Raw genomic sequence first — 56,705 nt, forward strand, 5'->3', positions numbered from 1 at the left:
CCGTGATGTATGGCGCGATTTCCGGTGAAGCCTTCTTCAACGGCGTGGCCGGTGAGCGTTTCGCAGTGCGTAACTCCGGCGCGACTGCCGTCGTGGAAGGTCTGGGCGACCATGGCTGCGAATACATGACCGGCGGCACCGTCGTGGTGCTGGGCGCGACCGGCCGCAACTTTGCGGCGGGCATGTCCGGCGGCATCGCCTACGTCTACGATCCGGATGGCGATTTCAACCGCAGGTGCAATATGGCCATGGTCAGCCTCGAGCAAGTGCTGCCGGCCGCCGAGCAGGAAGTGGACAAGTCCACCTGGCACAGCCAGCACCGCAACGGCGAACCGGAAGCGGACGAGACGCATCCTGAAGCGCCTGATCGAACGCCACTTCAAGCACACGGGCAGCACCCGCGCCCGCCTGTTGCTGGACAACTGGGCCGAAAGCCGTGGCAAGTTCGTCAAGGTGTTCCCGAGCGAATACAAGCGCGCGCTGGTGGAAATGGCCGATAACGCCGCGATCGAAGCGGAAACCCAGGCAATCGCGGCATAAAGCCAAAGAGTCGCTAAGGAATGTAGGGCGGATCTGATGGGGGCGCCGAGCCCCGCCGCCATTAGTTAAAGGATACTAACGTGGGAAAAATCACCGGTTTCATGGAATTCCAGCGCCAGGAAGAGAGCTATCACGCTCCCGAGGCGCGTTTGAAGAACTACAAAGAGTTCGTGCTGCACCTGTCGCACGACCAGGCCAAGGTCCAGGGCGCCCGCTGCATGGATTGCGGCATCCCCTTCTGTAACTCGGGCTGCCCGGTCAACAACATCATTCCGGACTGGAACGACCTGGTCTATCGCGGCCACTACCGCGAAGCGCTGAACGTGCTGCATTCGACCAATAACTTCCCGGAATGGACCGGCCGCATCTGCCCGGCGCCGTGCGAGGCGGCCTGCACGCTGGGTATCAATAATGATCCGGTGGGTATCAAGTCCATCGAGCACAAGATCATCGACGAAGGCTGGGAGCACGGCTGGGTCGTGCCGCAGCCGGCCGAAGTAAAGACCGGCAAGAAGGTGGCGGTGGTCGGTTCCGGTCCTGCAGGCCTGGCTGCTGCCCAGCAGCTGGCCCGCGCCGGCCACGACGTGACCGTGTTCGAAAAGTCGGACCGCCTGGGCGGCCTGCTGCGCTACGGCATCCCCGACTTCAAGATGGAAAAGTTCCATATCGACCGCCGTATCGAGCAGATGGAAGCGGAAGGCGTGAAATTCCGCACTTCCACGCTGATCGGCAAGGATTTCCCGGCTTCGGTCAACAACTGGGCCAAGGAAACCATCTTCCCGGAAGACCTGGAAGGCGAATTCGACGCCATCGTGATGGCGGGCGGCGCCGAGCAGCCGCGCGACCTGCCGGTGCCGGGCCGTGAACTGAAGGGCATCCATTATGCGATGGACTTCCTGCCGCAGCAGAACAAGGTCAATGCGGGCGACAAGGTGAAAGACCAGATCAAGGCCAACGGCAAGCACGTGGTCGTGATCGGCGGCGGCGATACCGGTTCCGACTGCGTGGGCACGTCCAACCGCCACGGCGCGGCCAGCGTGACCCAGTTCGAACTGATGCCGATGCCGCCGGAGCAGGAAAACAAGCCGATGGTCTGGCCATACTGGCCGACCAAGCTGCGCACCTCTTCCTCGCACGAGGAAGGCTGCGAGCGCGACTGGGCGGTGGCCACCAAGCGCTTCGAAGGCAAGGGCGGCAAAGTCGAGAAGCTGATCGCCTGCCGCGTCGAGTGGAAAGACGGCAAGATGGTTGAGGTGCCGAACTCCGAGTTCGAAGTGAAGGCCGACCTGGTGCTGCTGGCCATGGGCTTCGTGTCGCCGGTGGCGCAAGTCCTGGATGCCTTCGGCGTCGACAGGGATGGCCGCGGCAACGCCCGCGCCACCACCGATGGCGATGGCTGCTATCACACCAGCAAGCCCGGCATTTTTGCTGCCGGCGACATGCGCCGCGGCCAGTCCCTGGTCGTGTGGGCGATCCGTGAAGGCCGCCAATGCGCCAAGGCGGTGGACGAGTACCTGATGGGCTCCTCCGTCCTGCCACGCTGATCCTGCGCCAGGTCAAGCGCACTGCCCGGTGCGCTTGACCTCTCCCGCCGCGGGCGTAGACTGGCCCTACGACTTCGTTCGGAGGCCATGATGAACAGCCCGCAGCAGTTCGAAGACAATCGCGCCGAGCGCCTTGCCCGGCTGGAAGCGAACGTCGAGATCCTGATTGAGCTGGGCCGCGAAGGCCGTGAAGAACACCGTCGGATGATGGACCAGATTTTGAAGATCCGGACCACGGACTTTCGCGTGCTGGTCGGGCTCATCATCACCTGCAATCTCGGCACAATCGGATTGCTATATAAACTCCTCGCCCCCCTGATGCTGCCATGCATCAAGCAAACAGCAGTTTCCAAATGTAAATTGCTGACTCGTCGGTTACTTATGTTGTATCATTCACCTCTTTAAGATTGTCATTTTGCCAGTAGGAATCGGCCGTCAGCAGAGTTAACCGTTTCTGAACTACAATATGGCGTTGATAACAAAGAGCGTGATCTGTGCCTAATCTAGTCGAAATTCGCGATTTGCACTTCTCCTACGGGAAGCGTGCGATCCTGTCCGGCCTCCAGATGGATTTCCCGCGCGGGAAAGTGGTGGCGGTCATGGGCGGTTCCGGCAGCGGCAAGACCACGGTCCTGCGCCTGATCGGCGGCCAGCTGCGTCCGCAGCGCGGCACCGTGAATGTGGACGGCCAGGTCGTCCACCAGCTGAAGACCAAAGAGCTTTATTTGTTGCGCCGGAAAATGGGCATGCTGTTCCAGCATGGCGCCCTCTTCACCGACCTTTCCGTGTTCGAGAACGTGGCCTTCCCCCTGCGCGAGCACACCGACCTGCCCGAAGAGCTGATCCGCGACCTGGTGCTGATGAAGCTGCACGCCGTCGGCCTGCGCAACGCGGCCCCGCTGAAGCCGGCCGAGATTTCGGGCGGCATGGCGCGCCGCGTGGCGCTGGCGCGATCGATCGCCCTGGACCCGCAACTGATCATGTACGACGAGCCCTTCGCCGGCCTCGACCCGATCTCGATGGGCGTGACCGCCAACCTGATCCGCAACCTGAACGACGCCCTCGGCTCGACCACCATCCTGGTCTCGCACGACGTGAAAGAGTCCTTCATGATCGCGGACTATGTCTATTTCCTGTCGCAGGGCAAGATCGTTGCCCACGGCACCCCCGCTGACATGATGGTTTCGACCGACCCCTATGTAAAACAGTTCGTCCACGCGGAAACGGACGGACCCGTGCCCTTCCACTATCCCGGCAAGACGCTGGCCGAAGACCTGGGCCTGGGAGCACGCCCATGATGCGCAGCTTCCTGACCTCCGTCGGCGGCGGCGCGCGCGACTACGTGGAAAGCATCGGCTTTGCCTTCCGTACCTTCTTTACCATGATCGGCCTGTCGCCTGGCCTGCTGCGCCGACCGCGCCTGCTGGTCGAGCAGCTGCACATCATTGGTAACTATTCGCTGCTGATCATCACCTTGTCCGGCCTGTTCGTCGGCATGGTGCTGGGCCTGCAGGGCTATTACACACTGAATAAATACGGCGCTTCCGAATCGCTGGGCCTGCTGGTTGCCCTGGGCCTGACGCGTGAACTGGGTCCGGTGATCACCGCCCTGCTGTTCGCCGGCCGCGCCGGCACCTCGCTGACGGCGGAAATCGGTCTGATGAAGGCGGGCGAGCAGTTGTCCGCCATGGAAATGATGGCTGTCAACCCGATCCAGCGCGTCCTGGCGCCCCGCTTCTGGGCCGGCGCCATTTCCGTACCGCTGCTGGCTTCCATGTTCAGCGCCGTTGGCATCCTGGGCGGCTGGCTGGTCGGCGTGCAGCTGATCGGCGTGGACGACGGCGCCTTCTGGTCGCAGATGCAGGGCGGCGTGGATGTGTGGAAAGACATCTTCAACGGTTTCGTGAAAAGCGTCGTGTTCGGCATTGCCATCACTTATATCGCGCTTTACCAGGGTTACGAAGCGAACCCGACGCCGGAAGACGTGTCCGGCGCCACCACCCGCACCGTGGTGATTTCCTCGCTGATGATCTGGTGGCTCGACTTCATGCTGACGGCGCTGATGTTCAGCAAGTAAGAAAAACTTACCGGTGTCAGGTGCTGACACGCGCAGCGTGTTAGCCCCTGATGCCGCTAAATAAGGAATAAATATATGCAACGCAAGTCTCTGGATATCTGGGTGGGCCTGTTCATCGTCATCGGCGCCGCTGCGCTGATGTTCCTGGCCCTGAAGGCCGGCAATATGGGTTCGATCTCGCTGGGCAACACCTACCAGATCTCGGCCCGCTTCGACAATATCGGCTCCCTGCGTCCGCAGGCAGCGGTGAAGGCGTCCGGCGTGGTGGTGGGCCGCGTGGCCAGCATCGGCTTTGACGACAAGCAATACAAGGCCGTCGTCACCATGAATATGGATGAAGGTTTCAAGTTCCCGAAAGACAGCTCGGCCAAGGTCCTGACCGCCGGCTTGCTCGGCGAGCAATACATTGGCATCGAAGCGGGCGGTGACGAAAAGAACCTGGTGGCAGGCGACCGTATCGCCCGCACCCAGTCCGCCACCGTGCTGGAAGACCTGATCAATCAGTTCATCTACAGCAAGGCCGCTGAAGGAAAGGATTCGTCGAAATGAGCAAGCTGCGCACCATCGCCCTGACTGTTGCTGCCTCGGCCGTACTGGCCGGCTGCGCCACTGGTCCTAACCCGGCCGACCCGTATGAGGGTTACAACCGCGCCATGTTCAACTTCAACGACAAGGTGGACACTTATGCGCTGAAGCCGGTGGCCACCGTCTACAAGAACGTGACCCCGAGCTTCGTGCAGACCGGCGTGGGCAACTTCTTCGCCAACCTGGGCGACGTATGGACGGCCGCCAACAACCTGATGCAGGGCAAATTCGGCGACGGCATGTCCGACGTGATGCGCGTGGGTATCAACTCCACCTTCGGCCTGCTGGGCGTGCTGGATATCGCCAGCGAAGCCGGTTTGCAGAAACACAAGGAAGATTTCGGCCAGACCCTGGGCTACTACGGCATGCCGTCCGGCCCTTATTTTGTGCTCCCGCTGCTGGGCCCGTCTACCGTGCGCGACGCGGTAGTGTTGCCGGTGGATATCGCGGCTGACCCGTGGCAGTACAAGGATCCGGTGCACGTACGCAACACCGGCACCGTGCTGCGCGTGGTTGACCAGCGCGCCGCGCTGCTGGACGCGTCAACCTTGCTGGAAGATGCCGCGTTGGATCGCTACGAATTTATTCGCGACGGTTACCTGCAGCGCCGCCAGCACCAGGTGTATGACGGCGAAGACGGCCCGCGCGGTAAGTCGGAAAAACCGGCACAGGACGATGCAGCGCCGGCCAAGCCGGGCGCCGAGCAGGCGAGCGCGGATGAGCCGGCAGGTCAGGCTATAATGCCGGCACCGGCTGCGAGCAACGCCAGCCTGTGATTGCCGTATAACCAACATAGGTACAACAATATGAAATTGATCAAAACCGTAATCGCCCTCGCCATCGCGGCCAGCGCCGCCGGCGCTTTCGTCGTCCCGGCAACGGCCACCGCCCAGAATGCGGCCGCCGCACCGGTAGCCAACGAGGCTCCGGACGCGCTGATCAAACGCATCAGCAGCGAAGTGCTGGACACCGCCAAGAACGACAAGGAAATCCAGGCCGGCAACCAGAAGCGCATCATGGACCTGGTCGAAACCAAGATCCTGCCTTACGTCGACTTCCAGCGCATGACCGCCCTGGCAGCTGGCCGCCACTGGCGCGAAGCCACCCCGGAACAGCAGAAGCAGCTGTCGGTGGAATTCCGCACCCTGCTGATCTACACTTACTCTGGCGCCCTGTCCCAGGTGAAGAATGAAACCATCGACTTCAAGCCGCTGCGCGCCGACCCGGCCGACACCGAAGTGGAAGTGCGTTCCCAGGTGAACGTGGCCCGCGGTGAACCCGTGGTGCTGAACTACCGCGTGGCCAAGTCGCCGACCGGCTGGAAGATCTATGACATCAACGTGCTGGGCGCCTGGCTGGTGGAAGCCTACAAAGGCACCTTCAACACTGAAATCAGCAAGGGCGGCGTCGATGGCCTGATCAAGACGCTGCAGGCCAAGAACAAGTCGCTGGCCAACAAGCCGATGAAGACCGCTGGCAAGTAAGATGGATACCGCCGTCGCCGACAAGATGCTGACCCTTCAGTCCCTGACTGTGGACAATGCCACCCAGGCGCTCGAGCAGGGGCTGGCCGCGCTGCGCGCAGGCCAGACCGTGTTCGACCTGGGCAATGTCGCGACGGTGGATTCCGCCGCCGTTTCCGTAATGCTGGCCTGGCAGCGCGCCGCTGCCCAGTCCGGCAAACGCCTCACTTTGCAGAACCTGCCGGCCTCGCTGCGCAGCCTCACCCAGCTTTATGGTGTTTGCAACCTGGTCGCGCCGCCCGGCGATTGCCAGCCCGGCCAATCCCCGGCCGACCTGCATCATCATTGACCTCTGCCCCCCACCCCTCGCCAGCTTTTCCCTGGCCCGGCGTAGCCGAGCCAAAATTCCAATATAATTGACTGTTCCCGTCGCCGCAGAGCCACGGGGTCCGCTTCCCCGGCCTTCAGGGCCGCCACGGCAACGGTCAACGTTGCACCCCAAAACTTAATAACCAAGCATGACAGCAATTCAAATCAGCAATGTCGAGAAGCGCTACAGCTCGCTCCAGGCACTGGGCGGCGTGTCGCTGACGATCGAGGAGGGCGAGTTCTTCGGCCTGCTGGGGCCGAACGGCGCCGGCAAGACCACCCTGATTTCCATCATCGCAGGCCTGATCCGTGCCAATGCCGGCTCGGTGAAGATCCATGGCCACGACGTGGTCAGCGACTTCCGCGCCGCGCGCCGCAAGCTGGGCGTGGTGCCGCAGGAACTGGTGTTCGACCCCTTCTTCACGGTGCGCGAAACGCTGCGCCTGCAGTCCGGCTATTTCGGACTGGGGAACAATGACAAGTGGATCGACGAGGTGATGGAAAACCTCGACCTGACGAAGAAGGCCGATACCAATATGCGCGCCCTCTCAGGCGGCATGAAGCGCCGTGTACTGGTGGCCCAGGCCCTGGTGCACAAGCCGCCCGTCATCGTGCTGGACGAGCCGACCGCCGGCGTGGACGTGGAGCTGCGCCAGACCCTGTGGAAGTTCATCTCGCGCCTGAACCGCGAAGGCCACACCGTGGTGCTGACCACCCACTACCTGGAAGAAGCGCAAGCCATGTGCAAGCGCGTGGCGATGCTACGCGGCGGCAAGGTGGTGGCGCTGGATACCATGTCCCAGCTGATCCGCCGCATTTCCGGCTCCCAGCTGGTGGTGCACATGACCAACGGCCCGCTGCCGCAGGACTTGAGCCACCTGATCAGCCATCCACCCGAAGGCAACAAGTACAGCCTGCGCATCAACGAATACTCTGAAGTGGAAAAAATCCTGGCGCGCCTGCGCGAAAGTGGCGCATCGATCGATGAAATGCAGCTGCAGCAGGCCGACCTGGAAGACGTCTTCCTGCAAATTATGGATGGAGCGGAAATCGCATGATCACCACCGGCTTCCGCACCCTCGTCTACAAAGAGACGCTGCGCTTCTACAAAGTCGCCACCCAGACCATCGCCGCCCCGATCCTGACGGCCATGCTCTACCTGCTGATCTTCGGCCACGTGCTGGAAGGCCGGGTCGAAGTGTATCCGGGCGTGACCTATACCGCCTTCCTGATCCCGGGCCTCGTGATGATGAGCGTGCTGCAGAATTCCTTCGCGAATTCCTCATCCTCGCTGATCCAGTCCAAGATCACGGGGAACCTGGTGTTCGTGCTGCTCACGCCCCTGTCGCACTGGGAAATCTTCTCGGCCTATGTGCTGGCCTCGATGGTGCGCGGCATCGCCGTGGGACTGGGCGTGTTCGTGATTACCGTGTGGTTCGCGCACCTGAGCTTTACCTGGCCGCTGTGGATCATGGTGTTCGCCCTGCTGGGCGCCGCCATCCTTGGCACCATGGGCCTGATCGCGGGCATCTGGGCGGAAAAATTCGACCAGCTGGCCGCCTTCCAGAATTTCCTGATCGTGCCGCTGACCTTCCTGGCCGGCGTGTTCTATTCGATTCATTCGCTGCCGGCCTTCTGGCAGACCATGTCGCACCTGAACCCGTTCTTCTACATGATCGACGGCTTCCGCTACGGCTTCTTCGGCCAGTCCGACATTAATCCATGGACCAGCCTCGTCATCGTCTCCGCCTTCCTGACGGTGCTGGCGCTGCTGGCCATCCGTCTTCTGCGCAGCGGTTACCGCCTGCGCCACTGATTCAAGAGGAACCATCGTGACCACTACACCTGAAGCAATCCACGGCTATATCGCCGCCGGCCTCGAATGCACCCACCTGGAAGTGGAAGGCGACGGCCAGCACTTCCAGGCCGTGATCGTGTCGCCTGCCTTTGCCGGCAAGCGCCTGATCCAGCGCCACCAGCTTGTGTACGCGGCGCTGGGCGACCGCATGCGCGATGAAATCCACGCGCTGTCGATGAAAACCCTGACTCCTGAAGAATATCAAGGCTAAGCAATGGACAAACTTCTCATCACCGGCGGCAAGCGCCTGGTCGGCGACATCCAGATTTCCGGCGCCAAGAACGCCGCCCTGCCTATCCTGTGCGCGGGCCTGCTGACCGCGGGCGATCTGGAACTGTCCAACGTGCCGAACCTGCACGACGTGTCCACCATGCTCAAGCTGCTGCGCCAGACCGGCCTGTCCGTCGAGCAGAACGGCGACAAGGTGGTGCTGAACGGCTCGAAGATCGACAAGTACGAAGCGCCGTATGAGCTGGTGAAGACCATGCGCGCCTCCATCCTGGTGCTGGGCCCTCTGCTGGCGCGCTTCGGCTCCGCCAAGGTTTCGCTGCCGGGCGGCTGCGCCATCGGTTCGCGTCCGGTGGACCAGCACATCAAGGGCCTGCAGGCGCTGGGCGCCGACATCAGCATCGACGGCGGCTATATCTACGCCAAGTGCAAGAAGCTGAAAGGCACGCGTGTCGTGACGGACATGATCACCGTCACCGGCACCGAGAACCTGCTGATGGCCGCCACGCTGGCCGAAGGCGAAACCATCCTGGAAAACGCCGCGCGCGAGCCGGAAGTGACCGACCTCGCCAACCTGCTGGTGGCCATGGGCGCGAAGATCGAAGGCATCGGCACCGACCGCCTGGTGATCCAGGGCGTGCCGGCGCTGAACGGCGCCAAGCACGAAGTGATTTCGGACCGCATCGAAGCGGCCACCTTCCTGTGCGCCGTTGCGGCCACGGGCGGCGACATCACCATCCGCAATACCCGCACCGACATCTTTGACGTGGCGCTGGACAAGCTGCGCGAGATGGGTGTGAAGATTACCGTGGGCGACAAGTGGATCCGCGCGCAGATGGACCAGCGCCCGAATCCGGTCTCCTTCCGCACCACCGAATACCCCGGTTTCCCGACCGATATGCAAGCCCAGTTCATGGCCGTCAACCTGATCGCCAAGGGCAGCAGCCGCGTCACCGAAACCATTTTTGAAAACCGCTTCATGCACGTGCAGGAGATGAACCGACTGGGTTCCCGCATCTCCATCGACGGCAACACCGCCTACATCGAAGGCGTGGACCAGCTGATCGGCGCGCCTGTGATGGCAACCGACCTGCGCGCATCGGCATCCCTGGTGATCGCAGGCCTGGCAGCCAAGGGCGAAACCCTGGTCGACCGCATCTACCACCTGGACCGGGGCTATGACCGCATGGAAGTGAAACTGTCCGCCGTAGGCGCCAACATCACCCGAATCAAGTAACACTCATGGACCTCATCCTCGCCCTGTCGAAAGGCCGGATTTTCGAAGACACCATGCCGCTGCTGGAAGCAGCCGGCATCACCGTGACCGAGAATCCGGAAAAATCGCGCAAACTCATCCTGCCAACCAATGATCCGCATGTGCGCGTGCTGATCGTCCGCGCCACCGACGTGCCCACCTATGTGCAGCATGGCGCGGCCGATTTCGGCGTGGCCGGCAAGGATGTGCTGTTCGAGCACGGCGGCGAGGGCCTGTACCAGCCGGTGGACCTGGATATCGCCAAGTGCCGCATGTCCGTGGCGGTGAAGGCGGGCTTCGACTACGAAGCGGCCGTGCGCCAGGGCAAGCGCCTGCGCGTGGCCACCAAGTTCACCCAGATGGCGCGCCAGCACTTCGCCAAGAAGGGCGTGCACGTGGACCTGATCAAGCTGTATGGTTCGATGGAGCTGGCGCCCCTGGTCGGCCTGTCGGACGCCATCGTCGACCTGGTGAGCACCGGTTCCACGCTGCGCGCCAACAACCTGGTGGAAGTGGAAGAGATCATGGACATCTCGTCGCGCCTGGTGGTGAACCAGGCCGCGCTGAAACTGAAGCGCGCCCGCCTGCAACCGATTATCGAAGCCTTCGAACGCGCTTCGCAAGCGAAAGGCCAACCATGATCCGCAAGCTCGATTCCACGCAGGACGACTTCCAGGAAGCGCTCGACGCGCTGCTGGCCTTCGAAGCCGAAACCGACGATGCCATCGAGGGCGCGGTCAGCAAGATCATCGCCGACGTGCGCGCGCGCGGCGACGATGCGGTGCTGGAGTACACCAACAAGTTCGACCGCACCAAGGCCGCCGCGATGGCGGACTTCGACATCGGCCAGGCCGAGCTGGATGCGGCCCTGGCAGCCCTGCCGGACGCCCAGCGCGCCGCGCTGCAAACGGCCGCGGAACGCATTCGCGCCTTCCACGAACGCCAGAAGCAGGAGCTGCAAGGCTTCACCTATACCGAAGCGGACGGCACTATCCTCGGCCAGCGCATTACGCCGCTGGACCGCGTGGGCATCTACGTCCCGGGCGGCAAGGCGGCCTATCCTTCGTCCGTGCTGATGAATGCCGTGCCGGCCAAGGTGGCGGGCGTGCAGGAAATCATCATGGTCGTGCCGACTCCGGACGGCGTGAAGAATCAAATGGTGCTGGCGGCTGCCGCCATCGCGGGCGTGACCCGCGTGATCGGCATCGGCGGCGCACAGGCCGTGGCCGCGCTGGCCTACGGCACCGAGACCATCAAGGCCGTGGACAAGATCGTCGGCCCCGGCAACGCCTTCGTGGCGTCCGCCAAGCGCCGCGTGTTCGGCACGGTGGGCATCGACATGATTGCCGGCCCGTCCGAAATCCTCGTGCTGTGCGACGGTACGACCGATCCGGACTGGGTGGCGATGGACCTGTTCTCGCAGGCCGAGCACGACGAGCTGGCGCAAGCCATCCTGCTTTGCCCGGACGCGGACTACATCGCCAAGGTCGAAGCCAGCATCGCCAAACTGCTGCCGACCATGCCGCGCAAGGCCGTCATGGAAACCTCGCTGAAGGACCGCGGCGCGCTGGTGAAAGTGCGCGACATGGATGAAGCCTGCGCCATCGCCAACTTCATCGCCGCCGAGCACCTGGAAATCTCGTCCGAGAACCCGCAGCACTGGGCCGACAAGATCCGACACGCGGGCGCCATGTTCCTCGGCCGCTTCTCGTCCGAATCGCTGGGCGACTATTGCTGCGGACCGAACCACGTGCTGCCGACCTCGCGCACCGCTCGCTTCTCGTCGCCGCTGGGCGTCTACGATTTCCAGAAGCGTTCTTCGGTGATCCAGGTCAGCGAAGCGGGCGCGCAAACGCTGGGCAAGGTGGCGGCGGAACTGGCTTACGGCGAGGGCTTGCAGGCGCACGCGCGCAGCGCCGAACTGCGCATCAAGCAATGAGTGATTGGCTGAACCAGGTCTTCTGCGAAGACGCGCTGGCGGGGCTGGCGCGCATTCCGGATGGCAGCATCGACCTGATCCTGACCGACCCGCCCTACAACCTGGGCAAGGATTACGGCAACGCGTCGGACCAGCAGACGGTGGATGAATACCTGGCCTGGACCGAGCGCTGGATCGATGCCGCCCTGCCCAAGCTGAAGCCGAACGGCAGCCTGTACATTTTCCTCACCTGGCGCTATTCGCCGGAAATCTTCGTCATGCTGAAGAAGCGCATGACGATGATGAATGAGATCATCTGGGATCGCCGCGTGCCCTCGATGGGCGGCAGCACCCGCAGCTTCTCGTCGGTGCACGACACGGTTGGTTTCTTCGTGCGCCGCAAGGATTACTTCTTCGACCTCGACGCCGTGCGCATCCCGTACGACGCCGAAACGAAGAAAGCCCGTTCGCGCTCGATCTTCATCGGCGCGAAATGGCTGGAAGTGGGCTACAACCCGAAAGATTTGTGGAGCGTGTCGCGCCTGCACCGGGAGCATTCGGAGCGCGTGGACCATCCAACCCAGAAACCACTCGAAATCATCGAGCGCATGATCAAGGCATCCTGTCCGCACAACGGCGTGGTGCTCGACCTCTTCATGGGCAGCGGCACCACCGCTGTGGCAGCGAAACGCTGCGAACGCAATTTCGTCGGCTTCGAACTGAACCCCGATTATTGCAGCATCATCCAACAGCGGCTCGCCGGACTCGAAGCGCCGCCGCCGCCCAAACGAAAGAAATTAGCCTTACAGGAGTAATGCAAGATGTCCCTCGACAGCCTGATCGCCAACACCATCCGTGATGATGTGCGTAAAGACCACATCTACCACGTGCCCGATGCCAGCGGCTTCGTGAAGCTGGATGCGATGGAAAACCCGTATGAGCTGCCGCAGCATCTGCATCAGGAACTGTCCCGCCGCCTGGCCGACGTGGCGCTGAACCGCTATCCGGTGGCCAGCTACACCACGCTCAAGCAGCGCATCTGCGCGAAGCTGGGCGTGCCGGCCGGCTATGATGTCATGCTGGGCAACGGTTCCGATGAGCTGATCGCCATTATGGCGCAAGCCTGCGCCCATCAGGACCGGCGCGCGGTCATGCTGGCGCCGGTGCCTTCTTTCGTGATGTTCCAGCGCTCCGCGATGATCGCGGGCATGGACTTCGTGGGCGTGCCGCTGAAGGCCGACCTCACGCTCGACCTGCCGGCCATGCTGGCGGCGATCGCGGAGCACAAGCCATCCCTGGTCTTCCTGGCCTACCCGAACAACCCCACGGGCAACCTGTTCAACGAGGACGAGATGGTGCAGATCATCCGCGCCCTCGGCGACACGGGCCTGTGCGTGGTGGACGAAGCCTACGAGCCCTTCGCGCAGAAGAGCTTCATGGCCCGCCTGCCGGAGTTCGACAATCTGATCGTCATGCGTACCTTGTCCAAGCTGGGCCTGGCCGGCATCCGCCTCGGCTACATGTCCTGCGCGCCGGCCGTGCTGGAGCAGTTCGACAAGATCCGCCCACCCTACAATGTCAATGTGCTGAGCCAGGCCGCGGCGGAATTCTGCCTCGACCACCTGGAGGTGCTGAACGAGCAAGCCGCGCAGCTGCGCGCCGGGCGCGCGCAGCTGCTGGCATCGCTTGCGCAGTTGCCTGGAGTCAAGGTTTTCCCGTCGGCAGCGAATTTCATTCTGATTCGCGTGCCGAATGCCGATGATGCCCACGCGAAACTGCTCTCCCGCAAGGTATTGATCAAAAATGTGGGTAGAATGCACAATGTGCTGGCGAACTGCCTGCGCATCACGGTCAGTACGCCGGAAGAAAACGCAATCATGCTTGACGGCCTCAAGGCCGCTCTGGCAGCCTGACACAAACGCAAGAGCCTTTTCATGAACCGCACCGCAGAAATCACGCGCAACACCAGCGAAACCCAGGTCCGCGTGGCCATCAATCTCGACGGCACCGGCGTTCAGAAGCTGAACACCGGTGTTCCCTTCCTCGACCACATGCTGGACCAGATCGCGCGCCACGGCCTGTTCGATCTCGACATCGAAGCCACCGGCGACGTCCACATCGACAACCACCACACGGTGGAAGACGTGGGCATCACCCTCGGCATGGCGGTGGCCAAGGCCATCGGCGACAAGAAGGGCATCCGCCGCTACGGCCACGCCTATGTGCCGCTGGATGAAGCGCTGTCGCGCGTGGTGATCGACTTTTCCGGCCGTCCCGGCATCGAATACCACATCCCGTTTACGCGCGCCATGATCGGCGGCTTCGACGTGGACCTGACGCTGGAATTCTTCCGTGGTTTCGTCAACCACGCCCTGGTGACGCTGCACATCGACAACCTGCGCGGCACCAATGCCCACCATCAGTGCGAAACGGTATTCAAGGCTTTCGGCCGCGCCCTGCGCATGGCCGTCGAGCTGGACCCGCGCGCCGCCGGCACCATTCCATCCACCAAAGGAAGCCTGTAACGTTCATACACGGCTGACCAAAATGAACAAGATCGTTGTAGTTGATTACGGCATGGGCAATTTGCGCTCCGTTGCGCAAGCCCTGCGTGCTGTCGCGCCGGAAGCGGACATCCGCATTTCCGGCGTTCCCGCCGACATCGATAGCGCCGACCGCATCGTGCTGCCCGGCCAGGGCGCCATGCGCGACTGCATGCGCAGCCTGAATGAATCGGGCGTGCGCGATGCATTGCTGCGCGCGGCCGCGAGCAAGCCCATGATGGGCGTGTGCGTGGGCGAGCAGATGCTGCTCGACGTCAGCGAGGAGGGCGATACGCCCGGCCTCGGCTTGCTGCCGGGCAAGGTGGTGCGATTCCAGCTGGAAGGCCGCACCCAGGCCGACGGCTCGCGCTTCAAGGTGCCGCAGATGGGCTGGAACCGCGTGCAGCAGAAATCGCAGCACGCGCTGTGGGCCGACATTCCTGACAATGCCTGGTTCTATTTCGTCCACAGCTATTACGCGCAGCCAGGCAATCCGGCGCACAGCGTGGGCGAAACCCAGTATGGCGATGCCTTCTGCTGCGCCGTCGCCCGCGACAATATCTTTGCCACCCAGTTCCACCCCGAGAAGAGTGCGGCCACCGGCCTGCAGCTGTACAAGAACTTCGTCCACTGGAATCCCTAACCTTAAGAACAACATCATGCTGCTCATTCCTGCTATCGACCTCAAGGACGGTCACTGCGTTCGCCTGAAACAGGGCGATATGGAACTTGCTACTGTCTTCTCCGAAGATCCCGCCGAAATGGCGCGCCACTGGCTGCGCCAGGGCGCGCGCCGCCTGCACCTGGTCGACCTGAACGGCGCCTTCGCGGGCAAGCCGAAGAACGAGGGTGCGGTGAAATCCATCCTGCAAGCGGTGCGCGAGTTCGCGGAAGAGAACGATGTCGACGAGATCCCGGTCCAGCTGGGCGGCGGCATCCGCGACCTCGACACTATCGAGCGCTACCTGGACGACGGCATCAGCTACATCATCATCGGCACCGCCGCCGTGAAGAGCCCCGGCTTCCTGCACGATGCCTGCGGCGCCTTCCCGGGCCATGTCATCGTCGGCCTGGATGCCAAGGATGGCAAGGTGGCCACCGACGGCTGGAGCAAGATGTCCGGCCATGAAGTGATCGACCTGGCGCAGAAATTCGAACAGTACGGCGTGGAATCCATCGTCTACACCGACATCGGCCGCGACGGCATGATGGGCGGCGTGAACATCGAAGCCACCGTGCGCCTGGCGCAGGCCGTGCGCATCCCGATCATCGCCTCCGGCGGCGTGCACACCATCAAGGATGTGGAAGACCTGTGCGCCGTGCAGGAAGAAGGCATCGAAGGCGTGATCTGCGGCCGTTCTATTTACGAAGGCACGCTGGACCTGAATTCGGCCCAGCTGCGCGCCGACGAACTGTCCGGCGACACCGAAGAAGAGTAAACAATGCTGGCGAAACGCATCATCCCCTGCCTGGACGTGACCAACGGCCGCGTCGTCAAAGGCGTCAACTTCACCGAGCTGCGCGATGCCGGCGATCCGGTGGAAATCGCGCGCCGCTACGATGAGCAGGGCGCCGACGAGCTGACCTTCCTCGACATCACGGCTTCCAGCGACAACCGCGGCCTGATCCTGGACATCATCGAAGCCGTCGCCTCGCAAGTCTTCATCCCGCTGACGGTGGGCGGCGGCGTGCGCCAGGTGGAGGATGTGCGCCGCCTGCTGAACGCGGGCGCGGACAAGATCAGCCTGAACACCTCGGCGGTGAGCAATCCGCAGCTGGTATATGAAGCGTCGCAGAAGCACGGCAGCCAGTGCATCGTGGTGGCGATCGATGCCAAGCAGGTGGCGCCGGGGCGCTGGGAAGTGTTCACCCACGGCGGCCGCAATGCCACCGGCCTCGATGCCGTCGAGTGGGCGAAGAAAATGGAATCGCTGGGCGCAGGCGAACTGCTGCTGACCAGCATGGACCGCGATGGCACGAAGTCGGGTTTCGACCTGGAGCTGACCCGTGCCGTCAGTGATGCCGTCAACGTGCCGGTGATTGCTTCCGGCGGCGTGGGCGGTTTGCAAGATCTGGCCGACGGCGTAAAGCTGGGCCATGCTGACGCCGTGCTGGCCGCCAGCATTTTCCATTATGGCCAGCACACGGTGCAGGAAGCCAAGCGCTTTATGGCGGCGCAGGGCATTCCGATGCGCCTGGATTGACTTTCGGGGGAAAAGAGAATGGCAAACGGAACCGCAGCGCAGATCGCGAAGGCCAAATGGCTGAACCGCGTGAAATGGGACGAACACGGCCTGGTGCCGGTGATCGCCCAGGAAGATGGCAGCAATGATGTGCTGATGTTCGCCTGGATGAACCGCGACGCCCTCTACAAGACTGTGGAGCTGGGCGAGGCGGTGTACTGGAGCCGCTCGCGCAAGAAGCTGTGGCACAAGGGCGAAGAGTCGGGCCATGTGCAGAAGGTGAAGGAAATCCGCCTGGACTGCGATGAAGACGTGGTGCTGCTGAAGATCGAGCAGGAAGGCGACATCGCCTGCCACACGGGCCGCCACAGCTGCTTCTTCAACAAGTTTGAAGACGGCGACTGGAAGGCCGTGGAACCGGTGCTGAAGGATCCGGACGACATCTATACGGAAGTGAAGAAATGACGACTGTTCTGGACCGCGTGGCGGCCACCATCGAATCGCGCAAGGGCGGCGACCCGTCCTCTTCCTATGTGGCCAAGCTGTTCAGCAAGGGCGACGATGCGATCCTGAAAAAGATCGGCGAGGAAGCCACGGAAACCGTGATGGCCGCCAAGGATGCCCGCGTCAGCGGCGATGCCTCGAAAGTGCTGTACGAAACAGCCGACCTGTGGTTCCATTCGATGGTTCTGCTGGCCCAGTTCGGCCTCACGCCGCAGCAGGTGCTCGATGAGCTGGCGCGGCGCGAAGGCCTCTCGGGCCTGGAAGAAAAAGCATCCCGCAAAGAATAAAGGAGCAACCGTGGAAAACTGCCTGTTCTGCAAGATCGCCGCGAAACAGATTCCCTCGTCCATCGTGCACGAGGACGACGACTTGCTGGTATTCAAGGATATCAACCCGGCCGCGCCGGTGCACCTGCTGATTATCCCGAAGGTGCATGTGTCGACGCTTTCCGACTGCACGCCGGAACATGCGCCGCTGCTGGGCAAGATGATGTCCCTGGTGCCGAAACTGGCGGCCGACCACAATATCGCCGTCACCTATGACGAGCAGGGGCAGCCGAGCCGCGGCTTCAAGTTCCTCATCAACTCCGGACCGGATGGCGGCCAGGAGGTGTACCATCTGCATATGCATCTGTATGGCGGTCCGCGCCCGTGGCGTGGGATGCGTACTTGAAGACAGTCGGATAGCGTATACTGTCTGAATTAACGCTTTTTCTGGAGCAATACAATGGGTTCTATGAGCATTTGGCACTGGCTGATCGTTCTGGTAGTGGTCATGCTGGTATTTGGCACCAAGAAACTGGGCAATATCGGCTCGGACCTGGGCAAGGCCGTCAAAGGCTTCAAGGATGGCGTGAAAGGCAGCGAGGAAGAAGAGAAGCCCGCCCAGCCTGCACCGCCGCCGGCACAGGTGACCGATAAGGGCACCATCGAAGTGGAAGCCAAGGAAAAGACCAGGCAGTAAGCGTCGATGATCGATCTCGGTCTTTCCAAACTCGCCATCATCGGGGTAGTGGCCCTGGTCGTGATCGGTCCTGAAAAGCTGCCCAAGGTGGCGCGCATGGCCGGCACGCTGTACGGCCGCGCCCAGAGATATTTGCACGAAGTCAAATCCGAAGTCAGCCGCGAGATCGAGCTGGAAGAGCTGAAGAACCTGCAGAAGCAGGCCACCGAAGCGGCCAGCACCTTCAAGGCGGACGTGGAAAACTCCATTGCGGCGAACATGGCCGAGGTCGAGAATGCGCTGAGCATCGACCATCACGACGAACCGGCCATCGCCACGGCCACCACCGAAGACCAGCAGCGCAAGGCGAAGGAATTCCGCCGCAAGCGCCTGGTGCGCAGTTCCGCCATCCCGCTGTGGTACAAGCAGCGCAACAATGGACGCATGCATGTGATGTCCGGCGCGGCGCGCGTGGCGCGCTTCCGTCCGCGCAGCGGCAAACCTCCCGCATCGTTCTACTAAATGAGCAATCAAGAACCGGTCGAAGAAACCTTCATCAGCCACCTGATCGAACTGCGCGACCGCCTGGTGAAAGCCAGCATCGGCATCCTGATTATGACGGCAGCACTGATGATCTGGCCCGGCCCTTCCCATATCTACGACATCATCGCCGCGCCGATGATCAATTCGCTGCCGACCGGCTCGAAGATGATCGCCACCGGCGTCATCGCGCCCTTCCTGGTGCCGATGAAGGTAACGCTGGTGCTGGGCTTCATCCTGGCGCTGCCCTGGGTGCTGTACCAGCTGTGGGCCTTCGTGGCGCCCGGCCTGTACACGCACGAGAAGCGCCTGGTGGCGCCGCTGGTGATCGCGTCCTCGGGGCTGTTCGTGATGGGCGTGGCCTTCTGCTACTTCCTCGTATTCGGCCGCGTGTTCCACTTCATCGCCGACTTTTCGCCGACCTCGATCGCGGTCACGCCCGATATCGAGAATTACCTGGACTTCGTGATGTCCATGTGCCTGGCCTTCGGCTGCGCCTTCGAGGTGCCTGTCGTGGTCGTGGTGCTGGTGCGTATGGGCCTGGTGTCCGTGGCCAAGCTGAAGGAGTGGCGCGGCTATGTGATCGTGGGCGCTTTCGTGATCGCCGCCATCGTCACCCCGCCGGACATAGTCAGCCAGTTCTCCCTGGCGATCCCGATGTGGCTGCTATTTGAAATCGGCGTGCTGCTGTCCCCGATCTTCGTCAAGGCCACCCAGGCCCCTACCGAAGAAAACTCCTAGGAAAATAGCTTAACCAAGGTGATGATGTGCATCACCATCATTACGGCAAGAATCCAGTAGATGGGCCGGAATGTACGATCGATTTTGGCGTTGCGCTCGTCCATGTCGCGCTTGTAGTATGCGGTGATCTTCGCTTCCGCCAGCGCCAGGTCGGTCGGCTGGACGACTTCCTGGTACAGACCGGCCGCAAGCGCCTCCGCGTAGAGTTCTGCGAGAGCGGGCTCTACGCCTCCGTCGCGCAGATATTTGGCATAGTCGAACTTGTCGATGTACAAGGGCATGGTCATGTCGTCTCCCCACTAAGTAGATTAGCAGAAGCGCCCCGTGTTTGGCGCGGGGCGTTGGGAGAGCTTAGACCGCTTACTGCATCAGGTCCTTGATCACGCGCACGGGCGCGCTGCCGTAGCTGAGGAACTGCTCGTGGAACTGCTTCAGCGAGAACTTGCTGCCCAGCGCGTTGCGGCGCTGTTCGCGCAATTCCATGATTTCGGAATAGCCGCTGAAATAGCTGGTGAGCTGAACGGACGTCAGCTGCACGCGGCGCCATTTTTCCTCGGCTTCGCGCGTGGTCTGGAAGGCTTGCTTGGTGAGCAGGTCCATGGCCTGCTCCTGCGTCATGCCCAGCACGTGCACGCTGTAGTCGAGGATCGTGTTGGTCACGCTGCGCAGGTTCCACTTCGAGTACATCAGCCACATCTCCGGCTCGTTGTTGCCATAGCCTGATTCCAGCATCATGCGCTCGGCGTACACCGCCCAGCCTTCCACCATCGCGCCATTGCCGAAGATGGATTTCACGATCGAGGGCGAGCGGTTGGCATACACCAGCTGGGCGTAATGCCCCGGAATCGCTTCGTGCATGTTCAGGATCTGCAGGATCCAGTGGTTGTACTCGCGCAGGCTGCTTTCCGCCTGCTCCGGCGTGGCGTCATCCAGCGGCGTCACGTTGTAGTAGGTGCGGTCCTGCGGACGGTAAGGTCCCGGGGCCTCGATGCTGGCGCCCGCCACGCCGCGCTGGTAGGCCGGCGTTTCGCGCACCACCAGCGGCTTCTTCGGGTCGAGCGTCAGCAAGTCATGTTCGACTACCCAGTCCTGCAGCACCGGAATCTGGCGCCGGATCTCAGGGAAGAAATCCTTCGGCGCCACGTGGTTGGCGGACAGCTTGTCGATCATCATGCCGATCTTGGCGCTGCGGTCGGCCGGCTTCGGCGTATCGGCCAGGTACTTCGGCCACAGCTCGTCCGAGATGCGGTCCATATTCGACAGCAGCTGCTCGCGCGCCGCCAGCGCTTTCTGGTAAGTCTGCTCGGCCGTGCTGCCGGACTGGATATCGAAGCCGAACTTGGCCTCGTACAGCTCCTTGCCGATGCGGAAGGAGCGCACATTCGCTTGCGTGGCCAGCTGCTTGTCCAGCTCACCCAGCCAGGCCGCATAGCCTTCCACCGCCGTCTTCGCCGCCGCGATGCGCTGCGTGAACAATTCCTTTTCCTGCGCAGTCAGGATGGAGGCTTGCGCTTCCTTGTCCAGGTCCGCCAGCACGGACAGCACACCCGGCGCCTGGTCGATGGCCAGGCGGGTATGCTCGCGCGTCGGATTATTGATGCTGTTGCGCGCCGCATCGTAGTAGCCCGGCACGCCGGCGATGCGCTTCAGCAGCGTGCGCAGGCGCTGCGGCTTGGCCGCGTATTCCGTGTTCAGGATGAAGTCGATGGGGCTGGCGATATTGTAGGACGCCGGGTTCCACTCGAATTCACGGAAGGTGGTCAGGTACCAGCGGTCGCCGTTCAGCTTGTTGATCAGCAGGCCCAGGTCGGAACGCTGCTTGGGCGAGAGCTGTTTCGCGTCGATGGCGCCGAACTTCTGCAGCCACTCGTCGATGAAGGCCAGCTGCTTTTCGCGCGTGGCCGGGTCCGGTATGGTCAGCGTGGCGGCCGTGTCGTACTTGCCGACGACGATGGCCGATTCCGGGTCGATGCGCCACAGGGCGTTCAGGAAAATGCCGGCCTGGCTGTCAAAGCTGCGGTCCTGGCGTCGCTCGGCCGGCATCGGCTTGGCGGCGGGCGTTGTCGCGGCCGCGGTGGCGACAGCTGCGCCGGCTGCGCCCGCAGCGGCGGCCTTGCCCTTGCCCTTCGACTTTGCGCCGGATTTTGCGCCGGACTTCGCGCTGGCTTTGCCCTTGCCCGCCGATTTCTTCGCGCTGGCGCTGGTCCTGGCCTTGCTGGCAGGCTTCTTCGCCGCCTCGGCCGGCGCGAACGCCAGGGACAGCATCATCGCCGCCAGGGCGATCTTGGTCTTGATCATGTGTTCAGCCTTCTGAAAGTGCGACCTGCGAGATTATCACAAGCCGAGCAGGCTTCGGGCCTCTGTGGAACTCAGCCGTGCGCCCTCGGCGGCGGCGTCGGGCGGCAGCCATTCGGGGAAGGGCGTTTCGCGGTTGACGTGCTTGCCGGACGCGGTATGTTCCTGCACCACGCGCGCCAGTGCGGCAGGCGGCAGCTCCGGCGCCAGCGCGGCCAGCGCCGGCCACAGGCGGCGGTGCACCATGGTCAGCTTGTTCTGCAGCAGGCGGCAGACCAGGATATCGCTGCTGTCGTTCAGCGCATCCAGCACGGAAAAGATTTGCTTGCCCTTGGGGTGGCCCCACCAGCTGCCCTTGACGGGCTCGCCGGCGATGGCGTCGGTCAGGCGCGGCGCGGAGCCCTGGGCGGAAACCAGGACGACACCGTGCATGCGCACGAATTCAAGCGCTTGTTGGGTATCCATGCCCGGATGATGGCATGGAATGCCGGCCTTGGCGAGGGCTCAGAACGGGCCCATGCGGTTGCCGCGGTCAAGCGTGGCGTAGCGGTCGAGGATGGTGGCAACCAGCATGCCCTGGCGCTTATCTTCCAGGCGAACGCTGAGCAGGCAACTGCTTTGTTGCTGCACCTGCCGGGAGGATTGCTTGCTACGCCAGCCGAATTTGGGCTTGTCGGCCGATTCGACGATGAAATTGGACTGCAGCGGCCCGCCATCGTCTTCCCGCGATGCCAGGCGAATGGCGCGGGATTCAATGCCGGCGGCCAGCAGGGCTTCGCGCGCCTGTTCCGCGACGGATAAATTGTCGAAGACGCGCAGCAGAGTATCGACCATGATGTCTCCTTGAAGCTTATGTCTTCATCATAGACCCGCCGCAGGAACTTTGCCGCACGTTTACTTAGCGGCGCAGACCCTCGTTCAGCATGGCCAGCATATCCTCGGCCGTCATGCGTGCCGCGGTGTCGCTGCCGTCGAGCAGGCTGTCGGCCAGTTCGCGCTTGTGGCCGTGCAGGTCGACGATGCCTTCTTCAATGGTGTGGCGTGCCACAAGGCGATAGATGGTTACAGGGCGCAACTGACCCATGCGGTGGGCGCGGTCCGAAGCCTGGTCTTCCACGGCCGGGTTCCACCAGGGGTCCATGTGGATCACGTAGTCGGCGGCCGTGAGGTTGATGCCGACACCGCCCGCCTTCAGGCTGATGAGGAAGAGATCGCCCTCGCCGGCCTGGAAGGCATCGACCGCCTGCTTGCGCTGGACCATCGGCGTGGAACCGTCCAGGTACTGGTAGCTGATGCCCTGGCGTTCCAGGTGCGCGCGGATCAGGGTCAGGTGATCGACAAACTGGCTGAACACCAGCACCTTGTGCCGGTTTTCCAGCAAGCCGTCCACCAGGTGGGCAAAGGCGGCCAGCTTGCTGCTCTGGAGTTTCAGGTCCGGCGCCACGAGGTTGGGATTGCAGCAGGCGCGGCGCAGCTTCATGATCTCGGCCAGGATCTGCATCGATTTCTTGTCCACCGGGACATCGATGGCTGCCAGCTTGTCCAGCGCTTCGCGCCGCAGCGATTCATACAGCGCCGTCTCTTCCGCCGACAAGTCCACTTCCAGCGTGATCTCGGTGCGCGCCGGCAGTTCCGTCAGCACCTGGGCCTTGGTGCGGCGCAGGATGAAAGGCCCGATCAGGCGCCGCAGGCGGTTGCGCGCGCCCACTTCGGCGCGGTGGTCCTGCTGGCGCTCGATCGGCCCCGCAAAGCGCAGGTTGAATTGCTCATGGCTGCCGAGCAGGCCCGGATTGATGAAGCGGAACAGGTTCCACAACTCGCCGAGGTGGTTTTCCAGCGGCGTGCCGGTAGCCACCATGCGGAAGTCGCCCTGCAGCGCCATCACAGCCTGCGAGCGCTTGGTGGCGGCGTTCTTGATGGCCTGGGCTTCGTCCAGCACGATGGTGTGCCAGTGCTGTTTCGTGAAGCGCTCGGATTCCAGCTGCAGCAGGCCGTAGCTGGCGATCACGAGGTCGAACGGACCCGCATTCTCGATGATGGCTTCGCGGTCGCCCGTGCCATACAGCTTCACGTTCAGCGTGGGTGCGAAGCGCGCCGCTTCCGCCGCCCAGTTCAGGCAGACGGAAGTCGGCGCCACGACAAGGGTAGGGCCTTGCGGTGCGCGCAGCAGGATCAGGGCCAGCGCCTGCAGCGTCTTGCCCAGGCCCATGTCGTCGGCCAGGCAGGCGCCCACGCCCCAGTGGGCCAGGCGCGCCAGCCATTCGAAGCCTTCGCGCTGGTAATCGCGCAGCTCCGCCTGCAGTGTGCTGGGCAGCTGCGGCGTGTAGGCGGCGGAAGCTTCGATGCGCGCCATGTGTTCCTTCCACATGCGGTCCGCTTCCACGATGCCCACGTCGGACGCCAGTTCTTCCAGCACGAAGGCGGCCAGGCGGTGCACTTTCATGCCCGCGTCATCGTCTTCGCCGTAGGCTGCCAGTTCCTGCAGGCGGCGGTGCAGTTCGTCGGACAGCGCCAGGAACTGCTGGTCACCCAGCGCGACAAACCGGCTCTTGTTGGCGCGGATCAGGTCCAGCAGCGAGCGCAGGTCCAGCACGCGCTCCTCGTCGATCTGCAACTGGCCGCTGGCGGCAAACCAGTCCTTCCTGCTCTTGATGTTCAGGCGCAGCTGCTTGGTGTAGACGGGCTTCGTGACGCGGAAGGCTTCGCCCTCCGGCCAGGCGATGACCACATTGTCCTGCTCCTGCAGTTCGGCCAGCAGCTCCAGTGCCAGCGCGGGCTGGCCCAGCAGCCATTCGCCGTGGTCCTGCTCCGCCTGTTCCAGCACTTCGCATTTGAGCACCAGCTGGCGCACGGCGTCGCGTTCGCCCGCCAGGTTGCGGCGCGCCTGCACGGAACGGCCGCCGACGTCGGCGATCACGCTTTCGGCGCCGGCGCCCGGTGCGTAATAAGGGCCTGCGTCCGGCAAGGGGCGCACCTGCACCTGCATCTTCAGGCCCTGCTGGTAAGGCAGCAGGTGTACGTGCAGGCGGCTGTCCGCCTCCACCTGTTCGGCGTTGACGGCGCCGGCGCCAATGTCCGATTGCACCGTGACCACCGAAGACACGGAACCGATTGCCTTCAGCACCTGTTCTTCCGCATGCAGCGGCACGGTCAGGCCATCGCCGATGATGGCGGCGATGCGGCGGTGCTCGTCGTTCACGCTGACCACGCGCAGGCGGTTCGGCGCTTCCTTCACCACGATCACGCCTGCATTCGGATCGGTGACGGGCGGCTGCAGCGTCAGGCGCAACTGGCCGTTGAGCGTGCGTATCAATAGCTCGGGCTCACCGCCATTCAGTTCAACCCGCGTATCCGGCGCATCCATCCAGTACACATGCGGATGGCCGACCAGGGCCAGCGCGGCCTGTTCGGTATCGATGTCGTAGCGCAGGCCGGAGGAGTACGCCTGGCGCGAGGGCGCGATGGTGCTGCTGATGCGGATGTCCTGCGGCGTCAGGAAGTCCAGCTGCGAAGCTTCTTCGCGCAGGCGCTTCAGCGCGACAGGGCGCGCCTTGCCCCAGCCGCCGCGCGCATCGCGCTTCTGTTCGCGCGGTTCGACTTCCGCGATGCCGTGGCGCGCGCCCAGGCTGATGGCCCAGACCAGGCGCGTTTCGCCGCCGCTGTCCGGCACGCCCTGCTGCAGGTTGATCAGGGCCGTCAGCTGGCGCTGCCAGGCTTCCTGGCGCTCGAACCAGGTGGCGAGATCGGGCAGGCCAAGCTTCGCGCGCAATTCGGCTGCGCGCGTTGCCGCGCCTTCGTCGCCGAGATGGCCCAGCAGGCCTTGCGCCTGCGCCGCGATGAACAGGAAGCCGGCCGCTTCCGCGTTCTGCAGCAGGTCCTGCAATTCGGCGCGGCGCTGCTTCAGCTGCGGCAGCGCCAGCCAGTAATAGAGCAGGGACTGGAACATCTGCGCCTGCATCGGCGTTTCCCAGGCGCGCGACAGCACGATGTCGGCCTGCATGGTGCCGGCGCGGATCTGGCGCAGCATGCTCAGTTGCTGGTAGACGGCGCTGTCCGGATTGTGCTGGGCGTGCACCGCCAGTTCCAGGTAGCTCTCGGCTGCTTTCAAGTGTTTCGCCTCGCCGGCGCGCAGCAGCGCCACCATATAGAGATGGCCGCCCATGCCCTGGAACAGGTGCTTGCGCTTGCCGGATTCGCGGCGGATGGCTTTCAGCGACGCCTCGAATCCTGCCAGCGCGGCGGTGGCTTCGCCGCGCAGCAGCAGGACCACGCTGGAAAAGAATTGCGCCAGCGCGCCGTCCACGCCCTCCAGGTAGCGCGCCGCATCGGCCAGTTGCCCGCACAGGATCGCGTGTTCGGCCAGCGCCAGGCGGAGCGCCGGGCTGACGATATGCTCGCCCCCGATGCGGCGCTGGAAATGGCGTTCCGCATAGCCGCGCACCAGCGGCGCCAGCGCGGGCTCGCGCTGCGTGTGCTGGAGCAGCAGCATCAGCACATCGTCCTGCAGCAGCGGATGCACGAGCAGCAGCATGCCCGCCTCGAAGGGGCGGGTGAAGATATCGACAATCGGATGCAGCTGGGCCGCTTCGTAGCACACCATGCATGCGGCGAGCAGCGGCATCACTTCCTGCGGCGGACGCCCGCGCAGCAGGGCCATGCGCAGGCGCGCCACGCCGTGGCGGTAGCTGCGCGGCTCGTACGCACCGTTCCAGTTCTGCCGCATCGGGTTGAGCGCTTCGTGCGCCAGGCACAGCTCATCGAGCATGTGGGCGCCAATGGCGGCGCGGATGGCGGGCCAGCGCAGCCTGGCGTTGCACACGTAGCCGCGCGCCGTGACCACGCTGGTGAAGGCCAGGCGTTCCAGCTTGATCAGCGGATCGTCCAGCGTCATCACAGTGAAGGGCTGGCCGTTCGCATCGTTGACGCCGGCCTTGACCAGCTGGTCGAGGATGGCCGTGCGGCCAACGGGATCGCCCATCAGTGCCAGCAGGGCGAGAATCATCTTCTCGGGAAGTTCGAGGGCCTCGAACTCCGCCAACAGCGCATCACTCATCAGAAATTATCGATCACCACCGGTGGCGCCACATCGGCCACGGGCAGGCCGAAGATGCGTTGGTAGAAGTACAGTTCCGCTTCCAGCGTACGCACGATGTTCTCCGCCTTGCGGAAACCGTGGCCTTCGCCTTCCAGCGGCATATAGGCTACCGGCACGCCACGCTGCTTCAGCGCTTCCACCATCATTTCAGACTGCTGCGGCGGCACCACCTTATCGTCCAGGCCCTGGAAGAAGATCATGGGACGCGTCAGGCGGCCGGTGTGGTGAATGGGCGAACGCTGCGCATACAGGGCCTGGCATTCCGGCTTCGGTGCGATCAGGTACTCGTTGTAGTGCGATTCGAACTTGTGCGAGTCGTCGTCCAGTCCCTGCAGGTCGGACACGCCGTAGTAGCTGGCGCCCGCCTTGAATACCTCGTGGAAGGTCAGCGCACACAGCGTGGTGAGGCCGCCCGCGCTGCCGCCGCGCACGATCAGGCGTTCGCCGTCCACCAGGCCGTTGGCGACGAGGTGGCGGGCGCCGGCGATGCAGTCCTCCACGTCCACGATGCCCCACTGGCCCTTCAGCGCATCGCGGTACTCGCGGCCGAAACCCGTGCTGCCGCCGTAGTTCACGTCCAGCACACCGAAGCCACGGCTGGTCCAGTACTGCGTGGCCAGCTTCAGTGTGCTGGCCGCCATGCCGGTCGGGCCGCCGTGGCTGATCACGATCACGGGGGGCTTGCTGGCGGACGGCGCCTGCACATCCTTGTTGCCTGGCGGGTAGAAGAAGGCGTGGGCCGTGCGGCCGTTTGCGCTCGGGTAGCTGATGCTGTCCGGGATGGACAGGTAGCCCACGTGCGGCAAGGTGGCGATCGAGCGCTCCAGCACTTCCAGCACGCCGGTCGCCAGGTCGATGCGCGCGATTTCGGCGGGGATGGTCGGGCTGCCGGCCAGCAGCACCACGAAGCCGTCGCCGACTTTCAGCTCGCGGATTTCCTGGTAGGGATTGGCGATCGGATCGAGCGCGCCATTGTGCAGGCGCGCCAGCTTGCTGACGCCCTTCTCTATATAGGTGCAGACGATCTCGCCGTCCGGCGCGAAACCATACATCGAATTGCCGAAGGTCCAGTGCGGCGAGCCGAATTCCGCATCCATCCGGCACAGCGGCTCCGTGCCGTTTGCGCCCACGCGGTACAGGTTCCACCAGCCGCTGCGGTCGGAGACGAAATGCAGTACGCCGGCCGGCGACCACTCCGGCTGGCAGATCGATTCATTCGGGCCGCCCGCCACGCGGCGCACCGCACCCAGCGAACCGTCGTCATGCACCTCGGCCAGCCATAGTTCCGTACCCTGCCAGGGCATGCGCGGATGGCTCCAGCTCAGCCAGGCCAGCTTGCTGCCGTCCGGCGACAGGCGCGGCGAAGAATAGAAGTCGTCGCCCAGCGCGAGCACGCTTTCACCGCCGTCGAAACCGACCGCACACAGCGTGTTCACCGGCTGCGCGTGCGAGCCCTCGTCTTCCGGATGCTGCTCGCGCACGGCGATCAGGCGCTGGCGCTGCGCATCGACCACGAAGTCGGCGTAACGCTGGCGGCCGGCGGCCGTGAAGGGATACGGTTCGGCCGCGCCATCCTTGCGGTACAGGCGGTTGTCCGCGAAATGCGAGAAGAAGACGCTGTTGCCGTCGACGGTGTAGGCGCCGCCGCCGTATTCGTGCACGCGGCTGCGCACATTGAATGGCAAAGGTGTCAATTCCTGTATCTGTCCATCCTGGCGGCGCATCAGCGTGTTGCGGCCCGCTTCCGCGGCGCGGCCGGCCAGCCAGTAAATGTCGTCTCCGCGCAGGGCGATGGAGGACAGGGGCGTGGCGCCGGCAGCGACCAGATCCGCGCTGATGGGGGACGGCCAGGCGCCGTAGGGAGCGGTGAGCGTAGAAGTCATCGGTCGCGTATTAAGAGGGCAAGGATGCGATAATAGCGTCTTTCTTCCCGCTTTTCATTGTCTTCCATGCCACAATTTGCCCCGCTCCAGAACGATACCTTCCTGCGTGCGCTGCTGCGCCAACCGACCGAGTACACGCCGGTCTGGCTGATGCGCCAGGCGGGGCGTTACCTGCCGGAGTACCGGGCAACGCGCCAGAAGGCGGGTTCCTTCATGGGCCTGGCCACCAATCCGGACCTGGCAACGGAAGTCACCCTGCAGCCGATCGACCGCTATCCGCTGGATGCGGCCATTCTGTTCTCCGACATCCTGACTGTGCCGGATGCGATGGGCCTGGGCCTTTACTTTGTGGAGGGCGAGGGGCCGAAGTTCGAGCGTCCGCTGGTAACGGAAGAGGATGTGAAGAACCTGCGCCTGCCGGAACCCGGCTCGCTGGACTATGTGTTCAAGGCTGTGACCCAGATCCGCACCGCGCTGAATGGCCGCGTGCCGCTGATCGGCTTCTCCGGCAGCCCGTGGACGCTGGCCTGCTATATGGTCGAAGGCCAGGGCTCGCGCGAGTTCCACACGATCAAGAAAATGCTGTACAGCCGTCCGGACCTGATGCACCACATCCTGGATATGAATGCCCGCGCGGTAGCCGAATACCTGAATGCCCAGATCGATGCTGGCGCACAAGCCGTGATGATTTTCGATTCCTGGGGCGGGGCGCTGGCCGACGGCGCTTACCAGCAGTTCAGCCTGCAGTACATGCAAAAGGTCGTTTCCCTGCTGAAACGCGAAGTGGACGGCGTGAAAATCCCCGCGATCGTCTTCACCAAGGGCGGCGGCCACTGGGCCGAGGAAATCGCCGCCATCGGCGCCGATGCCATGGGGCTGGACTGGACCGCCAACCTGGGCAAGGTGCGCGAGCTGGTTGGCCACAAGATGGCCCTGCAGGGCAATATCGACCCGGCCGTGCTGTTTGCCCAGCCAGACCAGATCCGCGCCGAAGCCGTGCGCACCCTGGAGTCGTTTGGCAAGCATAATACCGGCCACGTCTTTAATCTGGGCCACGGCATTTCCCAGTTCACGCCGCCGGAATCGGTGTCGGTCCTGGTCGAAACCGTCCACAGCCATAGCCGTGCCATGCGCGCAGCCTGATTGTAGTTTCGCTCCAAAGGCGCGTTTCCACTGGAACGCGCCTTTTTTCATGCTGCATCGCTGTTAGTGTGGACTGACTTATGCACAAAATTTTCTGCTGTAGAAATATTGTGCATCGCCTCTGCCCTTACTCGGAACATAATTCCAAGTCTTTGATTTTTAAAGGAATATTTCCTGTCGATTTAGGCAATGTTTACCGCCGGGTAAACCTTATCCAGCGCCTGAAAGGACATTGCCGGTTCATTCTCCACAAAGTTATCCACAAAAACTGTGGAAAAAATAGAAAAGACCTTAGTAAACCGGCACTTAGTAAAAATTTGTAGGAATAGTCTTAGAACAATGTTGCGGCGCATGATTATTTTGTAAGTTTTTGCGGCGAAAAACTGTTGCGAGAACGCAATCCTTCGAGTTTCCGCGCAGGTACAATGTCCGGCGCCGTGCTGTGCCGCAACAAGGCGATTTGTGCTGGCTCAGCCGTAGAAAAAGCTTGATTTCGCTAAAAAACAGCTCTCTAAATACTGGACTTATACACAGCACGTGGAAAAATATGCGTGTTTCGGCCCTCCTAGGAGAGCGTTTGCAAGTATCTGTTTTTAAAGGGGAAAATTTGCGATATTTTGAGCAGTTTACCGGGAACGCAAGTTGAGGGTTAGCGCTTGCACCCGATCAAGACTCTATTTTCCACAAAGTTATCCCCAGAATCTGTGGATAGTTAAAGAATCGATCGACAAAGGCCCGGATGGCGCAATGCATTCTTAGAATCGCCCTCGATACACCGCTCAATTCGGTGTTCGATTACCGCTGGGATTGTGAACAATCCGAGGCACCGCGTGTAGGACAATTGGCAATGGTCCCGTTCGCCCGGCGGGAGGTCATTGGACTCATTGTTGCGGTACTACAGGAAACGGATGTCCCCGCGGAGAAGCTGAAAGATGCGCTGGCGGTGCGCAGCCAACTGGCGCCCCTGTCGCCGCAATGGCTGGCGCTGGCGGGCTTCGCGGCGGAATATTACCAGCGTCCGCTGGGCGAAGTCGCACTGCCGGGCTTGCCGAAAAACCTGCGCGTGCTGACCACGGTGGCGCTCGACCGTGCCATCAAGAAGCTCGGCAAGATGGAAGATGTCCACGACGGCACCCCTGCGGCCGCACCGCTGCTGAATGCCGCCCAGCAAGAGGCGGCGGATGCGATCGGCGGCGCGCAGGGCTTCGCGCCCTTTTTGCTGTACGGCGTGACGGGCAGCGGCAAGACCGAGGTCTACCTGCAAGCCTGCGCACAGGTGCTGGCGCGCGAGCCGCAGGGGCAGATCCTGATCCTTGTCCCCGAAATCAACCTGACGCCCCAGCTGGAGGGCAATATCCGCGCGCGCTTCCCGGGCGTGATGCTGTCCACGCTGCACAGCAGCCTGTCCGAGGGCGAGCGCATGCTGCACTGGCTGGCGGCGCATGAGGGCAGGGCGCGCATCGTGCTGGGCACGCGGCTTTCCATTCTCGCTTCGCTGCCGCATTTGAAACTGATCGTGATCGACGAGGAGCATGATCCCTCCTATAAGCAGCAGGAAGGCTTGCGCTATTCGGCGCGCGACTTGGCCGTGTGGCGCGCGCACCAGCTGAAGATTCCCGTGGTGCTGGGTTCCGCCACGCCGTCGCTGGAAACCTGGCACCACGCGCTGGCGGGCCGCTACCGCAAGCTGGAACTGCGCGAGCGCGCCGTGCAGCAGGCCGTGCTGCCCACGGTAAAGCTGATCAACACGGCGCGCGACAAGGGCCGCGATGGCCTCAGCGCCAACCTGATCGACGCGATCCGCCAGCGCATGGCAAAAGGCGAGCAATCCCTGCTCTTCCTGAACCGCCGCGGCTACTCGCCCGTGATCTGCTGCGAGTCCTGCGGCTGGGTCAGCGAGTGCAAGCGCTGCACGTCCTTCATGGTGCTGCACAAGCCGGAATTCCGCCTGCGCTGCCACCATTGCAGCCTGGAGATGCGCATCCCGCGCCATTGCCCCACCTGCGGCAATGTCGACCTGCAGCCGCTCGGACGCGGCACGCAGCGGGTGGAAGAGGGCCTGCAGGCGCTGTTCCCCGAGGCGCGCATCCTGCGTATCGATGCGGACAGCACGCGCCGCAAGGGCAGCGCACAGGAAGCCTTCGACAGCGTCCACCGCGGCGAGGTCGATATCCTGATCGGCACGCAAATGGTCGCCAAGGGCCATGACTTCAAGAGGTTGACACTGGTCGGCATCCTGAATCCCGATACCGCGCTGTTCTCGCAGGATTACCGCGCCAGCGAGCGCCTGTTCGCGCAATTGATGCAGGTGGCGGGACGCGCCGGCCGGGCGGGCGGCAACACCAGCGAGGTGATGATCCAGACGGCTTATGCTTCACATCCCCTGTACGCGGCGGTGGTGGCTCACGACTATGACCATTTCGCCACCTCCCTGCTGGCCGAGCGCGAACAGGCGGGCCTGCCGCCCTACCTGTTCCAGGCCATGCTGCGCGCGGAAGCGTCCGAGCTGGCGGTGGCGATCGAGTTCCTCAAGCTGGCGCGCGACCTGGTGCAGCATCCGGGCATCACGATCAATGATCCTATCCCCATGAGCATGACGCGTGTGCATAACGTCGATCGGGCGCAGCTGCTGGTGGAATCGCAGTCGCGGCCGGCGCTGCAGGCGTTTCTCAGGGAGTGGATGAATGCGTTGCGGGAGATGAAGACGCGGGCAAAGTGGTCGTTGGAAGTGGACCCGGTCGATATTTGATGCCGCGTGCCGGGACACACGGCGGATCAATGATCCGCCGCCACCAGGTACTTTCGCGCCATCGCAATGACTTGTTCGGATAAAGACTTGGTGAACGGCGTATCCAGCTCCCACGCGTGCCAGTTCAGCTGCACATCGATATAGCGCCCCGGCAGCAGGTCCACCAGCGCGCCCTGCGACAAGCCGTGCGCCGCCTGCAGGAAGGGCAGCAGACCGTAAGCCAGACCGCCGAACAGCATGTCATTGAAGGCGGTGGACAAAGGCAGCGTGTGATGCGGGAAAGGCCGCGCCACGCCCAGCTCCGCCGCCAGGAAGCGCGCAGTGAGCTCGCGTTCATGCGTGACGGCGGGCGTCAGCGCCACCGCCTCCGCAGTGAACCCGTCGCCAAACCAGTGCGCTGCAAACGAAGGCGAAGCCACGCACACATAGCGCATCGCGCCCAGCGGCGTGGTGGACGCGCCACTGGCCGCCAGCCCCGGCGTATCCGCGCGCGACGCCACGCAGCCGAACACACTCCCTTCGCGCACCAGGTGCAGGGCCACGTCGCGTTCCGCGCATTCCACATCCAGCTGGCAGCGGGGTGGCGACAGCAGGGGACGCAGCGCAACCGGGAACCACGTCGCCAGGCTGGCCGCATCCACGGCCACGGCGATTTCCGGCATGCTGACCTGGTTGCCCAGGTCGATATCCAGCGCCGCCTCCATCAGCTTCACGTTGCGATAGTGCGAGATCAGGCGCTGCCCCAGGCCGGTCGGAAAGGCGGGCGAACCGCGGACGATCAATAGCCGTCCGGCCGCATCCTCCAGCGCCTTGATGCGCTGGGACACGGCCGGCTGGCTGATGCCCAGCGCGTTAGCCGCCTTTTCGAAACTACCGTGGCTGGCCACGGCATCCAGCACCGCCAGCGCGCGGTAGTCCAGATTTTCCATAAGTAGAGCTTATGTTCGTTCGAAAAGATAAGCCATCCTAATACATCCCTGGGCATCTGTCAGCACCGCCCATAACAAAAGTGTACGATGGCAATAAACATCTGGGGCCGGATCTGGCCCCAAGCTGGGAGAGAGCGATGGAAACGATTCGTTGTGATGTGGCCGTGATTGGCGCGGGGTCGGCGGGGCTGACGGCTTATCGCTCGGCCTTTTTGGCGGGCAAGGATGTGGTGCTGATCGAGGGCGGGCCCTACGGCACCACCTGCGCCCGCGTCGGTTGCATGCCGAGCAAGCTGCTGATCGCGGCGGCGGAGGCGGCGCATGCGGTGGCGGAGGCGCACGGTTTCGGCATCCACCCGCGCGAAGTGCGCATCAATGGCGCGGAAGTGATGGCGCGCGTGCGAACGGAACGCGACCGCTTTGTCGGCTTCGTGCTGAGGGGCATGGAGAGCATGCCGGCCGAACGCAAGCTGCGCGGCTACGCGCGATTCCTTGGTCCCAACCGACTCCAGGTCGACGAGCACACCATCGTGGAAGCGCACAGCATCGTCATCGCCACGGGTTCGGCGCCGGTAATCCTCCGGCCTGGGCCGCGGCAGGCGAACGCGTGACCAGCAGCGATGCGGTATTCGACTGGACCGACCTGCCGGAGTCCATCGCCATTGTCGGCACCGGCGTCATCGGCCTGGAACTGGGCCAGGCCCTGCACCGCCTCGGCGTGCGCGTGGCGCTGTTCGCGCGCGGCAGCAGTGTGGCCCAGTTGGGCGATCCGATGGTGAAGGAAAACGCCGCCGCCGTACTGGGCGCCGAACTCGATCTTCGTTTCCAGACCCAGGTCACGTCCGTGGAAAATGCGGGCGACAGCCTGCGCGTGACCAGCCGCGATGTCGCCGGCGCCGAGCGCATCGAATCGTACGAATACCTGCTGGTGGCAACCGGCCGCAAACCAAACGTCGACAAGCTCGATATCGAACTCGCGGGCCTGCAACTGGGCCCCCTCGGCATCCCGGTCTACGACAGCAAGACCATGCAGTGCGGCGACAGCCCGATCTTCATCGCGGGCGACGCCAACAACGAGCTGCCCCTGCTGCCCGAAGCGGCCGACCAGGGCAAGATCGCCGGCAGCAACGCGGCCAGCTATCCGGACGTGCGGCCCGGCCTGCGCCGCACGCCCCTGGTCATTGCTTTCACCGAACCGAATATCGTCACCCTGGGCGCGAGTTACCCGGAGCTGTGCTGCTCGCACAAGGGCAGCTTCGCGGTCGGCGTGGTGTCCTTCGAGGACCAGGGACGCAGCCGAGTGATGCGCCAGAACAAGGGCATGCTGCGCGTCTACGGCGAGTACGGCACGGGCCTCTTCCTCGGCGCCGAAATGATCGGCCCGCGCATGGAGCACATCGGCCACCTCCTGTCCTGGGCGCACCAGACGGGGATGACCGTGAAGCATATGCTGGAGATGCCCTACTACCACCCGGTGGTGGAAGAGGGCTTGCGCACGGCGCTGCGGGATCTGGCGCAGCAGCTGGAGAAATCGCCGCCGCCCAGGCAGACTTGCCCGGATTGCACCCCGGGCTGCTGAAGATCAGTTGAGCGACGCGTCCAGACGGCCGGTTTCAGCCAGTTCGCGCACTACGCGGATGGTGTCGATATCCGACTCCTGGTAGGCAGAACGGCGGAAATCGTCGTACATGGCGTTGGCCGCATCGGTGGCCGCATCGTGGCCGTCGTCGTACTCGAAGCGCACGTAGAGGCGCTCCGGCTCTGGGATTTCGATGGTCATCGTCAGGCTGGACTTGCTGATGTCCTTCTGCGCCTCGACGTTGTAGCGCACCACATAAGGGCGGTGCAGCTCCACCGTATCCTCGATCACCAGGTCGCCATAGCGCAGGCGGCGGCGGAAACCGTCTGCGTTGCGCCGGTCAATCTGCACCTCGTCCAGGTGCGGCACGAAGAGCTTGGGCGACTCCGCTCGCAGCACCAGGCCACGCCACAATTGCTCGTGGGTGATGGTGTCCATCAGCGGATTGAGGGGATCGTTCACTTCTATCAAATGTTCAAATTTCATAATACTCTGCCCGATATTTTTTTAGGTTTCACACCACTATATTCCGCTCCGCGCCCAAATATCAACACTTGAGGCGTTACAATGGCCGGCTGTACTGCCTCCCCATTCCCCGAAACAATGTCCAAACCACAGTTCGGCCTGAACGGCCCACAAAGCGAAGCCGTGCTCTATCTCGACGGTCCAGCCCTGGTGCTGGCGGGAGCGGGATCGGGCAAGACGCGCGTGATCACGCAGAAGATCACCCATATGATCGAGGACCGCGGCTACGACCCGCGCACCATCGCCGCGCTGACCTTCACCAACAAGGCGGCGCTGGAGATGCAGGAGCGCGTCGGCAAGATGCTGAAGCAACCGAAACAGGCCAAGCAGCTGACCGTGTGCACCTTCCACTCGCTGGGCGTGCGCATCCTGCGCCAGGAGTGCAACAGCCTGGGCCTGAAGGACCGCTTCTCCATCATGGACAGCGACGACTGCTATTCCCTGGTGCAGGACCTCGCCCTCACCACGGACAAGCAGCTGATCCGCGGCATCCAGAACGATATCTCGCTGTGGAAAAATGGCCTGGTCACGCCGGAGGAAGCGCTGAAGCAGGCGCAGACCGAGGACGAGGCGCAGTCCGCCCGCATCTACGGCAGCTATATCGCCACCCTGGCCGCCTATCAGGCGGTGGACTTCGATGACCTGATCCGCCTGCCGGTGGAACTGTTCCGCAATCACGACCAGGTACGCGACCGCTGGCAGCGCCGCCTGCGCTACCTGATGATCGACGAATACCAGGACACCAACACCTGCCAGTACGAGCTGGTGAAGCTGATGGTGACAGGCCTGGGCAAGAAGCCGATGTTCACGGCGGTGGGCGACGACGACCAGGCGATCTACGGCTGGCGCGGCGCCACGATGGAGAACCTGAGTCTGCTGCAGGTGGACTTCCCCGACCTGCGCCTGATCAAGCTGGAACAGAACTACCGCTCCACCACGCGCATCCTGCAGGCGGCCAACGCCGTCATCCAGAACAATCCGAAGCTGTTCGAGAAGTCGCTGTGGTCGGAGCTGGGCATCGGTGAGCCGATCAAGGTGCACGCCATGGCCAATGAGGAGCAGGAGGCCGACCAGGTGGCGATCATGATTTCGGCCGACCACTTCGAGCGCAAGAACAAATGGTCCGATTACGCCATCCTCTATCGCGGCAACCATCAGGCGCGCGTGATCGAACAGGCGCTGCGCAACCAGCGCATTCCGTACACGATCTCCGGAGGCCAGAGCTTCTTCGACAAGGCGGAAATCAAGGACATCATCGCTTATCTGCGCCTGCTGGCGAACCAGGACGATGACCCGGCCTTCATCCGCGCCGCCACCACGCCGCGCCGCGGTATTGGCCAGACCACGCTGGAGGCGCTGGGCTCCTTCTCGGGCAAGTGGCAATGCTCGCTGTTCGAAGCGGTGTTCAAGGGCGGCATCGAGTCGGTGCTGACGGACCGCCAGCTTGGTCCCCTGCGCGACTTCTGCAACTTCATCCTGGAACTGGAATCGCGCGCCACGCGCCCCGGTCCTTCGGGCAGCGGCGACAATGCGGCGCAGGTGCTGGACGATATGATGGAAGGCATGCACTACGAGCACTATCTGTACGACGCCTTCGAAGAGCGTCCGGCACAGAGCAAGTGGGACAACGTACTCGAATTCGTCAACTGGCTGAAGGACCGCGGCCGCGGCGGCAAGGACCGCGATGGCGAAGAAAAGAATGTGCTGGAGCTGACGCAGATGGTGGCGTTGATGTCCATGCTGGAAGGGAAGGACGAGGAACCGGATGCGATCCGCATGTCCACCCTGCATGCTTCGAAAGGCCTGGAGTATCCGCACGTGTTCCTGGTGGGCGTGGAGGAGGGCATCCTGCCGCACAAGGGCGATCCGGATGCGCCGATCGAATTGCTGGCGCAGCGCATCGAGGAGGAACGGCGCCTGATGTACGTGGGGATCACGCGCGCCCAGCGCACCTTGCAGCTCACCTGGTGCAAGAAGCGCAAGCGCGCCGGCGAGCAGATCCAGTGCGACATCTCGCGCTTCGTGGCAGAGATGGCGCTCGATGTGGGCGATGCGCCGCCAAAGGAAACCGAGGTGCTGTCGCCGCGTGAGCGGCTGGCACGCATGAAGGAACTGCTTTCCACGCCAAGGGAAACAAAACCCGCATAAGCCGTGCTAGCATGGCCTTCCCGTTGATTCGTTGATGGAGGCTATCATGTTTGCACGCAGCGTCTTGCTTGTTGCCGCGGTCTTCGCCGCCTCGCCCGTTCTCGCGGCGGAGCATGTGACCAAACCGGAAGCGGAAGCCATGGTTAAGAAGGCCACCGCCTACCTGAAGACCAACGGCCGCGAAAAAGGCTTCGCCGAAATCAGCAACAAGCAGGGACAGTTCAACGACCGCGATCTCTATATCGTGGTCTACGGCAGCGACGGCGTCGTGCGCGCCCACGGCGCCAATGCGCGCATGATCGGCAAGAACCTCATGGAACTCAAGGACGTGGACGGCAAACAGTTCGTCAAGGAGCGCGTCGAGATGGCGAAGAAAAAGTCGCCCTTCTGGCAGGACTACAAATTCACCAACCCCGTCAGCGGCGCCATCGAGCCCAAGACCATGTACTGCCAGCCTGAAGAAGACCTCATCGTCTGCGGCGGCGTCTACCTCAAGTGATCCGCGCGCTGGCGCGTCCGGTAGAATGGCGGCTTTACTGTGCGGGAGCCGGCTGTGAGCAGCGAAGAACGTTTTGTCGATATTGAAATCAAGCTGGCGCACCAGGAAGATCTGGTGGAATCCCTGAACCAGCGCGTGTATGAGCAACAGAAGCAGATCGACAAGCTCGAAGCCATGCTGACCGCGCTGGCCGAACACGTGCGCAACAACGCGCAGAGCCACCAGACGCCGCTCAACGAGCGTCCCCCTCACTACTGATCCCGGCAGCGCCAGTCGGCGCAGCGGCCCACTGTTGTCAAAAGCGCTATTGCGATTGCGCAGCGCAGCATTGCGCGCCGATGACTTTGCAAAACCCGGCTGTTATTATTTGACCCTTCGCGCCGCAGCACCCTGCGGCACGGGAGCCATAACCAGGGAGAGAGTATGTACCGTCCACAGATGCTGATCATCGCCGCCAGCCTGGCCATCGCCGGCGCTGCCCATGCCGAACCGGCTTCGCTGCTACCCGCAACGAATCCGTTCGCCAAAGAGAGCAACCTGCCGCTGCACTATCCGGCCTTCGACAAGATCCAGAACGAAGACTACGGTCCGGCCTATGTCGAGGGCATGCGCCAGCAGATGGTGGAGATTGAAGCCATCGCCAACAACAAGAAGGCGCCAACCTTCGACAACACCATCGTCGCCATGGAGCGCTCCGGCCGCCTGCTGGACCGCGTATCGAGCGTGTTCGGGAACCTGTCCGGCGCCAATACCAACGACCAGATGGAAGCGCTGAACCGCGAACTGGCGCCGAAGCTGTCCGCACATAGCGATGCGATCCGCCTGAACGAAAAACTCTACGCCCGCATCAAGACCCTGTACGACAAGCGCGACAAGCTGGGCCTCGATGCCGAATCGAAGCGCCTGCTGGAACGCTACCACACCGACTTCGTGCGCGCCGGCGCCAAACTGTCCGCCGCCGACAAGGAAAAGCTGAAGGCCTATAACTCCGAGCTGGCCGCGCTGTCCACCCAGTTCAGCCAGAACGTGCTGAAGGAAGCCAATGCGTCCGCACTGGTGGTCGACGCGCGCGAGGAACTGACCGGCATGTCCGACAAGGCCATCGACGCCGCCGCCGCCGAAGCGAAGAAGCGCGGCATGGACGGCAAGTTCGTGATCCCCGTCGCCAACACCACCGGCCAGGCGCCGCTGGAAGTGCTGACCAACCGCGCCACGCGTGAGCGCCTGCTGGCAGCGTCGCTGGCGCGCGGCAGCCGTGGCGGCGATTTCGACAATCGTGAAGTGGTGCTGAAGATCGTCAAGCTGCGTGCCGAACGCGCTGCGCTGCTGGGCTACTCCAGCCACGCCGCCTACAACCTGGAAGACCAGACCGCGCACGATACGGACGCCGTCAACAAGCTGCTGTCCGAATTCGCCAGGCCTGCCGTCAACAACGCACGCAAGGAATCGGCAGACATCCAGACCGCGATCGATGCCGACAAGGGCGGCTTCGCCAACGCCGCCCAGGACTGGGCCTTCTACACCGACAAGGTGCGCCAGCAGCGCTACGCCTTCGACCAGAACCAGCTGAAGCCCTACTTCGAGCTGAATAATGTGCTGACCAACGGCGTGTTCTTCGCCGCGGGCAAGGTGTACGGCATCACTTTCAAGGAACGCCACGACCTGCCGGTGTATAACCCGGACGTGCGCGTGTTCGACGTCTTCGACGCGAACGGCAAGCAGCTGGCCATCTTCATCGGTGACTTCTACGCCCGCTCCAACAAGCGCGGCGGCGCCTGGATGAATGCCTATGTGTCGCAGTCCAAGCTGCTGGGCACCCATCCGGTCGTGGCGAATCACCTGAACATTCCGAAACCGTCCGACGGCGAACCAACCCTGCTGACCTACGACGAAACCCGCACCCTGTTCCACGAGTTCGGCCACGCCCTGCATGGCATGTTCTCGGACGTGAAATACCCGCGCTTCGCCGGCACCCGCGTGCCGCGCGACTTCGTCGAGTTCCCGTCGCAGGTGAACGAGATGTGGGCGACCTGGCCTGAAGTGCTGAACAACTACGCGAAGCACTACCAGACCGGCGCGCCGATGCCGAAGGAACTGCTGGACAAGGTACAGGCGTCGGGCAAGTTCAACGAAGGCTTCCGCACGACCGAGTACCTGGCCGCGTCGATCCTGGACCAGCGCTGGCACCAGCTGACGGCCGACAAGATCCCGTCGGATGTGCTGGCCTTCGAGTCCGCAACGCTGAAGGACGCGGGCGTGGACTTCGGTCCTGTGCCGCCGCGCTACCGCACCACTTACTTCTCGCACGTGTTCGCGGGCGGCTACTCGGCCGGCTACTACGGCTACCTGTGGTCGGAGAAGCTGGACGCGGATACCGTCGAGTGGTTCAAGGAAAACGGCGGCATGCTGCGCAAGAACGGCGACCGCTTCCGCAAGATGCTGCTGTCGAAAGGCGGTACGATGGACGCGATGCAGATGTACCGCGAATTCCGCGGCCGCGATGCGAAGATCGAACCGCTGCTGGAACGGCGCGGGCTGACGGCGCCGTAAAAACCCAAGGCATAAAACTAGTGTCTGCCACGATGTGGTAGGGTTGCAGCCACAGTGTGGCTGCAACCGGGTTCACGCCGTGGGTTCTAAAGGCTTGACCTGCCTACTGTAGACAGCTTTATGCTGTCAGCCATGGACGATCAGGACTTCCTCAGCAGCTTCGAACGCTGCACGCTCCCGAAGGAGCACTTCAACCACGCCGGCCATGTGCGGCTGGCGTGGCTATACCTCGAACGTCACCCGTTCGAAGAAGCCGTCACGCGCACCTGCGACGGCATCCGCAGCTACGCCGCCCATCTCGGCGCCGCCGACAAATTCCATCGCACCATCACCGAAGCCCTGATGCACCTGATGCGCGCGCACGGGCGAGAGACCGTGCTGGCCGATGCACGCGGCTTGCTGGCGCTGCACTACTCGCCGTCGCTGCTGGCCGACATCAACGCGCGCGAGCGCTTTGTGCCACCGGATCGCGAGCCGCTGCCGTGAAGTCGCTGACCATTCGGCGCGCTCGCCCGCCGTGCAGGCGTCTCGCGCACTGCACTGCTGAACTATGAGCGACTGGGCCTGATTGCGCCGGAGCGCACGGCGGCCGGGTACCGCGCTTTCGGCTCGTCCGCCGTCGCACGCGTCGAGCAGATACGTGCCTATCGCGCGACCGGGCTGGGGCTGGACGCGATCGCTGCGCTGTTGCAAGGCGGCGACCAGGCCACGCTGATCGAGCGCCGCCTGCGCGACATCCACCGCGAGATTGCGCAACTGCGCGAGCAGCAGGACGTGCTGCTGCAGCTGCTGCGCGCCGGCGCAAGCGGCCCGGTGGCGGCGGGCGAGCCGGCGATGACGAAGGAGCGCTGGACGGCCATGCTGCGCGCTGCCGGCCTCGATGACGACGCCATGGCGCGCTGGCACGCGCTGTTCGAGCACCAGTCCCCGCAAGCGCATGAAGACTTCCTGCGCTCGCTGAACCTGCCGGCCGGGGAAATTGAGCGCATTCGTGGCTGGGCGCGCGAAATGGGTGTATAAAAACACTATCGCGACTACAACGGGGACCGCACCATGGACAGTAATCTGAAGGCGTCGTTGAAAAATCTGCACAATGCATTGGCCCACCACGGTCCGGTGGACGAGGAATTGCAAGACCTGCTGCTGCAGCTGGAAACCGATATCAAACAGCTGCTGGAGCAGCGCGAAGCGGAAGGGGAAGAGACCACTACCTACGGCCTGGCCGAACGCAGCCAGGAGTTGTCGGCGCAATTCGCCGCCAAGCATCCTACGCTCGAACCGACCCTGCGCGAACTGACGCGCATCCTGGGCAATATGGGAATTTAAGGAAGGGAAAAGGCGGAGGGAGGAACCCGGGGAATGGCGGTCAATGCAGCACCGTCCCCCGGGAGGCCGGCGTTAAGGAAACGCCAGCATGGGCGGCTCTTCACCGCCAAACTTGAAGTCGGGATGACGCTTGGCGATCATCTCCTCGATTTCCTTCATGCGCCGGACCGGCACGTCCACCATCATCAGGACCTGGCCCTGTTCGATGCGGTCGGCGTACTGTTCCAGCTTCTTGTTGGGAATCGCTGCTGCATTCATGCCGCTTGCCCAGGCTCCGAAAATGGCGCCGCCCAGTGCCACCAGCAGGATAGCTGCGGTGCGCATGGTCAGCCCTTCGGGCGGGAACGTCACCAGGAAGATACCGGCCAACAGGCCTACCACGCCACCGATGATCACGCCGAGTTGGGCGCCATGGATCAAATCGGTCTTCACGAGGAAGCTGCACCCCGGCATATCGTCGGGTAATGTGCCGTCCTTGGCGAGGAAGCGGATGTTGCGTTCTTCAATGCGCGCCAGCAAGAGCTCATCGAGCTCGGCGCGCGCCGCTGGGATGTTGGGAAGCATGTAATACAGTCTGCGTCGCATGATGTACCTCCTGTCTCCTGTGGTGTATTACAGTTATAGCAAAAAAGGCACGATATTCAATAAATATTTGCCATCGTTACCTTTCTCTTTGCGCACAAGTAACTGAAAAATAAAGGCTTTTTTGGGGCGGGGTGCGCGAAGCGGCGCGCTTTCCTGTAAAATGCCGGGATGAATTCCCCAGCTAATCTTTTTGCGGCCGTTCCCAAGCGGTCTGCCCGCGCTGCGTCTGCGCCTTTCCTTCCCATGTCCCGCGCCGAAATGGAGGCCCTGGGCTGGGACCAGTGCGACGTTATCCTCGTCACCGGCGACGCCTATATCGACCATCCGAGTTTCGGCATGGCCCTGGTCGGCCGCCTGCTGGAAGCGCAGGGTTACCGCGTGGGCATCATTGCCCAGCCGGACTGGAACAACGTGGAATCCTTCCGCGCACTGGGCAAGCCGCGCCTGTACTGGGGGATCACGGCCGGCAATATGGATTCGATGGTCAACCGCTATACGGCTGACAAGAAGATCCGCTCGGACGATGCCTATACGCCGAACGGTGAACCGAACAAGCGTCCGGACCGCGCCGTGACCATCTACGCACAGAAAGCGCGCGAAGCCTTCCCTGGCGTGCCGGTCGTGGTCGGCTCGATCGAGGCATCGCTGCGCCGCATCGCCCACTACGATTACTGGTCGGACAAAGTGCGGCGCTCGGTGCTGATCGAATCCAAGGCCGACCTGCTGATCTTCGGTAATGCCGAACGTGCGCTGGTGGACCTGACGCGCCGCATCGCCGAGGGCGAGAGCATCAAGGACATCAAGGACCTGCGCGGCACCGCCTTCCTGGTGCCGCAAGGCTGGCTGCCGGACGCCGAATGGTCGGTGCACAACTCCACCCGCGTGGACGTGCCGGGCCGTATCGACGCGCATCCGAATCCCTACGCCATGGCGAAGGAAGACACGAAGGAGTGCGCCACCGAGAACGCGGCGCCCGAGCCGACGGTCAAGCCAATCGTCATCATGACGCGCGAAGAGCGCCTGGCCGCGGCGAAGGAAAAGCACAACAAGACCGTGGTGCGCCTGCCGGCCTATGACGTGGTGAAGGACGACCCGGTGATGTACGCCCACGCTTCGCGCGTGTTCCACCTGGAGTCCAATCCCGGCAACGCCCGCGCGCTGGTGCAGGGCCACGGCGACCGCGACGTGTGGATGAACCCTCCGCCGCTGCCGCTGCAGATGGACGAGATGGACAACGTCTACGACCTCGAATACGCGCGCGGCCCGCACCCAAGCTATGGCAATGCCAATATCCCGGCCTGGGAAATGATCCGCTTCTCGGTCAACATCATGCGCGGCTGCTTCGGCGGTTGCACCTTCTGCTCGATCACCGAGCACGAAGGCCGCATCATCCAGAGCCGTTCCGAGCCGTCCATCCTGCGCGAGATCGAGCATATCCGCGACAAGACCAAGGGCTTCACCGGCATCATCTCCGACCTGGGCGGCCCGACCGCGAACATGTACCGCCTGTCCTGCAAGGACAAGAACATCGAAGAGACTTGCCGCCGCCTGTCCTGCGTCTATCCGTCGATCTGCGTGAACCTGGGCACCAACCACAATCCGCTGATCAAGCTGTACCGCAAGGCGCGCGCGATTCCAGGCGTGAAGAAGGTGCTGATCCAGTCCGGCCTGCGCTACGACCTGGCCGTGCGTTCGCCCGAGTACGTGAAGGAGCTGGTGACCCACCACGTCGGCGGCCTGCTGAAGATCGCGCCTGAGCACACGGAGTCCAATGTGCTGAGCAAGATGATGAAGCCGGGCATCGGCGCCTATGACGAGTTCAAGGCCCTGTTCGAGAAGTACTCGCTGGAAGCGGGCAAGAAGCAGTACCTGATCCCTTACTTCATCGCCGCCCACCCGGGCGCGACGGACGAGGACATGCTGAATCTGGCCCTGTGGCTGAAGAAGAACAACTTCCGCCTCGACCAGGTGCAGACCTTCATGCCGACGCCAATGGCCATGGCAAGCGCCATGTACCACTCGCGCAAGAACCCGCTGCACAAGGTGACCGATGATTCGGAAACCGTGGAAACGCCGCGCACGCTGAAGCAGCGCCAGGCGCACAAGGCTTTCCTGCGCTATTACGATCCGAAGAACTGGCCAATCCTGCGTGACACGCTGCGCAAGATGGGGCGCGGTGACCTGATCGGCACTGGCGAGCGCCATCTGATCCCGCCGTATGTGCAGGGTGAGGAGAACTTCAAGACATCGTCCGGCAAGCGCGCGATGCCGATGCTGGCGCCGGGTGCGCAGAAGCGCGGCGCCGGCGGCGCTGCCGTCGCCCAGCCGGGCCGCGGTGGACGCCCCAACGCGCTTACCGGCTCGCTGACCGCACGCTCCACCGTGGAGACCAAGGCGCGGCCGTCCATCCTGGATACGATCAAGGTGAAGCCGAAGGCGCCGGTGAAACAGGCGCGCGGGCGCAAACCTTAAACCAAACTCCTGGGTCAGACGGGGACGCCGAGTCCCACGGGGTCTGACCCAGGGGGTTGGTTTGTTGTTGTTTTTGTTTTCAATATTGCCAAAAAGCATGGATAATTCATGCTGCCCGGCAACTCGGGCGAGCCCGATATTGAGAGAAAGACAACCACATGAATACGAAGTCCCTGCTTCTGGTGCCAGTGCTGGCGCTGCTGGCCGCCTGCGGCGGCGGCGGTGGCAACGATAGCTCGAGCACTCCCACCACCCCCCACCACGCCGCCGGCGACCACCAATCCCACGCCGCCAACGATCACCCTGCAATCGATCACGCTGGCGCCGGCCACATCCACACTGCCGGTCGGCTCGACCCTCCAGCTGGTCGCCACCGGCACCTATTCCGACGGCAAAACCAGCGCCATCAAGGACACCATCACCTGGGCGGTCAAGGGCAGCAACGCGGCAATATCGACCACCGGCCTGGTCACCGCCAAGGCTGTGGGCAGTGAGACGGTGACCGCCACCGTCGGCAGCGTCACCGGCAGCGCCACCATCAACGTCACCGCGCCGTGGGCCGAAGTGGCTGCGGGCGGCAACCAGACCGTGGCGCTGAAAAAAGAGGGCAGCCTGTGGGCCTGGGGCCAGAACGGCTGGGGCCAGCTGGGCGATGGCAGCACCACCGACCAGAACAAGCCGGTCATCGTCAGCGGCGGCGTGCTGACCTGGAAGCAGATGGCCACCGGTGAATTGCACACCCTGGCCGTGCGCAGCGACGGCACCCTGTGGGCCTGGGGCTTCAACCAGAACGGCCAGCTGGGCTTGAACAATACCGAGAACAAGGCAGTGCCGACCCAGGTGGGCACGGCCAAGGACTGGGTCATGGTGGCGGCCGGCAAGGCGCACTCGCTGGCGATCAACAAGGGCGGCGTGCTGTATGCCTGGGGCCGCAATTTCAACGGCCAGCTGGGCGACGGCACCAAGGTCGACAAGCTGGTGCCCACCAAGATCGGCACCTTCACCAACTGGAAGTCGGTGTCGGCCGGCGAACAGCATTCGGTCGCCACGCGCGCCGATGGCGGGCTGTATGCCTGGGGCGGCAATGCAGATGGCGAGGTCGGCGACGGCACCAATGTGGACGTAACCGCGCCCGTCCCCATCGGCATCCCCACCACCTGGGTCGCTGCAGCGGCCGGCGGCGCCCACACGCTGGCCGTGCGCGCCGATGGCTCCCTGTTCGCCTGGGGTTCCAACGGCTCGCGCCAGCTGGGCGACGGCGCCACGGCCGACCAGAACCGGCCGGTCCAGGTCGGCACCGAGACCAACTGGGCCAACCTGGCCGCCGGCAGCAAGCATTCGCTGGCGGTGAAATCCAACGGCACCTTGTGGGCCTGGGGTTCCAATAGCGACGGCCAGCTGGGCATCGGCACCGTGACCGACAAAGCTTCACCGACCCAGGTCGGTTCCGCCACCACCTGGCGCTCCGTGGCTGCCGGCTTCAAGCATTCCTTCGGCACCCAGACCGACGGCACGCTGTGGGGCTGGGGCCGCGGCAACGAAGGCCAGCAGGGCAATGCCGCCCTGGGCATCGTGCTGCAACCGTCGCAATTGCAGTAACCCTAACCCCAGGGTCAGACCCGTCGGGTCTGACCCTTTTTTCGGGTGCTGCCCTGTGCGGCAGGAATGCCACAAAAGGCGCGACAGCCGCGCCGAAGCGGATACAATCGGCTCCAGAGCCCCCTAACTTTGTATCCGGACAATTCCGTGCCCTCAACCCTGGTTGCCCGCTGCCTTGTTTGCCTGTCTCTGTTGCTGCCACTGCTTGCGGCGGCCCAGGAAAAGGTCATCCTCCAGCTCAAGCACACGCACCAGTTCCAGTTCGCCGGCTATTACGCCGCGCTTGAAAGGGCTATTACCGCGATGCGGGTCTGGACGTGCAGATCCGCGAAGGCACGGACGGCAATGAACCCGAGCGTGCCGTGCTGTCTGGCCGCTCCCAGTACGGCGTGGGCAGCAGCAGCCTGCTGCTGGCGCGCATGTCCGGCAAGCCGCTGGTGGTGCTGGCGGTGGTATTCCAGCATTCTCCCTACGCCCTGGCCATGCGCCAGACCGGCCCTGCGCCCCATATCCGCAGCATCGTCGGCAAGCGGGTGATGATCGGTTCCCTGACCGATGAGCTGACCCAGGCCGATGAGGTGATGGCCTACCTGAAAAAGGAAGGCATCGCGACCAACAGCCTGATTCGCGTCGAACACAGCTTCAATCCGGACGACTTGGTGAAGGGCAAGGTGGATGCGATGTCCATCTTCGTCACCAACGAGCCGGATTACCTGGACCGGGTCGGCTTCCCCTACGATATCTACCTGCCGCGCGCCGCCGGCATCGATTTCTACGGCGACAACCTGTTCACCAGCGAGCAGGAAATCAATTCCCATCCAGCGCGCGTGCGCGCCTTCCGCGCTGCCAGCATGCGCGGCTGGCAGTATGCAATGAACCATCAGGAAGAAATCGCCGACCTGATCCTGAACAAATACACGCGCCGCCACGACCGCACGCACCTGCTGTACGAAGCGCGCCAGATGGTGCCCCTGGTGCAGCCGGTGCTGGTGGAAATCGGCTACATGAATCCGGAGCGCTGGCAGCACATCGCTGACATCTACGCTGATCTGGGCATGCTGCCGAAGGATGCCAGCTTCAACGGTTTCCTGTACAACGCGGAGCCGGGCAGCGACCTGACCTGGCTGTACCGGGTGCTGGGCGTGGCCGCCTCGCTGCTGGTGATCGGCGCCATCATCCATTTCAGCCTGCTCACGCGCGAGCGCAGCCGCGCCGAGGAAGCGATACGCAAGGGCGAACAGCGCTTCCGCACCATGTTCGAGGCGGCGCCAATGGGCATCGCACTGATCGACACCGTCAGCGGCCGCTTCCTGGACGTGAACCCGCGCTATGCGGAAATCGCGGGCCGTCCCGAATCCGAGATCCGGGCCAGCCGCTGGATGGATATCTGCCACCCGGAAGACGTGGCGCCCGAGCAGGAAAAACTGAATCAGCTGGCGGCCCAGCAGATCTCCGGCTTCAAGCTGGCCATGCGCCTGCTGCGTCCCGATGGCCGCGAGGTGTGGGTGGAAGCCTCGCTGAAAGCTGTGGCATCGGAAACCACGCCCCACCACCTGTGCATGATCGAGGACATCACGGACAAGAAAGAGTCCGAAGCCCTGATCTGGCAGCAGGCGAACTTCGACCCGCTCACACAGCTGCCCAATCGCCGCATGTTCCTCGACCGCCTGCAGCACGATGTGCTCAAGAGCCGGCGCGACGGCACGCGCATCGCCATCCTCTTCATCGACCTCGATCACTTCAAGGAGGTCAACGACACGCTGGGCCACCACCAGGGCGATGTGCTGCTGGTCGATGCCGCGCGCCGCATCGGCGCCTGCGTGCGCGAAACCGATACCGTGGCCCGCCTGGGCGGCGACGAATTCACCGTGATCCTGCCCAACCTGTCCGAAGTGGACCGCGTGGAATCGATCGCCGAACATATCATCGACAGCCTGCGCCAGCCTTTCCAGCTGGGCCAGGAGCAGGCTTTCGTGTCCGCTTCTATCGGCATCACGGTCTACCCGGACGATGCCGCCAGCATCGAGGATCTGCTGAAGCATGCCGATCAGGCCATGTATGCCGCCAAAGGCGCGGGCCGCAACCGCTTCAGCTACTTCACGCCGGCGCTGCAGGTGGCGGCGCTGAACCGCATGCGCCTCACCAACGACTTGCGCGGCGCGCTGAAAGGCGAGCAGCTGAAGCTTTACTTCCAGCCCATCGTGCACCTGGCCACCGGCAAGATCCACAAGGCGGAAGCGCTGCTGCGCTGGGAACATCCGCAGCGCGGCATGGTCAGCCCGCTGGAGTTCATTCCGCTGGCCGAATCGAGCGGGCTGATTGTCGATATCGGCGAATGGGTGTTCCACGAAACGGCGTGCTGGGTGCAGCGCTGGCGCAAGGAAGTGCACCCGGACTTCCAGGTCAGCCTGAACCAGTCGCCGCTGGAATTCCAGCGCGAGCGGGGCGGCTATGAAGCCTGGCTGAAGCACCTGCGGCAGCTGGGCGTGCCGGGCCAGGCCGTCGTGGTCGAAATCACGGAAGGCTTGCTGCTCGATGCCAGCGCTCTCGTTACGGACAAGCTGCTGCAGCTGCGCGATGCGGGCATCCAGGTGGCGCTGGATGATTTCGGCACGGGCTATTCCTCCCTGTCCTACCTGAAGAAGTTCGACATCGATTACCTGAAGATCGACCGCAGCTTCACGCGCAACCTGGCGCCCGATTCCTCGGACATGGCGCTGTCGGACGCGATCATTGTCATGGCCCACAAGCTGGACCTGAGTGTGATCGCCGAGGGCGTGGAAACGCCCGAGCAGCGCGATCTGCTGGCCGCAGCGGGGTGTGACTACGGGCAGGGGTATCTGTTTGCGCGGCCGCTGCCTGCTGCCGATTTCGACGCGATGCTCAAGTCGCAGCCCCAGTCCATCGCGGCCTGATTAAAACCCAAGGCGTAACCCAGGTGTCAGCCACGATGTGGCTGACACCAGCTTTTGGCCGTGGGTTTTAGCAGGCGCTGCCAACCCGCCAGCTGTTGAAACCTCAAAGCTGACAAGCCGACAACCGGCTTGTCATGAAAGGCGGATAATATCGGTCTCGCGGCACTGTCTCGATAGCTAAATTCAATTGATACTATTGGAACAATCAATTTTTCAAATTGGCGCGATGGCCTTAAACTGGCGACTCATTGATTCACAAACCTCACGAGGAAACCACAATGTCTCTGATCAACACCCAAGTAAAACCATTCAAGGCAACCGCTTTCCATAACGGCAAGTTCGTTGACCTGACCGAAGAGTCCCTGAAGGGCAAGTGGTCGGTATTCGTGTTCTACCCGGCAGACTTCACCTTCGTTTGCCCGACCGAACTGGAAGACCTGGCTGACAACCACGCCGAATTCCAGAAACTGGGTGTGGACGTGTACGGCATCTCCACCGACACCCATTTCGCGCACAAAGCATGGCACGACACCTCCGACGCCATCAAGAAAGTGCAGTACCCGCTGATCGGCGATCCGACCGGCCTGCTGTCCCGTAACTTCGAGGTGATGATCGAAGAAGAAGGCCTGGCCCTGCGCGGCACCTTCGTGATCAATCCTGAAGGCTTCATCAAAGTGCTGGAAGTGCATGACAACGGCATCGGCCGTGACGCTTCCGAACTGCTGCGCAAAGTGAAGGCCGCCCAGTACGTGGCTTCCCACCCAGGCGAAGTTTGCCCGGCCAAGTGGACCGAAGGCGCTGAAACCCTGAAGCCTTCGCTGGACCTGGTTGGCAAGATCTAACTAGTCGCACACACGGCGGATCAATGATCCGCCCTACGCGCCGCGGAAGAACCGTCGGCGCGGCAGGAAAGAGGCGGGCCGCGTGCCCGCCATGGGGCGTTGAGGCGGTACTACCGCAAACGCATATCCCAAAATTGAAAGGAATCACGCCATGTTGGATGCAGATCTCAAAACTCAGTTGAAAGCTTACCTGGAGCGCGTTGTGCACCCGATTGAGATCGTTTCGCACAACGATGGCTCGGCCAAGGGTAAGGAAATGGCAGCCCTGCTGGAGGACATCCGCTCCCTCAGCGACAAGATTACCGTGGTCGAAGGCCAGGACAGCGCGGCGCGCAAGCCATCCTTCGACATCAACCGCAAAGGCAGCGATATCGGCGTCAGCTTCGCCGGCATCCCGCTCGGCCACGAGTTCACCTCGCTGGTGTTGGCCCTGCTGCAGGTGGGCGGCCACCCGATCAAGCTGGACGAGAAAGTAATCGAGCAGATCCGCAATCTCGACGGCGACTTTGTCTTCGAGACCTTCATCTCGCTGAGCTGCCACAACTGCCCGGAGGTGGTGCAGGCGCTGAACGCGATGTCGGTGATTAACCCGCGCATCAAAGTCGTGGCCATCGACGGCGGCGTGTTCCCGAAAGAAGTCGAGGAACGCCAGGTGATGGCGGTGCCGATGATGTACCTGAACGGCCAGCACTTCGGCCAGGGCCGCACCAATGTCGAGGAAATCCTCGCCAGGCTGGATACCGGCGCCTCGGCCCGCGCTGCCGCTGAACTGAGCAAGAAAGACGTGTTCGACGTGCTGATCGTCGGCGGCGGCCCTGCTGGCGCTGCGTCGGCCATCTACACTGCCCGTAAAGGCATCCGCACCGGCGTGATCGCCGACCGCTTCGGCGGCCAGGTGCTGGATACGCTGTCGATCGAGAACTTCATCTCGGTCAAGGAAACCGACGGCCAGAAATTCGCCGTGGCGCTGGAGCAGCACGTCAAGGAATACGAAGTGGACATCATGAACACCCAGCGCGCCGTGAAACTGGTGCCGGGCAAGGTCAAGGAAGTCCACACCGAAAGCGGCGCCGTGCTGAAGGCCAAGACGGTGATCATCTCGACCGGCGCCCGCTGGCGCGAAATCAATGTGCCGGGCGAGCGCGAGTACCGCAACCACGGCGTGGCTTACTGCCCGCACTGCGACGGCCCCCTGTTCAAGGGCAAGCGCGTGGCGGTGATCGGCGGCGGCAACTCCGGCGTTGAAGCGGCCATCGACCTGGCAGGCATTGTCGATCATGTGACCCTGATCGAATTCGGCGCCGAATTGCGTGCGGACGCTGTGCTGCAACGCAAGCTGGCAACCCTGCGCAATGTGAAGGTGATCAAGTCGGCACAGACGACCGAGATCCACGGCGACGGCAAGAAGGTGAACAGCCTGAGCTACACCGACCGCAATACCGGCGACACGCACCGCGTGGAACTCGAAGGCGTGTTCGTGCAGATCGGCCTGGTGCCTAACACGGAGTGGCTGAAGGGCACTGTGGACCTGTCCAGGCACGGAGAGATCGAAGTCGATGCGCGTGGACAGACTTCGGTATCCGGCGTGTTTGCGGCGGGTGACGTGACCACCGTGCCGTACAAGCAGATCGTGATTGCGGTCGGCGAAGGCGCGAAGGCTGCTCTCGGCGCCTTCGACCACCTGATCCGCTCGAGCGACGACGAGAGCGAGCTGGCGGCTGCCGCTTAAACCCAAGGCTAGAACCTGGTGTCTGCCACATCGTGGCAGACACCTGTTTTGGGCCGTGGGTTTTAAAGGTCTGCGCTGGCCTGCTTAGTGCGCAAGGCCAGGGTGTACCGATGCCGCGCACGCAAGCGCCCATTGGTTACCAGCTCCCCCAACGTCTGCCCCACCACGGATACGATCCCCAGCAGCGGCAGCACCAGCATCAAGCCCGCCACCCCGGCCACCGAGCCGCCGATAAAGATCATCAGCACCGCGATCAGCGGATGGATATGCAGGCTGCGTCCGATGGTCAGCGGCATGAAGATGAAATCATCCAGCAGCCGCACAGCGATAAACACCGCAATCGCACCGTAAGCAATCAGCGTGTTATCCGGCGCATCGGTAGACGCCACCATCACCACCATCGCGCAGCCCGCGATCGAACCCACATACGGCACCCAGGCCAGCAGCGCAGCGATAAAGCCCAGCACCAGAGGACCATTCAGGCCGATCGCCCACAGGCCCAGGGCCAGCGCCGCCGTATCGATCACGGTCAGCTTCATCATACCGATGAAATAGCGGCGTGCAGTCTGGTCCACCTCGTGCAGCAGGAACAGCGTGCGTTCGAAGAAGGCATTCGGCACCGCGCGCACCAGGAAGCGCTTGAAGCGTCGGCCATCGCGCAGGAAGAAGAAGGTGAGGAAGGGCGCCAGCAGCAGCGAGGGAATCCAGCCCGCTGCCGCCACCAGCACGCCCGCGAGGCGATGCTTGAGGAAGTCTTCCGTCCATGCCGCCACGCTGGCGTCGATGGCTTCGCTCAAATGGATCTGGCGCAGCAGGCGGAATTCATGTTCCAGTCCCTGCAGGGTGCGGCGCAGGAAGGACAGGCCGCCCGTCACATAGCGCGCCACCATTTCCTGCCCGCTGGTGGAAGGAGCGGACGCCCAGCTGGCCGTCGCCAGCACGACCAGCACCGTCAGCAGCGTGGCGGCAGCAAACACGATGGGCACGGCGGCGTTCTTGCGCATGCCCATGCGCAGCAGGCGCTGGGTGGGCGGCAGCAGCACGTAGTACAGCACCACGCCCAGCACGAATGGGATGGCGAGCCACAGCATCTGCTCCATCAGCACGAGCAGCAGGCAGGTGGCGCCGATGATGGCGCACCAGACCACGGGACCGGAGCGGTGCTCGTCCATCACATCAACTCGATCTGCGGACGGTCGCCGACGATGCCGCGCAGGCGGCGGCCCAGGTGGCGCGCCAGGGCCAGCGCGATCTTGTAGCCGACCACGGCGTCCGTTTCCATCAGGGCCGTGAAGTCGGCGCGGAAGAACACGGCCAGTTCGCAATTGTCGATGGCGCGCGCCTGGGCGCTGCGCGGGGTATTGTCCAGCAGAGCCATGTCGCCGAAAAAGGCGCCCGGTTCCAGTTCGGCCACCGGTTCATAGCCATGCTCGCGCTCCTTGTTGATGCGCACCCGGCCGGAGAGAATCAGGTACAGCGCCTGGCCTTCCTCGCCTTCGTCGAATATGATCTCGTCGGCCAGGTAGCGGCGTTCGTGCACCAGGCCGTGCACCGTCTTCAACTCGCGCGGCGTGAGGGAAGCGAACAGCGGTGAGCTGTGCAGCTGCACTTCGCGTGGCGACAGTTCGTTCGACTTGAGGAAACCAAAGATCACGGCAACTCCCTTGTGTAAGAGTTCCATTATGGCATTTGGCGGCAGAAATGAAAAAAGCCCGGACTAGCCGGGCTTCTCTCTGAATATTGGCGGAGCGGACGGGGCTCGAACCCGCGACCCCCGGCGTGACAGGCCGGTATTCTAACCAACTGAACTACCGCTCCAATTCTTCATCACAGTTCATGGTGGGCGCTGAGAGGGTCGAACTCCCGACCTAATCCTTGTAAGGGATCCGCTCTACCAACTGAGCTAAGCGCCCCCGCCTTCACTGTCGAACGTTTGTCACAACGTTCAGAAGAGGCCGTATTGTAATGTGGCTTTTCACGATCACGCAAGGGTTTTTTCAAAAATTGTTTGCGGTGGCGTAGGGCGGATCATTGATCCGCCGATTGCGTGCACACCTTCGGCTGTTTTTGAGGCCGCGTATGGCGGCGGATCAATGATCCGCCCTACGCTGCAACTATTGGGAAATTCCCAGTTCGGAAAGCAGCCAGGCCGTCTCGAAAGCCCGCTCTTCCAGGGCGTTGTAGCGGCCTGAAGCGCCACCGTGGCCTGCGCCCATATTTACTTTGAGCAGCAGGGGATTCGCGTCCAGCTTGAAGGCGCGCAACTTTGCGACGTATTTGGCGGGTTCCCAATACATCACCTGGCTGTCGTTCAGACCGGTCGTTACGAGCATGGCCGGGAAGTTGGCGTAGGTGATGTTGTCATAAGGACTATAACTGCGCATATAGTCGTAAGCGGCTTTCTGGTTCGGGTCGCCCCATTCCAGGTATTCACCGGCCGTCAGGGGCAGGGTAGGGTCCATCATCGTGTTCATCACATCGACAAAGGGCACAGCCGCATGCACGGCATGGAACAGGTCCGGCCGCATATTGACCACGGCGCCCATCAGCAGGCCGCCCGCGCTGCCGCCCTGGATGGCGAGGCGCGGGCGGCTGGTCCACTTCTCGCGGACCAGGTATTCGGCGCTGTCGATGAAATCGGTGAAGGTGTTCTTCTTCTTCATCAGCATGCCTTCTTCATGCCAGGCTTCGCCCAGCTCATTGCCGCCGCGGATCTGGGCTGCGGCGAACACGACGCCTCGCTCCAGCAGGCTCAGTCGCGGCAGGTTGAAGCGGGCTTCGTTCGGCACGCCATAGGAACCGTAGCCGTACAGCAGCAGCGGCGCCGAGCCGTCGCGCTTCACATCCTTGCGGTAGACGATCCATAGCGGGACTTTCGCGCCGTCGCGCGCCGTCGCCCACAGCCGCTTCGTTTCGTAGCGGCTGAAATCGAAGCCGCCCGCGACTTCCTGCTGCTTCAGCACCTGGCGCGCGCCGGTTTTCATGTCCACTTCCAGCACGCGCGGCGGCGTAAGCGGGGACTGGTAGGAGATGCGGTAGCCGGTGGACGTGTATTCCGGCGTGCCGCCGAAGTTCGGCATGCGCTCGCCGCTCGCCCAGTACACTGCCTCGTCGAACTTCACTTCCAGCCACTTCTTCGTGACGAAGTCATAGATGCGGGTGCGGTTCAGCGCCTGCGATTTCTCGTTCAGCACAAGGAAGCCCGCATAGGGTTCGATGGTCTGGATCAGCACATCCTTGTTGTGCGCGACCAGCGTGGTCCATTGTTTCGGCTGCGCGAGCGGCGCCGTGACCACACGGAAGTTTTTCGCATCCTTGTTGCTCAGGATGTAAAGCTGGTCCTCGCGGTGCTCGACGAAGTAGCGGTGCTTTTTCTCGCGTCCCAGCACCGTGCGCCAGGCGCCGCCTGGTTCGCCGGCGGGCAGCATGAAGATTTCAGTGGTGTCGGTGGACGTGGCGTCAAGGAAGAGGAACTTGCCGTCCCGGCCTGGGCGCACTTCGATGGAGAACTGTTCCACCGGCTCGAAGTAGGATTCCTGTACCCTGCCATCCATGCCGAGGCGGGACAGGCGGTCGGCGCGCTTGGTGGTCGCATCTTCCTGCACGACAAAGAGGTTCTTGCTGTCCGCCGCCCAGGCCAGCGAACGCACGCGCGGCAGGCTGGCGTTGAGTGGCTGGCCGGTTTTCAGGTCCTTGATATGGAGGTCGTACTGGCGGAAGCCGGTGGTATCCGTGGTGTAGGCCAGCAGCGCGCCATCGGGACTGGGCTCCATGCGGTCGAGGGCGAAGAAGGCATGGCCTTCGGCCAGCTTGTTCTGGTCGAGCAGGACTTCTTCCGGCGCGCTGCCGTCATAGGAAAGGTCGGCGGCAGCGCGGCGGCGCAGATTCAGCGGGTATTGCTTGCCGGCTTCAATGCGCGTGTAATAGTAGTAAGCGCCGCGCCGCGTGGGCACGGAAAGGTCGACGGGCTGGGTGCGCGACTTGAATTCGTTGAAAAGTTTGTCCGCCAGCGGCTTCAGACCGGCCGTCATGGCTGCCGTGTAAGCGTTTTCTGCGTTCAGGTGGGCGATGACGGCGGGATCTTTCTTATCCTGCAGCCAGCGGTATTCGTCGGTGATTTCCTCGCCATGGCGCATGGTCAGGTACTGGCCCTTGGTGGCGACCGGCGGCTGCGGCGCCTGCGGTGGTTCGGCGAGTGCGGGCAGCGCAAGCATCATCAGTGTTACGAAGAGTCTGCTAGTCACTTTGAACTCCTGTGGCATATTGTGCAATGATTCTAGGGTCCTGGGATTTAAAAGCCAATAACAATGAATGCTACCGACGCTCTCTATGCCCGCGTAAGCCGGCGCCTCGTTCCCTTCCTATTCCTTTGCTATGTGGTCGCCTATCTGGACCGCGTGAACGTGGGCTTTGCCAAGCTGCAGATGCAGGCGGACCTGGCGCTGTCCGACACTATCTACGGCTTTGGCGCGGGCATCTTCTTCATCGGCTATTTCCTGTTCGAGGTGCCGGCCAACCTGCTGATGACCAAGGTCGGTGCGCGGCGCTGGAT

Annotated in this window: 53 protein-coding genes, 2 tRNA genes and 3 pseudogenes (2 of these 58 only partly in view); 44 read left to right on the forward strand and 14 right to left on the reverse strand. The window is 63.0% G+C overall.

Going from position 1 to position 56,705, the window contains the following annotated elements:
* The 27 genes and pseudogenes from ACHMW6_RS35240 to tatC all read left to right on the forward strand — a co-directional run.
* Positions 1-540 (forward strand): annotated as a pseudogene (locus ACHMW6_RS35240) (glutamate synthase-related protein) (it extends 4,184 nt beyond the left edge of the window).
* Positions 541-620: 80 nt separating this feature from the next.
* Entirely contained in the window at positions 621-2,084 is a 1,464-nt protein-coding gene (locus tag ACHMW6_RS35245) for a glutamate synthase subunit beta (protein WP_395404261.1), read from the forward strand.
* An 87-nt stretch (positions 2,085-2,171) separates the two neighbouring features.
* Positions 2,172-2,489, forward strand: coding sequence for a hypothetical protein (locus ACHMW6_RS35250; RefSeq protein WP_395404263.1), 318 nt, complete (start codon positions 2,172-2,174; stop codon positions 2,487-2,489).
* Positions 2,490-2,578: 89 nt separating this feature from the next.
* Complete coding sequence (locus ACHMW6_RS35255; RefSeq protein WP_395404265.1) at positions 2,579-3,382, forward strand: ABC transporter ATP-binding protein; 804 nt, start codon at positions 2,579-2,581, stop codon at positions 3,380-3,382.
* Positions 3,379-4,161, forward strand: a complete 783-nt coding sequence (gene mlaE / locus ACHMW6_RS35260) for a lipid asymmetry maintenance ABC transporter permease subunit MlaE (protein ID WP_395404267.1) — start codon at positions 3,379-3,381, stop codon at positions 4,159-4,161. The genes ACHMW6_RS35255 and mlaE overlap by 4 nt, the downstream gene beginning before the upstream one ends.
* Before the next feature lie 75 nt (positions 4,162-4,236).
* The gene (mlaD, locus tag ACHMW6_RS35265; protein WP_395404269.1) at positions 4,237-4,710 is read left to right on the forward strand and encodes an outer membrane lipid asymmetry maintenance protein MlaD; all 474 of its coding nucleotides are present in this window, start codon (positions 4,237-4,239) and stop codon (positions 4,708-4,710) included.
* Positions 4,707-5,522: a VacJ family lipoprotein gene (locus ACHMW6_RS35270; RefSeq protein ID WP_395404270.1), complete on the forward strand. Its 816-nt coding sequence runs from the start codon at positions 4,707-4,709 to the stop codon at positions 5,520-5,522. Before mlaD ends, ACHMW6_RS35270 begins: the two co-directional genes overlap by 4 nt.
* 30 nt (positions 5,523-5,552) lie before the next feature.
* Positions 5,553-6,230 (forward strand): phospholipid-binding protein MlaC, encoded by a 678-nt coding sequence (locus tag ACHMW6_RS35275; RefSeq protein WP_395404271.1) that lies wholly within the window; start codon positions 5,553-5,555, stop codon positions 6,228-6,230.
* A gap of 1 nt (position 6,231) precedes the next feature.
* Complete coding sequence (locus ACHMW6_RS35280) at positions 6,232-6,558, forward strand: lipid asymmetry maintenance protein MlaB (RefSeq protein WP_395404273.1); 327 nt, start codon at positions 6,232-6,234, stop codon at positions 6,556-6,558.
* Positions 6,559-6,727: 169 nt separating this feature from the next.
* Complete coding sequence (locus ACHMW6_RS35285; protein WP_395404275.1) at positions 6,728-7,636, forward strand: ABC transporter ATP-binding protein; 909 nt, start codon at positions 6,728-6,730, stop codon at positions 7,634-7,636.
* On the forward strand, positions 7,633-8,394 hold the full coding sequence (locus tag ACHMW6_RS35290; protein ID WP_395404277.1) for an ABC transporter permease: 762 nt from the start codon (positions 7,633-7,635) through the stop codon (positions 8,392-8,394). Before ACHMW6_RS35285 ends, ACHMW6_RS35290 begins: the two co-directional genes overlap by 4 nt.
* A gap of 16 nt (positions 8,395-8,410) precedes the next feature.
* Positions 8,411-8,647, forward strand: a complete 237-nt coding sequence (locus ACHMW6_RS35295) for a BolA family protein (protein WP_395404279.1) — start codon at positions 8,411-8,413, stop codon at positions 8,645-8,647.
* Between the two features lie 3 nt (positions 8,648-8,650).
* Positions 8,651-9,901, forward strand: coding sequence for a UDP-N-acetylglucosamine 1-carboxyvinyltransferase (gene murA, locus ACHMW6_RS35300; RefSeq protein ID WP_395404281.1), 1,251 nt, complete (start codon positions 8,651-8,653; stop codon positions 9,899-9,901).
* Positions 9,902-9,906: 5 nt separating this feature from the next.
* Positions 9,907-10,560 (forward strand): ATP phosphoribosyltransferase, encoded by a 654-nt coding sequence (gene hisG, locus ACHMW6_RS35305; RefSeq protein WP_395404283.1) that lies wholly within the window; start codon positions 9,907-9,909, stop codon positions 10,558-10,560.
* The gene (gene hisD, locus ACHMW6_RS35310; RefSeq protein ID WP_395404285.1) at positions 10,557-11,858 is read left to right on the forward strand and encodes a histidinol dehydrogenase; all 1,302 of its coding nucleotides are present in this window, start codon (positions 10,557-10,559) and stop codon (positions 11,856-11,858) included. Before hisG ends, hisD begins: the two co-directional genes overlap by 4 nt.
* Positions 11,855-12,652 carry a DNA-methyltransferase gene (locus tag ACHMW6_RS35315; RefSeq protein WP_395404287.1) on the forward strand — a complete coding sequence of 266 codons (798 nt, stop codon included), beginning with the start codon at positions 11,855-11,857 and terminating at the stop codon, positions 12,650-12,652. The genes hisD and ACHMW6_RS35315 overlap by 4 nt, the downstream gene beginning before the upstream one ends.
* Positions 12,653-12,658: 6 nt before the next feature.
* Positions 12,659-13,750 carry a histidinol-phosphate transaminase gene (gene hisC, locus ACHMW6_RS35320; protein ID WP_395404289.1) on the forward strand — a complete coding sequence of 364 codons (1,092 nt, stop codon included), beginning with the start codon at positions 12,659-12,661 and terminating at the stop codon, positions 13,748-13,750.
* 21 nt (positions 13,751-13,771) lie between these two features.
* A complete protein-coding gene (hisB, locus tag ACHMW6_RS35325) occupies positions 13,772-14,362 on the forward strand; it encodes an imidazoleglycerol-phosphate dehydratase HisB (RefSeq protein WP_395404291.1) in 591 nt (196 codons plus the stop codon).
* Positions 14,363-14,384: 22 nt separating this feature from the next.
* Complete coding sequence (hisH, locus tag ACHMW6_RS35330) at positions 14,385-15,023, forward strand: imidazole glycerol phosphate synthase subunit HisH (protein WP_395404293.1); 639 nt, start codon at positions 14,385-14,387, stop codon at positions 15,021-15,023.
* 16 nt (positions 15,024-15,039) lie between these two features.
* The gene (gene hisA / locus ACHMW6_RS35335) at positions 15,040-15,819 is read left to right on the forward strand and encodes a 1-(5-phosphoribosyl)-5-[(5-phosphoribosylamino)methylideneamino]imidazole-4-carboxamide isomerase (RefSeq protein ID WP_395404295.1); all 780 of its coding nucleotides are present in this window, start codon (positions 15,040-15,042) and stop codon (positions 15,817-15,819) included.
* Positions 15,820-15,822: 3 nt separating this feature from the next.
* A complete protein-coding gene (gene hisF, locus ACHMW6_RS35340; protein ID WP_395404297.1) occupies positions 15,823-16,584 on the forward strand; it encodes an imidazole glycerol phosphate synthase subunit HisF in 762 nt (253 codons plus the stop codon).
* Positions 16,585-16,602: 18 nt separating this feature from the next.
* Positions 16,603-17,028, forward strand: a complete 426-nt coding sequence (gene hisI, locus ACHMW6_RS35345) for a phosphoribosyl-AMP cyclohydrolase (RefSeq protein WP_395404299.1) — start codon at positions 16,603-16,605, stop codon at positions 17,026-17,028.
* Complete coding sequence (locus ACHMW6_RS35350; protein WP_395404301.1) at positions 17,025-17,354, forward strand: phosphoribosyl-ATP diphosphatase; 330 nt, start codon at positions 17,025-17,027, stop codon at positions 17,352-17,354. Before hisI ends, ACHMW6_RS35350 begins: the two co-directional genes overlap by 4 nt.
* Positions 17,355-17,364: 10 nt before the next feature.
* On the forward strand, positions 17,365-17,739 hold the full coding sequence (locus tag ACHMW6_RS35355; protein ID WP_395404303.1) for a histidine triad nucleotide-binding protein: 375 nt from the start codon (positions 17,365-17,367) through the stop codon (positions 17,737-17,739).
* 54 nt (positions 17,740-17,793) lie between these two features.
* Entirely contained in the window at positions 17,794-18,030 is a 237-nt protein-coding gene (gene tatA, locus ACHMW6_RS35360; RefSeq protein WP_395404305.1) for a Sec-independent protein translocase subunit TatA, read from the forward strand.
* Positions 18,031-18,036: 6 nt separating this feature from the next.
* Complete coding sequence (tatB, locus tag ACHMW6_RS35365; RefSeq protein ID WP_395404307.1) at positions 18,037-18,531, forward strand: Sec-independent protein translocase protein TatB; 495 nt, start codon at positions 18,037-18,039, stop codon at positions 18,529-18,531.
* Positions 18,532-19,290 (forward strand): twin-arginine translocase subunit TatC, encoded by a 759-nt coding sequence (tatC, locus tag ACHMW6_RS35370; RefSeq protein WP_395404309.1) that lies wholly within the window; start codon positions 18,532-18,534, stop codon positions 19,288-19,290. It abuts the gene before it with no gap.
* Here the strand turns inward: tatC and ACHMW6_RS35375 are convergent.
* From ACHMW6_RS35375 to ACHMW6_RS35400, 6 genes are all read right to left on the reverse strand, one after another.
* Positions 19,287-19,577, reverse strand: coding sequence for a hypothetical protein (locus ACHMW6_RS35375; RefSeq protein ID WP_395404311.1), 291 nt, complete (start codon positions 19,575-19,577; stop codon positions 19,287-19,289). The genes tatC and ACHMW6_RS35375 overlap by 4 nt on opposite strands.
* A 73-nt stretch (positions 19,578-19,650) precedes the next feature.
* Positions 19,651-21,588: a DUF885 domain-containing protein gene (locus ACHMW6_RS35380; protein WP_395404313.1), complete on the reverse strand. Its 1,938-nt coding sequence runs from the start codon at positions 21,586-21,588 to the stop codon at positions 19,651-19,653.
* A gap of 36 nt (positions 21,589-21,624) precedes the next feature.
* On the reverse strand, positions 21,625-22,050 hold the full coding sequence (locus tag ACHMW6_RS35385) for a hypothetical protein (protein WP_395404315.1): 426 nt from the start codon (positions 22,048-22,050) through the stop codon (positions 21,625-21,627).
* A 39-nt stretch (positions 22,051-22,089) separates the two neighbouring features.
* Positions 22,090-22,419 carry a hypothetical protein gene (locus tag ACHMW6_RS35390; protein ID WP_395404317.1) on the reverse strand — a complete coding sequence of 110 codons (330 nt, stop codon included), beginning with the start codon at positions 22,417-22,419 and terminating at the stop codon, positions 22,090-22,092.
* A gap of 64 nt (positions 22,420-22,483) precedes the next feature.
* Positions 22,484-26,638, reverse strand: a complete 4,155-nt coding sequence (locus tag ACHMW6_RS35395; protein WP_395404319.1) for a DEAD/DEAH box helicase — start codon at positions 26,636-26,638, stop codon at positions 22,484-22,486.
* On the reverse strand, positions 26,638-28,563 hold the full coding sequence (locus tag ACHMW6_RS35400; protein WP_395404321.1) for a S9 family peptidase: 1,926 nt from the start codon (positions 28,561-28,563) through the stop codon (positions 26,638-26,640). The genes ACHMW6_RS35395 and ACHMW6_RS35400 overlap by 1 nt, the downstream gene beginning before the upstream one ends.
* Positions 28,564-28,629: 66 nt before the next feature.
* On the opposite strand from ACHMW6_RS35400, the gene hemE reads away from it, so the two are divergent.
* Positions 28,630-29,706 (forward strand): uroporphyrinogen decarboxylase, encoded by a 1,077-nt coding sequence (gene hemE, locus ACHMW6_RS35405; RefSeq protein ID WP_395404323.1) that lies wholly within the window; start codon positions 28,630-28,632, stop codon positions 29,704-29,706.
* A 739-nt stretch (positions 29,707-30,445) separates the two neighbouring features.
* Positions 30,446-32,455, forward strand: coding sequence for a primosomal protein N' (locus ACHMW6_RS35410; RefSeq protein ID WP_395404325.1), 2,010 nt, complete (start codon positions 30,446-30,448; stop codon positions 32,453-32,455).
* Between the two features lie 26 nt (positions 32,456-32,481).
* Here the strand turns inward: ACHMW6_RS35410 and ACHMW6_RS35415 are convergent, their stop codons facing one another.
* Complete coding sequence (locus ACHMW6_RS35415) at positions 32,482-33,384, reverse strand: ArgP/LysG family DNA-binding transcriptional regulator (RefSeq protein ID WP_395404327.1); 903 nt, start codon at positions 33,382-33,384, stop codon at positions 32,482-32,484.
* A gap of 137 nt (positions 33,385-33,521) precedes the next feature.
* Here ACHMW6_RS35415 and ACHMW6_RS35420 point away from each other — a divergent pair.
* Positions 33,522-34,963, forward strand: a pseudogene (locus ACHMW6_RS35420) (dihydrolipoyl dehydrogenase).
* 3 nt (positions 34,964-34,966) lie between these two features.
* On the opposite strand, the gene ACHMW6_RS35425 reads toward ACHMW6_RS35420, so the two are convergent.
* Positions 34,967-35,449: an SRPBCC family protein gene (locus ACHMW6_RS35425; protein WP_395404329.1), complete on the reverse strand. Its 483-nt coding sequence runs from the start codon at positions 35,447-35,449 to the stop codon at positions 34,967-34,969.
* 117 nt (positions 35,450-35,566) lie between these two features.
* Here ACHMW6_RS35425 and ACHMW6_RS35430 point away from each other — a divergent pair, with 117 nt between their 5' ends.
* From ACHMW6_RS35430 to ACHMW6_RS35465, 8 genes and pseudogenes are all read left to right on the forward strand, one after another.
* The gene (locus tag ACHMW6_RS35430) at positions 35,567-37,636 is read left to right on the forward strand and encodes a UvrD-helicase domain-containing protein (RefSeq protein ID WP_395404331.1); all 2,070 of its coding nucleotides are present in this window, start codon (positions 35,567-35,569) and stop codon (positions 37,634-37,636) included.
* 46 nt (positions 37,637-37,682) lie between these two features.
* Positions 37,683-38,135 carry a cache domain-containing protein gene (locus ACHMW6_RS35435; protein ID WP_395404333.1) on the forward strand — a complete coding sequence of 151 codons (453 nt, stop codon included), beginning with the start codon at positions 37,683-37,685 and terminating at the stop codon, positions 38,133-38,135.
* A gap of 54 nt (positions 38,136-38,189) precedes the next feature.
* On the forward strand, positions 38,190-38,393 hold the full coding sequence (locus tag ACHMW6_RS35440) for a SlyX family protein (RefSeq protein ID WP_395404335.1): 204 nt from the start codon (positions 38,190-38,192) through the stop codon (positions 38,391-38,393).
* A gap of 165 nt (positions 38,394-38,558) precedes the next feature.
* The gene (locus tag ACHMW6_RS35445) at positions 38,559-40,685 is read left to right on the forward strand and encodes a M3 family metallopeptidase (RefSeq protein WP_395404337.1); all 2,127 of its coding nucleotides are present in this window, start codon (positions 38,559-38,561) and stop codon (positions 40,683-40,685) included.
* Between the two features lie 120 nt (positions 40,686-40,805).
* Positions 40,806-41,171, forward strand: a complete 366-nt coding sequence (locus ACHMW6_RS35450; RefSeq protein WP_395404339.1) for a hypothetical protein — start codon at positions 40,806-40,808, stop codon at positions 41,169-41,171.
* A 27-nt stretch (positions 41,172-41,198) separates the two neighbouring features.
* Positions 41,199-41,366 (forward strand): annotated as a pseudogene (locus tag ACHMW6_RS35455) (MerR family transcriptional regulator); the annotation flags it as partial.
* Positions 41,367-41,372: 6 nt separating this feature from the next.
* Entirely contained in the window at positions 41,373-41,705 is a 333-nt protein-coding gene (locus ACHMW6_RS35460; RefSeq protein WP_395404341.1) for a hypothetical protein, read from the forward strand.
* A gap of 33 nt (positions 41,706-41,738) precedes the next feature.
* Positions 41,739-42,011 carry a DUF4404 family protein gene (locus ACHMW6_RS35465; RefSeq protein ID WP_395404343.1) on the forward strand — a complete coding sequence of 91 codons (273 nt, stop codon included), beginning with the start codon at positions 41,739-41,741 and terminating at the stop codon, positions 42,009-42,011.
* A 72-nt stretch (positions 42,012-42,083) separates the two neighbouring features.
* Here ACHMW6_RS35465 and ACHMW6_RS35470 read toward each other — a convergent pair whose 3' ends face one another.
* A complete protein-coding gene (locus ACHMW6_RS35470; RefSeq protein WP_395404345.1) occupies positions 42,084-42,596 on the reverse strand; it encodes a DUF1269 domain-containing protein in 513 nt (170 codons plus the stop codon).
* Positions 42,597-42,839: 243 nt separating this feature from the next.
* Here ACHMW6_RS35470 and ACHMW6_RS35475 point away from each other — a divergent pair, with 243 nt between their 5' ends.
* The 5 genes from ACHMW6_RS35475 (at position 42,840) to ahpF (ending at position 52,153) form a co-directional block, all read left to right on the forward strand.
* A complete protein-coding gene (locus tag ACHMW6_RS35475) occupies positions 42,840-45,068 on the forward strand; it encodes a YgiQ family radical SAM protein (RefSeq protein ID WP_395404347.1) in 2,229 nt (742 codons plus the stop codon).
* Positions 45,069-45,290: 222 nt separating this feature from the next.
* Positions 45,291-46,667: an Ig-like domain-containing protein gene (locus ACHMW6_RS35480; RefSeq protein ID WP_395404349.1), complete on the forward strand. Its 1,377-nt coding sequence runs from the start codon at positions 45,291-45,293 to the stop codon at positions 46,665-46,667.
* A gap of 317 nt (positions 46,668-46,984) precedes the next feature.
* On the forward strand, positions 46,985-49,582 hold the full coding sequence (locus tag ACHMW6_RS35485; RefSeq protein ID WP_395404351.1) for an EAL domain-containing protein: 2,598 nt from the start codon (positions 46,985-46,987) through the stop codon (positions 49,580-49,582).
* 278 nt (positions 49,583-49,860) lie between these two features.
* On the forward strand, positions 49,861-50,424 hold the full coding sequence (gene ahpC, locus ACHMW6_RS35490; protein ID WP_395404353.1) for an alkyl hydroperoxide reductase subunit C: 564 nt from the start codon (positions 49,861-49,863) through the stop codon (positions 50,422-50,424).
* Between the two features lie 151 nt (positions 50,425-50,575).
* A complete protein-coding gene (ahpF, locus tag ACHMW6_RS35495; protein ID WP_395404355.1) occupies positions 50,576-52,153 on the forward strand; it encodes an alkyl hydroperoxide reductase subunit F in 1,578 nt (525 codons plus the stop codon).
* 62 nt (positions 52,154-52,215) lie between these two features.
* Here ahpF and ACHMW6_RS35500 read toward each other — a convergent pair whose 3' ends face one another.
* The 5 genes from ACHMW6_RS35500 to ACHMW6_RS35520 form a co-directional block, all read right to left on the reverse strand.
* Positions 52,216-53,325 (reverse strand): AI-2E family transporter, encoded by a 1,110-nt coding sequence (locus ACHMW6_RS35500; protein ID WP_395404357.1) that lies wholly within the window; start codon positions 53,323-53,325, stop codon positions 52,216-52,218.
* A complete protein-coding gene (locus tag ACHMW6_RS35505) occupies positions 53,325-53,807 on the reverse strand; it encodes a cyclic nucleotide-binding domain-containing protein (RefSeq protein ID WP_395404358.1) in 483 nt (160 codons plus the stop codon). The genes ACHMW6_RS35500 and ACHMW6_RS35505 overlap by 1 nt, the downstream gene beginning before the upstream one ends.
* 87 nt (positions 53,808-53,894) lie before the next feature.
* Positions 53,895-53,971 (reverse strand) — tRNA-Asp (locus tag ACHMW6_RS35510).
* Positions 53,972-53,990: 19 nt separating this feature from the next.
* A tRNA-Val gene (locus tag ACHMW6_RS35515) sits at positions 53,991-54,066 on the reverse strand.
* Between the two features lie 201 nt (positions 54,067-54,267).
* Entirely contained in the window at positions 54,268-56,397 is a 2,130-nt protein-coding gene (locus ACHMW6_RS35520) for a S9 family peptidase (protein WP_395404360.1), read from the reverse strand.
* A gap of 63 nt (positions 56,398-56,460) precedes the next feature.
* Between ACHMW6_RS35520 and ACHMW6_RS35525 the strand changes: the two genes are divergently transcribed.
* Positions 56,461-56,705, forward strand: the start of a protein-coding gene (locus tag ACHMW6_RS35525; protein ID WP_395404361.1) for an MFS transporter. The gene runs 1,024 nt beyond the window's last position; 245 of the gene's 1,269 nt are visible here — the first part of the coding sequence; the start codon lies at positions 56,461-56,463; the stop codon falls past the right edge of the window.

It is taken from the genome of Pseudoduganella sp. UC29_106, from assembly GCF_044055365.1.
Lineage (GTDB): Bacteria > Pseudomonadota > Gammaproteobacteria > Burkholderiales > Burkholderiaceae_D > Rugamonas.

Bases quoted from the DNA above. Each gene is read 5' to 3' on its own strand.
- ACHMW6_RS35250 (WP_395404263.1), top strand. From the start codon at position 2,172: ATGATGAACAGCCCGCAGCAGTTCGAAGACAATCGCGCCGAGCGCCTT.
- mlaE (WP_395404267.1), top strand. From the start codon at position 3,379: ATGATGCGCAGCTTCCTGACCTCCGTCGGCGGCGGCGCGCGCGACTAC.
- mlaD (WP_395404269.1), top strand. From the start codon at position 4,237: ATGCAACGCAAGTCTCTGGATATCTGGGTGGGCCTGTTCATCGTCATC.
- ACHMW6_RS35270 (WP_395404270.1), top strand. From the start codon at position 4,707: ATGAGCAAGCTGCGCACCATCGCCCTGACTGTTGCTGCCTCGGCCGTA.
- ACHMW6_RS35275 (WP_395404271.1), top strand. From the start codon at position 5,553: ATGAAATTGATCAAAACCGTAATCGCCCTCGCCATCGCGGCCAGCGCC.
- ACHMW6_RS35280 (WP_395404273.1), top strand. From the start codon at position 6,232: ATGGATACCGCCGTCGCCGACAAGATGCTGACCCTTCAGTCCCTGACT.
- ACHMW6_RS35285 (WP_395404275.1), top strand. From the start codon at position 6,728: ATGACAGCAATTCAAATCAGCAATGTCGAGAAGCGCTACAGCTCGCTC.
- ACHMW6_RS35290 (WP_395404277.1), top strand. From the start codon at position 7,633: ATGATCACCACCGGCTTCCGCACCCTCGTCTACAAAGAGACGCTGCGC.
- murA (WP_395404281.1), top strand. From the start codon at position 8,651: ATGGACAAACTTCTCATCACCGGCGGCAAGCGCCTGGTCGGCGACATC.
- hisG (WP_395404283.1), top strand. From the start codon at position 9,907: ATGGACCTCATCCTCGCCCTGTCGAAAGGCCGGATTTTCGAAGACACC.
- hisD (WP_395404285.1), top strand. From the start codon at position 10,557: ATGATCCGCAAGCTCGATTCCACGCAGGACGACTTCCAGGAAGCGCTC.
- ACHMW6_RS35315 (WP_395404287.1), top strand. From the start codon at position 11,855: ATGAGTGATTGGCTGAACCAGGTCTTCTGCGAAGACGCGCTGGCGGGG.
- hisC (WP_395404289.1), top strand. From the start codon at position 12,659: ATGTCCCTCGACAGCCTGATCGCCAACACCATCCGTGATGATGTGCGT.
- hisB (WP_395404291.1), top strand. From the start codon at position 13,772: ATGAACCGCACCGCAGAAATCACGCGCAACACCAGCGAAACCCAGGTC.
- hisH (WP_395404293.1), top strand. From the start codon at position 14,385: ATGAACAAGATCGTTGTAGTTGATTACGGCATGGGCAATTTGCGCTCC.
- hisA (WP_395404295.1), top strand. From the start codon at position 15,040: ATGCTGCTCATTCCTGCTATCGACCTCAAGGACGGTCACTGCGTTCGC.
- hisF (WP_395404297.1), top strand. From the start codon at position 15,823: ATGCTGGCGAAACGCATCATCCCCTGCCTGGACGTGACCAACGGCCGC.
- hisI (WP_395404299.1), top strand. From the start codon at position 16,603: ATGGCAAACGGAACCGCAGCGCAGATCGCGAAGGCCAAATGGCTGAAC.
- ACHMW6_RS35350 (WP_395404301.1), top strand. From the start codon at position 17,025: ATGACGACTGTTCTGGACCGCGTGGCGGCCACCATCGAATCGCGCAAG.
- tatA (WP_395404305.1), top strand. From the start codon at position 17,794: ATGGGTTCTATGAGCATTTGGCACTGGCTGATCGTTCTGGTAGTGGTC.
- tatB (WP_395404307.1), top strand. From the start codon at position 18,037: ATGATCGATCTCGGTCTTTCCAAACTCGCCATCATCGGGGTAGTGGCC.
- tatC (WP_395404309.1), top strand. From the start codon at position 18,532: ATGAGCAATCAAGAACCGGTCGAAGAAACCTTCATCAGCCACCTGATC.
- ACHMW6_RS35375 (WP_395404311.1), bottom strand. From the start codon at position 19,577: ATGACCATGCCCTTGTACATCGACAAGTTCGACTATGCCAAATATCTG.
- ACHMW6_RS35380 (WP_395404313.1), bottom strand. From the start codon at position 21,588: ATGATCAAGACCAAGATCGCCCTGGCGGCGATGATGCTGTCCCTGGCG.
- ACHMW6_RS35385 (WP_395404315.1), bottom strand. From the start codon at position 22,050: ATGGATACCCAACAAGCGCTTGAATTCGTGCGCATGCACGGTGTCGTC.
- ACHMW6_RS35390 (WP_395404317.1), bottom strand. From the start codon at position 22,419: ATGGTCGATACTCTGCTGCGCGTCTTCGACAATTTATCCGTCGCGGAA.
- ACHMW6_RS35395 (WP_395404319.1), bottom strand. From the start codon at position 26,638: ATGAGTGATGCGCTGTTGGCGGAGTTCGAGGCCCTCGAACTTCCCGAG.
- ACHMW6_RS35400 (WP_395404321.1), bottom strand. From the start codon at position 28,563: ATGACTTCTACGCTCACCGCTCCCTACGGCGCCTGGCCGTCCCCCATC.
- hemE (WP_395404323.1), top strand. From the start codon at position 28,630: ATGCCACAATTTGCCCCGCTCCAGAACGATACCTTCCTGCGTGCGCTG.
- ACHMW6_RS35410 (WP_395404325.1), top strand. From the start codon at position 30,446: ATGGCGCAATGCATTCTTAGAATCGCCCTCGATACACCGCTCAATTCG.
- ACHMW6_RS35415 (WP_395404327.1), bottom strand. From the start codon at position 33,384: ATGGAAAATCTGGACTACCGCGCGCTGGCGGTGCTGGATGCCGTGGCC.
- ACHMW6_RS35425 (WP_395404329.1), bottom strand. From the start codon at position 35,449: ATGAAATTTGAACATTTGATAGAAGTGAACGATCCCCTCAATCCGCTG.
- ACHMW6_RS35430 (WP_395404331.1), top strand. From the start codon at position 35,567: ATGTCCAAACCACAGTTCGGCCTGAACGGCCCACAAAGCGAAGCCGTG.
- ACHMW6_RS35435 (WP_395404333.1), top strand. From the start codon at position 37,683: ATGTTTGCACGCAGCGTCTTGCTTGTTGCCGCGGTCTTCGCCGCCTCG.
- ACHMW6_RS35445 (WP_395404337.1), top strand. From the start codon at position 38,559: ATGTACCGTCCACAGATGCTGATCATCGCCGCCAGCCTGGCCATCGCC.
- ACHMW6_RS35450 (WP_395404339.1), top strand. From the start codon at position 40,806: ATGCTGTCAGCCATGGACGATCAGGACTTCCTCAGCAGCTTCGAACGC.
- ACHMW6_RS35465 (WP_395404343.1), top strand. From the start codon at position 41,739: ATGGACAGTAATCTGAAGGCGTCGTTGAAAAATCTGCACAATGCATTG.
- ACHMW6_RS35470 (WP_395404345.1), bottom strand. From the start codon at position 42,596: ATGCGACGCAGACTGTATTACATGCTTCCCAACATCCCAGCGGCGCGC.
- ACHMW6_RS35475 (WP_395404347.1), top strand. From the start codon at position 42,840: ATGTCCCGCGCCGAAATGGAGGCCCTGGGCTGGGACCAGTGCGACGTT.
- ahpC (WP_395404353.1), top strand. From the start codon at position 49,861: ATGTCTCTGATCAACACCCAAGTAAAACCATTCAAGGCAACCGCTTTC.
- ahpF (WP_395404355.1), top strand. From the start codon at position 50,576: ATGTTGGATGCAGATCTCAAAACTCAGTTGAAAGCTTACCTGGAGCGC.
- ACHMW6_RS35500 (WP_395404357.1), bottom strand. From the start codon at position 53,325: ATGGACGAGCACCGCTCCGGTCCCGTGGTCTGGTGCGCCATCATCGGC.